A 57,671-nucleotide genomic window follows, 5' to 3' on the forward strand; every position below is an offset into this window, starting at 1 on the left:
CTGTACGTCGAGCGCGCGACCATGGCCAACCAGAAGATCGTGCCGCTGGATGAAGTGCAGCCGATGTCCTCGCCGTATTTCTCGTTGATCATCGTGCCCGGTGAAAGGTGGCAAGGTTGATGGCCCGTCCCGCACCGGCCATCGTCATCCTTGGCCAAGGCAGCCTGGCGACTGCACGCAAACTTCAGCAGCTGTACCCGGACGCGCTGATCCACGGCCTGGCCGAACGGGTCGAGGGCGCCGACCGCCCGTACCAGGAGTTTGGCGCGACCCTGCGTCAGCTGTATCAACAGGACACGCCGATCATCGCCCTGTGCGCCGCGGGCATCGTCATCCGCACCCTGGCGCCGCTGCTGCTGGAGAAGGGCGCGGAGCCGCCGGTGCTGGCGGTGGCCGAAGACGGCAGCGCCGTGGTGCCGTTGCTCGGTGGCCTGGGCGGGGTGAACGTCATGGCCCGAGAAATTGCCGCCGGCCTGGGCGTGGCGGCGGCCATCACCACCAGCGGCGAGCTGCGCTTCGGCACCTGCCTGCTCAACTCGCCCAGCGGTTATGCCCTGGGTGATCTGGAACTGGGCAAGCGTTTCGTCTCCGATCTGCTGGGCGGTGAAAGCGTGCGTATCGAAGGTGCCGCGCCCTGGCTGGCCGAGGCCCGGTTGCCGGAAGACCGGCACGCCCGGCTGACCATCCGCGTCGGTTCGGCCGAGCGCGAGCCTGCCGCCAACGAACTGTTGATCTACCCGCGCAGTGTGCTGATCGCCTGCAACGGCAAGATCGCGGGTGCCGATGCGCTGCGCGAGGCCTTGCATCAGAAGAGGATTGCCGTGCAATCCGTTGCCTGCCTGCTGGCTGCTGACGGCGACATGGCCAGCCCGGCCTTGCGCGAAGCCGCCGCCGAGCTGGGCGTGCCCCTGCGTTTCGCCCCGGCGGCGGGCAGCGTCGCTGAGCTGGCGCAACAGGCCGTGCCACAACTGTTGCCCCCGCTCAGCGTGGGTGAAGACATCGCTATTGCCGTGGCCAGCCAGCCGCTGGACCCGCAGCAGATCGGCCGCCCCCGTGGCCGCCTGGCGGTGATCGGCCTGGGCCCAGGCGCCGCCGAACTGATGGTGCCGGCGGTGAAAGCCGAACTGGCGCGGGCCAACGATATCCTCGGCTACGAAACCTATGTGCGCATGGCCGGCCCGTTCCGCGCCGACCAGATCCTGCACTGCACCGACAACCGCGAAGAAATGCAGCGTGCCCGCCACGCCTTCGAGCTCGCGGCCCAAGGCCGTTCGGTGGTGGTGGTGTCCTCCGGCGACCCGGGTGTCTTCGCCATGGCCGCGGCGGTGCTGGAAGCGCTGCATGAATCCAGCGAGCCGGGCTGGCATCAGGTCGAGCTGGAAATCCTTCCCGGGGTTTCCGCTTCCCTGGCTACCGCCGCACAGGCTGGCGCGCCCCTGGGCCACGACTTCTGCGTGCTGTCGCTGTCGGACAACCTCAAGCCCTGGGCAATCATCGAGAAGCGCCTGGACCTGGCGTCCCAGGCCGACCTGGCGCTGGCGTTCTATAACCCCATCTCGCGTTCGCGTCCTTGGCAACTGGGGCGCGCGCTGGAGATCGTGCGCCAGCACCGCACCGCGGATACGCCGGTGGTGCTGGGGCGGGATATCGGGCGTCCGGGGCAGACTTTGCGCGTTACCACCCTGGGTGCCCTGACTCCGGAGCAGGTGGATATGCGCACCATGGTGTTGGTGGGGTCATCCACGACCTGTGTGTTTCCCAAGGCTGGAGGTGGGGAGTGGGTGTATACGCCGAGGTGGTACGGGCAGAAACCTTAGGCAACTTCGAACCGCTGTAGGGGCGAGGCTTGCCTGCGATTTCGGTGGTGGCCTCGCTGGGGGTGTTGGGCGGTGTACATATCCGTTTCTGCGGTAACGGCCACTTAGGGTTCCGCCCTTACGGCGGGTCACTTTTGGCAAACGCCCGGAATGCCGGCCCAGCCAAAAGTAACCAAAAGGTCTCGCCCCTGGCGTACGGCCTTCGCTGCGCTCAGGTTCCCTCGCTCCGGCGTCCATCAGGGGGGCATCGACTCCGGTCGGCTTCGCTTCGACCTCCATACGATGTCCTCGACTGCGTCGAGGGGCGCTGCGCGCCATCCCCCTGATGAACGCCTCCGCTCGGCCTCCCGATGGGGCGGGTAGATCAAGATCAAAAGCCGGGCGCGACCTACCGGTCGGCGCTAAACCTTGTAGCCGCTGCCGAGCTTGCGAGGCTGCGATCGGCCGCGAAGCGGACGCAGGGTCTTGAGACCGCTGGAGGACCTTCGGTCCTATCGCAGCCTCGCGGGCCCGGCAGCGGCTACAGGAAGCGTGGGGCCGTCAGAGGGAAAGAATGGCAACACATTGAGGGTTGTCGCTGGTTTTTTGCGAAGCCATAGTTGCCCGGTCGCCGACGCATCGGCGGCCGATCTTAGCCGGTCGGAAAGCATCTCTATGAATGCTTAAGCGCCATCCATTAACATGCTGGCGCTTTTTGCTGCATGGCACCTTCTATGGCAGCTGTGCGCGGGACACCTTTGGGTGTGCCGGGTTTTTCATAGACTGCACCCGGTCGGCTAACCCTCGTACAGCTGCCACCCTTTTGTTTAGCCGCTCAGGGTGGTTGTTCTTCAGCAATCTATGGAGATATACCCGTGACGGACTTCATCCCCCTACAAAGCAATCTCACCCCCACCCCAATTTTCCACCTCGACCGCAACGCGCCCGCAGCCGATCTGCATGGCGGCGCGGTACAGCGCATCAAGGCTTCGCGGGATTTGATGCATAGCCTCAATTGCCTGAGTGTCAAAGGTGTGGGCGATCAGGATCTGATTCACTTCGTCAACGCCGCCCACCTGTTGCTGCAAGACGGCTGCGACGCGCTGGATGCCTTGCAGTGGCAACTGCAGGCGTAAAAAATCCCACCCCGAAAAAAGCCCAGGCTCACTGTCCCCAGTGAGCCTGCTTGTTCTTGCCGCTTGTAGCTTGCAGCTGCCTCTACCCCAGATACCCCTTGACCCCGGTAAAGATGATCTGCGCCGCCAGGGCGCAGACGAACAGGCCCATCAGTCGGCTGACGATCTGCAAGCCTTGCTCGCCCAGGATGCGTTCGATGCGGTTGGACAGGTAGAGCACCACGCCAACCGTGAAGCTGGCCAGGGCGATGCTGAGGATTGCGGTGAGTTTGTCGTCCCAGTGCGGCTGGCTGACGCCCATCACCAGCAGGGCGCCGATGGTGCCAGGGCCGACAGTCAGGGGGATGGTCAAGGGCACTATGGTCACGTCCTGCTGCACGTTGTCGGTCTGGATCGCCGACTTGCCCTGGGCCATGCCCAGCGCCGAGATGAACAGCACGCTACCGGCGCCGATGCGGAAGGCGTCCACGGTGATGCCGAACACATTGAAGATCACTCGTCCGAACAGATACAGCAGCACGCTGGAGGCCAGGGTCGCCAGGGCGACGTTCCACGCCAGGCGCCGACGCTCCTTGCTGGAGTAGCCACGAGTCAGGCTGATGAAGCAGGACAGGACGAAGAAGGGGCTGTAGAGCACCAGCATCTTCAGGTACACGCTGAACAGCACATGGAGCATGGCGCAAACTCACAGCGAGGGAGGGCGAGCGGAGTTTAACAGGCGTTTGCCGGACTGTCGGCTCAGGACGGTTGCGCCGTGGTGCGGTTCTGCTGATCGCGCTGCGCCACCCAGTGTTCGATCAGTTCGCGCAGTTGCGACAGCTCCACCGGCTTGGCCATGTGCCCGTCCATGCCGGCCTGCCGCGCGCGCTCCTTGTGCTCGGTGAGGATGTGCGCGGTCAGCGCCACCACTGGCGTGCGCACGCGCTGGTTGCCGACTTCCCAGGCCCGCAGCTGCTGGGTGGCGGAGAAACCGTCGAGGATCGGCATTTCGCAGTCCATCAGCACCAGGTCGTAGCGCTGGGCCTTCATCGCTTGCAGGGCTTCTTCGCCGTTGCTCGCGGTATCGGGCTGCAGATTGAGCTTGCCGAGCATGCCGCGAATCACCTTGGTGGAGATGCTGTTGTCCTCGGCCACCAGGATGCGGAAGTCGCTCGGCACCTTGACCGGCACCGGAACCCCGCTCAGCGAATGGGGCTGATGGGGGACCAGTTGGCCCTTGTTGCGCTGGGTCAGCTCGTCGGCCAGGGTGGTCTTGAGGGTATAGCCGGCCACCGGTTTGGCGAGGATGCGCTTGACCCCGGCGTTGCGCGCGATGACCTTGCTCGGCGCGTTGCTGATGCCGGTGAGCATGATCAGCAGGATGTCGTGGTTCAGGCTCGGGTCTTCCTTGATCTTGGCCGCCAGTTGCATGCCGGTCATGCCGGGCATGTTCTGGTCGAGCAGCACCACATCGAAGTAGTCGCGCAGGTGCGCCTTGGTGCGCAGCAGGGCCAGGGCTTCCTTGCCCGAAGGCACGGCGCTGACGTTCAGGCCCCAGGCGCTGCATTGCTGCACCAGGACCTTGCGGCAGGTGTCGTTGTCGTCCACCACCAGCACTCGGGCGCCTTGCAGCGGGCCATCCAGGTCGGACGTCGGGTGCTCCAGGCGCTCAGGGTCCAGCGGCAGGGTCAGCCACAGGGTGCTGCCCTGGTTGGCGCTGGTCTTGACCCCGAACTCGCCATGCATCAGCAGGATCAGCTGGCGGGCGATGACCAGGCCGAGATTGCCGCCCAGGCGGGTGCTGGCGAGGAAGTTCTTGCTGTGCAGTTCCGAATGCAGCAGGGCATCGCGCTCTTCGGCTTCCATCGGCTGGCCGCTGTCCTGCACGGCGATGCGCAGGCGCGGTTTGCTGGTGCGCTCGTCCAGCGCGACCACCACCAGGACCTCGCCTTCGTCGGTCTTCTTCAGGGCGTTTTCCAACAGGCTGAGCATGGCCTGGCGCAAGCGCGTCGGATCACCGCTGATCACGCGCGGCACCTGCGGCTGGATGAAGCTGATCAGCTCGACATTCTGCTGCTCGGCCTTGGCGCGGAAAATACTCAGGCAGTCCTCGATCAGTGCATTGAGGTCGAACTGCACGTCGTCCAGCTCGATCTGCCCGGACTCGAGCTTGGAGATGTCGAGGATCTCGTTGATCAGGGTCAGCAGCTCGTTGCCGGCGCTGTGGATGGTCTGCACGTAGTCGCGTTGCTTGACCGACAGTGGCGTGCCCAGCAGCAGCTCGGTCATGCCCAGCACGCCGTTCATCGGTGTGCGGATCTCGTGGCTGATCTTGGCCAGGAACTCGGCCTTGGCATTGACCTCGGCGTTGCTGGCGGCGAGGTCACGGCTGACGCTGAACTCGTTCTCGGTGATGCTGCGCTGGCGCTCGCCCAGGGCGATGCTCATCGCCCACCCGCTCAGGCACATGATCACCAGCAGGGTGACGATCAGGCCCTGGGGCGCGACCATGGTCAGCCCCAGCAGCGCCGGCAGCACGATCAGCGCGCCGATGTTGAAGATGCCCATGCCGGCCACGAAGTAGCGCGCCGGGCGGTAGCCTTTGTGCCAGTGATAACCGGCGATGAACAGCATGCTCAGGCCGACCAGGGCCACCAGGCCGTAGGTGATGAGGTTCAGCGGGAGCGAATCGACGAACAGTAGCAACAGGCTGCACAGGCCGACCATCAGCATGTCGACCAGCAGCAGCTTGTTCAGCGGGTGCGGGCCCAGCGGGGCAAAAAAGCGATAGACGAACATCAGCCCGCAAGGGGTGGTCAGCAACAGCGCCAGGTAGGCGCCAGGGGTCTGTATCGCGTGCCAGTCCGGCAGCCAGGGGCCGAACAGGTTGAGCATCAGCGCCAGGCTGAGCATCACCAGGGCTTCGCAGGACGCCAGCCACAGGCTGCTGCGCGAACGGGTGTAGGCGTAGCGCACCAGGTTGTGCAGCATCAGCATGCCCATGCAGCCGAACAGCAGGCCGTACAGCACGCTCTGGCCTTGATTGGCCGCGGTCATGACCGCCGGTTGCAGGGTGATGTAAGGGCGCAGCTGATGGTCGGAGACCAGGCGCAGATAGACATCGAGGGTCTTCTGGTTCTGCGGCAGCGGCAGCATGAAGTCGCTGCTGGGCAAAGGCCGTTCGGCCTGGGGCTGCTGGGTGCCGGAGGTCAGTTGCTCGACCAGGTTGTCGCCGTCCAGTACATACATGTCCAGGCGTGACAGGTCGGGCGCGAAGATCCGCAGCAGTTGTTCGTGCTTGCCCGGTTGCAGTTTGAAACGCAGCCATAACGCGCCTCCGGGTTCGGCGGCGGTGATGCGTTCCAGTTCGATCGGGCTGAATTGATTGGTGTAGCGCGGGGAGCGGATATCGCTCAGTTGCAGGTTGGCCTGTTCATCGAGCAAAACGGCCCAGTTACTGCCTTGTGCGGCCTGGGCCGGGATCAAGCAGAGCAGGGTCAGCAGAGTGACGGTGAAACTTATGGCAGTCCTGAGCCAGCGCACGGCGAAATCCCTTCGTAGGTTGATGCCAGATTATAACTATGCGCGGCGCTGGAGCCGTCCGGCAAGGGCCTGGGGCCCCTGCCGGACAGGAAGACAGGATTACTCCTGACTTTCGCCACGCTCGCGGGCAATGGCCCGGTAACCGATGTCTTTGCGGTAGAAGCAGCCTTGCCAATCGATCTTAGCTGCCAGTTGGTAAGCCTGCTGCTGCGCGGCACTTACGCTGTCGCCCAGGGCGGTGGCGCAGAGCACGCGGCCGCCGGAGGTTACCACCTGACCGTCCTTGAGCGCGGTGCCGGCGTGGAAGACTTTGCCTTCCAGTTTGGCGGCCGCGTCCAGGCCTTCGATCACCGCGCCTTTGGCGTAGTCACCAGGATAGCCGCCGGCGGCCAGGACGATGCCCAGGCTCGGACGTGGATCCCATTGCGCTTCGACCTTGTCCAGCGCCTGGGCCAGGGCGGCCTCGACCAGCAGCACCAGGCTCGATTGCAGGCGCAGCATCACCGGTTGGGTTTCCGGATCGCCGAAGCGGCAGTTGAACTCGATGACCTTCGGGTTGCCGGCCTTGTCGATCATCAGGCCGGCGTACAGGAAACCGGTGTAGACGTTGCCTTCGTCGGCCATGCCGCGCACGGTCGGCCAGATCACCTGGTCCATCACACGCTGGTGCACGTCGGCGGTGACCACCGGGGCAGGGGAGTAGGCACCCATGCCGCCGGTGTTCGGGCCGCTGTCGCCGTCGCCGACGCGTTTGTGGTCCTGGCTGGTGGCCATGGGCAGCACGTTCTTGCCATCGACCATGACGATGAAGCTGGCTTCCTCGCCGTCGAGGAACTCTTCGATCACCACGCGCGAACCGGCGTCGCCGAAGGCATTGCCGGCCAGCATGTCGCGCACGGCGTCTTCGGCCTCGCTCAGGGTCATGGCGACGATCACGCCTTTACCGGCGGCCAGGCCGTCGGCCTTGATCACGATCGGCGCGCCCTTTTCCCGCAGATAAGCCAGGGCCGGCTCGATCTCGGTGAAGTTCTGGTAGTCGGCGGTCGGGATCTTGTGGCGAGCCAGGAAATCCTTGGTGAAGGCTTTCGAACCTTCCAGCTGGGCCGCGCCAGCGGTCGGACCGAAGCAGTCCAGGCCACGGGAGCGGAACAGGTCGACCACGCCAGCCACCAGCGGTACTTCCGGACCGACGATGGTCAGGGACACGTTCTTCTCGGCAAAGTCGGCCAGCTGCTCGAGGGCCAATACGTCGATGGCCACGTTCTCGCACTTGGCTTCGATGGCGGTGCCGGCGTTGCCCGGGGCAACGAAGACTTTCTCGACCCGTGGGTCTTGAGCGACTTTCCAGGCCAGGGCGTGTTCACGACCGCCGCTACCAATGATCAGTACATTCATTTCAAAAACCTCGGATGACGCAAATTCGGTGAAGCGCACAAGCCTGACGTTGTAGCCGCTGCCGCCAGGCTGCGATCAACCGCGAAGCGGTTGCAGGATCTCAGATCGCTGAAGACCCTTCGGGTCTTATCGCAGCCTTCGGCAGCGGCTACAGGAGAGGGTGGCGCCCCATTGATACTTAGTGGCGGAAGTGGCGCATACCGGTAAAGACCATCGCGATTCCGGCTTCGTCGGCGGCGGCGATCACTTCGTTGTCGCGCATCGAGCCGCCTGGCTGGATCACCGCGGTGATGCCGACCTTGGCCGCGTTGTCGATGCCGTCGCGGAACGGGAAGAACGCATCGGACGCCATGACCGCGCCCTGCACTTGAAGGCCGGCGTGTTCAGCCTTGATCGCGGCGATACGGGCGGAGTTCACGCGGCTCATCTGGCCGGCGCCGACGCCGATGGTCTGACGGTTCTTGGCGTAGACGATGGCATTGGATTTGACGAACTTGGCCACTTTCCAGGCGAAGATCAGGTCGTGGATTTCCTGTTCGGTCGGCGCGCGCTGGGTCACCACTTTCAGGTCGTCGGCGCCGATCATGCCGATATCGCGGCTCTGCACCAGCAGGCCACCGTTGACGCGCTTGTAGTCCCAGGCCGGAACGCGGTCCGCCGACCATTGGCCGCAGGCCAGCAGGCGCACGTTGGCTTTCGCGGCAACGATGGCACGGGCTTCGTCGCTGACCGAAGGGGCAATGATTACTTCAACGAACTGACGCTCGACGATGGCCTTGGCGGTCTCGGCGTCCAGTTCGCGGTTGAAGGCGATGATGCCGCCGAAGGCCGATTCGGTGTCGGTGGCGTAGGCCAGTTCGTAGGCCTGGCGGATACCGCCTTCGGCGTCCGGGCTCACGGCCACGCCGCACGGGTTGGCGTGCTTGACGATCACGCAGGCTGGCTTGACGAAGCTCTTTACGCATTCCAGCGCGGCGTCGGTGTCGGCCACGTTGTTGTACGACAGTTCCTTGCCTTGCAGCTGGGTGGCGGTGGCGATGCCGACTTCGGCAGGCTTGGCTTCCACGTAGAACGCCGCGCTCTGGTGCGGGTTCTCGCCGTAGCGCATTTCCTGGGCCTTGATGAACTGGCTGTTGAAGGTGCGCGGGAATTCGCTGCGGCCTTCGGTGGTCAGGGTTTCGGCCGCCTGGTTCACGGTGCCCATGTAGTTGGCGATCATGCCGTCATAGGCCGCGGTGTGTTCGAAGGCCTTGAGCATCAGGTCGAAACGCTGGGCGTAGGTCAGGCCGCCGGCCTTGAGGCTTTCCAGCACCTGGCCGTAATCGCTGGCGTTGACCACGATGGCCACGTCTTTGTGGTTCTTGGCCGCCGAGCGGACCATGGTCGGGCCGCCGATGTCGATGTTCTCGATGGCGGTCGGCAGGTCGCAGCCCGGCTTGGAGATGGTGGCTTCGAACGGGTAGAGGTTGACCGCTACCAGGTCGATCGGCTTGATGCCGTGCTCGTTCATGATGGCGTCGTCGATACCGCGACGACCGAGGATACCGCCGTGGATTTTCGGGTGCAGGGTCTTTACCCGGCCGTCCATCATTTCCGCGAAACCGGTGTAATCCGCGACTTCCACTGCGGCCACGCCGTTGTCCTGCAGCAGTTTGAAGGTCCCGCCGGTGGAGAGGATCTCCACGCCCAGGGCTTCCAGCTCCTTGGCGAATTCGAGGATCCCGGTCTTGTCGGAAACACTGATCAAGGCGCGGCGGATCGGCAGGCGGGTAGTCTGGTCGGTCATCTCAATTTCCATCAAAAGCAAAGGAGTCAGCAAAAAAGGCGACCGGTTTTACGCGGGCGCCTTTCTGGTTTGATTGAATGCTTACAGCAAATCGTACTGCTTGAGTTTCTTGCGCAGGGTGCCGCGGTTCAGACCGAGCAGCTCGCTGGCCTTGGTCTGGTTGCCCTTGACGTAGTTCATCACGCTTTCGAGCAAAGGAGCCTCGACTTCGGAGAGCACCAGGTTGTACACGTCCGTGACGGCCGCGCCCTCAAGGTGGGCGAAATAATTGTGCAGCGCCTTCTCGACACTCCCGCGAAGGGTCTGGCCTTCTTCGCTCGGCGTATTGAGGTGCTGTTTCAAATTCACGTTGTCGCTCACGGGTGCTGTTCCACTCACTAAAGTCTCGGTCATCATCGTCATGCGGCCACCCCTTCTCCGTCCCCTGTCACCAGGCTCTTGTAACGCTCGGCAAAGAACTCACGAACGTTGGCGCACTGTGCTTCCGTATCTTCCAAACGATTGAAGTGGGCGCGAAACTCCCTGGCACCCGGCAGAGTTGCGAGATACCAGCCCACATGCTTGCGAGCAATGCGTACGCCCATGACATCGCCATAGAAGGCATGCAGCGCGGCCAGATGCTCAAGCAGAATACGTTCCACCTCGAACAGCTCAGGTGCCGGCAGGGTTTGACCGGTACGCAGAAAATGTTCGATCTCACGAAAAATCCATGGCCGCCCCTGAGCGGCCCGGCCAATCAACAGCCCGTCGGCACCGGTAGCGTCGAGGACGTAGCGGGCCTTCTCGGGCGAGTCGATATCGCCGTTGGCGAAGACCGGGATCGACACCGCCTGCTTGATCGCAGCGATGGTGTCGTACTCGGCAACGCCCGTGTACAGGTCGGCCCGGGTCCGGCCATGGACCGCCAATGCCGTGATGCCTGCCTGTTCGGCGATCTTCGCCACCGTCAGGCCGTTCTTGTTCGCCCGGTCCCAGCCGGTACGGATCTTCAGGGTGACCGGCACATCGACTGCGGCCACCACGGCCTGCAGGATCTCGTTCACCAGATCTTCATCTTTCAGTAACGCGGAGCCGGCGGCCTTGTTGCAGACCTTCTTCGCCGGGCAACCCATGTTGATATCAATAATCTGTGCGCCCAACTCGACGTTGGCGCGGGCGGCATCCGCCAGCATCTGTGCATCGCCACCGGCGATCTGTACCGAGCGCGGCTCGGGATCGCCCTCGTGGATCATGCGCAGACGCGATTTGCGACTGTTCCACAAACTCATGTCGCTGGTGACCATTTCCGAGACTACAAGGCCTGCACCCAGCCGCTTGCAAAGCTGACGAAAGGGCTGGTCGGTGACGCCCGCCATGGGGGCGAGAATCAAGCCGTTGTGCAATGTATATGGGCCGATGCGTACCGCCGACATAGGACTTCCCTGTTGTGGGGCCGGATCATGAGAGTTCGAAAAAGGGTTGGCATGATACCCGCTCTCGATGACTGGATAAAGGCTGAATTGGATAAAATCTGAACAGTTATTCTGTTATTGCCAACGGTTTGGTCCGCTGGACAGCAGTCAGAAAACCGCCGTCAATCCAGAGCGGTCTTTGCTCGGATGGCGCGCCTTACTCAGGTGAGTGGAAGCTCAGGCTGTAGTTGACGGCCTTGGGGCCCGGATCGAGGATGTCCAGCGCGATATGGATCGGTGTCTGCGGCGGCATCTCCGACACCCCTTCGAGCTCACCCTTGACGTATTCGCCGGGCTTGAAGCGACGACTGGCGATCAGATGGCCGTTGAGGTCGGCGAAACGCAGTTCCAGCAGCGGGAAGGGCTGGGAGAACGGCGCGCGGTTGTAGATGATCGCATCCACCACCAGGGCGCCGCTGAAGTCCGGGTGGCTGCGCACCACCAGGTTGCTGCTTTTGATGCGGCCGATATCGACCTTCGAGGGCACCGTGCAGCCCAGTTCCGGGCACAGTTGCTGGAACCAGGGTCGGTACTGGTCCTGGCGCGCCAGTTCGTCGAAGTGATAGGCGATGTACTGGCCCGCCAGGCCGGCGGCGGCCAGCAGGATCAACAGGCTCCAGAGCAGGCGGCGGCCCCAGGGCGAGCGGCGCTTTTGCCAGTCCAGCTGGATCGGGTCGTCTTCCAGGTCCAGCAACACGGCGTCCGGCGCCTCGGGCTCGGCGCGGCCACGTTTGTTGCGTGGCGCCGGGCTGGCTGGTGGCTCGATTTCATCGGGCTCGTCGGCCTTCAGGGAACCGTGCGCTGGCATGGGTTCCAGGTCGTCGTCCAGGAGCAGGGAGGGCGCCTTGGGTTCGTCTTCCAGATCGTCCAGGTTGAAGGACAGCGACGGTTCGGTACGCCCGGAGCGGCTGGCATCGACGGCTGGCTGCTCAGGTTTTTCGTCCAGGTCGCCGCTGGTGCCTGGTGGCTGGCTGAACAGGCTGTCGGGCCAGTGTTCCTCTTCGGCATCCGGCTGGTCGCGGCGGGCGCTGAGGGCGTCTTCCCTGGAGGCGCGCTCCTGGCCGAAGGCCTTGGTCGGCTGGATTTCCCGCTGTTCGAGCTTGGCCAGTTCCTCGTCCAGGTCGAGGCTGTCCAGGTCGAGCTCGGTGGCGCTCCACTGCTTCTGGCTGATGGCGCGCGGTGGCGGCGGGGTCAGCGGTTCAGCAGGGGCAGCCGGTGCGGGAGGTGCGACGACAGCGTCCTTGCCAGCGCGTTGCTCAAGCAACTGCCGTGCGGCGTTGAACACCTGCAGGCACGAGCCGCAGCGCACCACGCCCCGGGCCACGCTCAACTGGGCGTGGCTGACGCGGAAGCTGGTTTGGCAATGCGGACACTGGGTGACGAAACTGTCGGTCATGCGGCGATCCGGTTTATACAGGCGGCCATTCTAGCGCCGACGGCCGGTGATGCGTACCCAGCCATCGAGGTTGGCGATCGGATCCAGATCGAAGTCCCGGGCGTAGGCGGCAGCGACTTCCTCGCCCTGTTCGGCGAGGATGCCCGACAGCGCCAGGCGTCCGCCGCTCTTGACCAGGCTGGACAACTGCGGCGCCAGGGCAACCAGCGGGCCAGCGAGAATGTTGGCGACCAGCACGTCCGCCTGGACCTGCGGCAGGTCTTGCGGCAGATAGAGCGGGAACAGCGCTTCGGCGATGTTGTTGCGCCCGGCGTTGTCGCGGGAGGCTTCCAGGGCCTGCACGTCGATGTCGGTGCCCACCGCCTGTTTGGCGCCCAGCAGCAGGGCGGCGATCGCCAGGATCCCCGAGCCGCAACCGAAGTCCAGCACGTTGCAGCCTTTCAGGTCCTGACCGTCGAGCCATTCCAGGCACAGGGCGGTGGTCGGGTGTGTGCCGGTGCCGAAGGCCAGGCCCGGATCGAGCAACAGGTTGACCGCGTCCGGCTCGGGGGCGGCGTGCCAGCTCGGGACGATCCACAGGCGCTGGCCGAAACGCATCGGCTGGAAGTTGTCCATCCAGCTGCGTTCCCAGTCCTGGTCTTCGATCACTTCGCTGTGATGTTCGGGCAGCGGGCTGCCGGTCAGCAGCTCAAGGTGGGCCAGCACGCTGGCGGCCTCGGTGCCGTCTTCGAACAGGGCCAGCAGGTGAGTGTGATTCCACAGCGGGGTGGTGTTGAGTTCCGGTTCGAAGATCGGTTGATCCTCGGCGTCCATGAAGGTCACCGAAACGGCGCCGACTTCGAGAAAAGCGTCTTCGTAGGTTTCGGCTTGTTCTGGGCTGATGGCGAGACGGACTTGCAGCCAAGGCATGGCGGGCACCTTTGAAATATGTAATGTGCAGCCTAGCGGGCTGCGAGAAGCGCGCAAGTTTACGCGAGCGAGGCGCAGAAGACGACACGCCAGGCGCCATTTCCGCTTGCCCGCACCGCCTCTCTGTAGGCGCGAGCTTGCTCGCGATGCCTGCAAGGGCGTCGCATGACGCCAGGAAAATGCGCGCTGTCGCTGATGGCCCTATCGCGAGCAAGCTCGCTCCTGCAAGAGGGGCAGAAACGACAAGGCCGCTCGAAAGCGGCCTTGTCGGTCTGGTGCGGTGTCGATCAGTGTTGACCGGCCAGCTTGTGCTCCAGGTAGTGAATGTTCACGCCCCCTTTGCAGAAGCCTTCGTCACGGGTCAGGTCGCGGTGCAGCGGAATGTTGGTCTTGATCCCGTCGACCACGATTTCGTCCAGCGCATTGCGCATGCGCGCCATGGCTTCTTCACGGGTTGCCCCGTAAGTGATCAGCTTGCCGATCAACGAGTCGTAGTTCGGTGGAACCGCGTAACCGCTGTACAGGTGCGAGTCGACGCGTACGCCATTGCCGCCCGGAGCATGGAAATGCTTGACCGTGCCTGGGCTTGGCATGAAGGTTTTCGGGTCTTCGGCGTTGATCCGGCATTCCAGGGCATGGCCACGAATGACCACGTCCTTCTGGGAGATCGACAGCTTGTTGCCAGCGGCGATGCTCAGCATCTCCTTGACGATGTCGACGCCAGTGACCATTTCCGATACCGGGTGCTCTACCTGCACGCGAGTGTTCATCTCGATGAAGTAGAAACGGCCGTTCTCGTACAGGAACTCGAAGGTGCCGGCGCCGCGGTAGCCGATATCGATGCACGCCTTGACGCAGCGGGCGAAGACTTCCTGGCGCGCGGTTTCGTCGATGCCCGGAGCCGGCGCTTCTTCAAGCACTTTCTGGTGACGACGCTGCAGGGAGCAGTCGCGGTCGCCCAGGTGGATCGCGTTGCCCTGGCCGTCGGACAGCACCTGGACTTCCACGTGACGTGGGTTGGTCAGGAACTTCTCCAGATAGACCATCGGGTTGCCGAACGCCGCGCCCGCTTCGGAGCGGGTCAGCTTGGCCGAGGAGATCAGGTCTTCTTCTTTATGCACCACGCGCATGCCGCGACCACCGCCGCCGCCAGCGGCCTTGATGATCACCGGGTAGCCGACTTCACGGCCGATGCGCAACGCGGTTTCTTCGTCTTCCGGCAGCGGGCCGTCGGAACCGGGAACCGTAGGTACGCCGGCAGCGATCATGGCGTGCTTGGCCGATACCTTGTCGCCCATCAGGCGAATGGTCTCGGCTTTCGGGCCGATGAAGGCGAAGCCGGAGTTCTCGACCTGCTCGGCGAAGTCGGCGTTTTCCGCGAGGAAGCCGTAGCCTGGGTGAATGGCGGTGGCGCCGGTCACTTCGGCGGCCGCGATGATCGCCGGAATGTGCAGGTAGGAGTGCGCGGCGGAGGCCGGGCCGATGCAGACGGATTCGTCTGCCAGGCCCAGGTGCATCAGTTCCTTGTCGGCCTTGGAGTAAACGGCGACGGTCTTGATACCCATCTCTTTGCAGGCACGCAGAATCCGCAGGGCGATTTCACCGCGGTTGGCGATCAGAACTTTTTCCAACTTCGCAGACATCGTTGGCTCTCCGCGGTTCAAACGATGGTGAACAGCGGTTGGTCGTACTCAACCGGCTGGCCGTCTTCGACGAGGATGGATTCGATCACACCGCTGGTTTCAGCTTCGATGTGGTTCATCATCTTCATGGCTTCGACGATGCACAGGGTGTCGCCTTTCTTCACGCTCTGGCCGACTTCAACGAAGGCTGGCGAGGTTGGCGAGGATTTGCGGTAGAAGGTGCCGACCATCGGCGAACGGGCAACGCTGCCGTTCAGCGCTGGGGCAGCTGGCGCTGCTGGTGCGGCAGCGGCGGCCGGAGCGGCAGCGGCAGGAGCGGCAACCGGAGCAGCCATGGGTGCCGGTGCGTAGTACTGCTGGGCTGGAGTCTTGCTGTGACGGCTGATGCGTACGGACTCTTCGCCTTCCTTGATCTCCAGCTCGTCGATGCCGGACTCTTCCAGCAGTTCGATCAGTTTCTTAACTTTACGGATATCCATGAATCATCAACTCCCAAGGGTCGGTCAGGGGCGTTTAGCTTGTTGTTCAAGCTGCTCTAGTGCGGCCTCCAGGGCCAGTCGGTAACCGCTGGCGCCAAGGCCGCAGATCACTCCCACCGCAACGTCGGAGAAGTAGGAGTGATGGCGGAAAGGTTCGCGTTTGTGCACGTTAGACAAATGCACTTCGATGAATGGGATGCTCACCGCCAGCAGCGCGTCACGTAATGCGACGCTTGTATGCGTAAAAGCTGCTGGATTGATCAGAATGAAGTCCACGCCTTCATCGCGGGCGGCGTGGATGCGGTCGATCAATTCGTACTCGGCGTTGCTTTGCAGGTAGAGCAAATGGTGGCCGGCCTCGCGAGCCCGGCGTTCCAGGTCCTGGTTGATCTCAGCCAGGGTGACTGCACCGTAGACCCCCGGTTCACGGGTGCCGAGCAGGTTCAGGTTGGGTCCGTGAAGAACCAGTAGGGTCGCCATCTGCCGTTCCTTGTTATTGCGCAGTGATTGGAATGTGCGGTTATCAGAACCCGGCGACTATGCCGCAAAGCCTTTGTGACTGTCCAGTTCTCTGCAATAGGCAGCACGATGACCGATGTTTACCTAAAATATGTGACCAACTGGCTAAATCCGGTCATTTGCTGCAGCAATGCGTTCAGCGAAGTCCGCGGCGCTGATTTCGCCGACCACACGCACATCGGCACGTTCGACGCCATCTTTGCCGAAGAACATCAGCGCCGGCGGGCCGAACAGTTGGTAGCGGTCCAGCAGGGCGCGCTGTTCGCGGTTGCTGGCGGTGATATCGAAGCGCACCAGGCGGTAGCCCCGCAGGCGTTCGACGACCTGGCGGTCGTTGAGCACCTCGCGTTCGATGACTTTGCAACTGATGCACCAGTCGGCGTACCAGTCGAGGAGCAGCGGGGTACCGGCATTCCGGGCATCGGCCAGGGCCTGCTCCAGCTCACCGGAGGTGGTGACGGTCTGCCACTGGCCGGCGCTGGTTTGCCCGGTGCTGTTGCTGGTGGCCGCGACCGGTGGGCGGGCGAGCGGGCTGAACGGATCGGTCTGGCCGCTGAACGCGCCGTACCAGCAGGCCAGGGCATAAAACAGCAGGAACAGCCCGCACAGCTGCGCCAGGCGCGCGCGTGGCGCCTTGTAGACAAACTCCAGGGCACCGAGAAACAGGCCGACACCGGCCGCCAGCGCGCCAATCAGCAACAGGCTGACCTGGCCCGGCAAGACCCGGCTCAGCAGGCCGATAGCCAGGCCGAGCAACAGCACGCCAATGGCGTTTTTCACGTAGACCAGCCATAGCCCGCTTTTCGGCAGCCAGGCCGCGCCGCCGGTGGCCACCAGCAACAGCGGCGCGCCCATGCCCAGGCCCAGGGCGAACAGTTTCAGGGCGCCGCCCAGGGCATCGCCGCTGGCGCTGATATACAGCAAGGCGCCCGCCAGCGGCGCCGAAACGCAGGGCGATACCAGCAGGCTGGACACCACCCCGAGAATCGCCGCGCCCCATAGCGAGCCACCTTCGGTACGTCCGGCGATGCGTTCCAGGCGCTGGCTGATAAAGCGTGGAAGCTTGAGTTCGAAGACATCGAACATCGCCAGGGCGAACACGACGAAGAACAACGCAAAGGGCACCAGCACCCAGGCCGATTGCAGGCGTGCCTGCAAATTGAGCTGGGCGCCGAACAGCCCCATCAAGGCGCCGAGCAGGGCGAAACAGGCGGCCATCGGCAACACGTAGGCGAGCGACAGATTGAAGCCGCGCCAGCCGCCGACCTGGCCCTTGAGGACCACGCCGGACAGGATCGGCAGCATCGGCAGGACGCAGGGGGTGAAGGTCAGGCCGATGCCGGCCAGGAAGAACAGCGCCAGTTCGCGCCAGCTCCAGCCGGTTTTCCCATTGTCGGTAGCGGGGCCGCCGGCACTTGAGACATTGGCCGAGGAGGCCGCGCCATCGATCTGCAAACGCTCGGTTTCCGGTGGATAACACAGGCCCTTGTCGGCGCAGCCCTGGTAGGTCACGGCCAGGGTGAAGCCTCGTTGGTCCGTGGCGCTGCGCGGCAGTTCGACATCGACAATGCCGTGGTAGACCTCGACGTCGCCGAAAAACTCATCGTGTTTCTGTTCGCCCTTGGGCAGTTGGGCGGCCCCCAGGGTGATATCGGCGGGCTCGGCGCGGAACTGGAAGCGGTGGCGATAGAGGTAATAACCCTCGGTGGCGACGAAACGCAGCTTGATCGACTGCGGCGTGCTTTGCAGCAGGCTCAGTTGGAACGCTTCGCGCACCGGCAGGAAGTCGGCGCTGTTATTGATCGAGCCCAGGGTCGAACTGGGGCGGCTGTCCAGCAACCCGGCGGCGGTCGCCGGCAGGGCAAGCACAAACAGCATCAGGCAAAGCAGGCGACGCATGGCAATCTCGCGAATCGAAGGTGTGCGCATGATAGCGGAGAGCGGCGGGGTATGCGTATGCGCCCCGTAGCCGCTGCCGAGTCTGCGATCGGTCCGGGCGGCAATCCGACGTAGCGGCCGCAAAGTCTGCGATCGCGTTCCTTCAGGCAAACTGCATAGGCTGGTTTTGCGAGGACTGCGTCCTCGATCGCAGCCTCGCAGGCTCGGCAGCGGCTACAGGGCTACAGGGCTAGACGCGGAACGCCTGCACTGCCGTGTGCAACTGGCCGCCGAGGGCCAGCAGGTTCTCGCCTTGTTCGCGGCCTTCGCCGATGCGTTGCAGGTTATCCCCACCCAACTGATGAATGCGCTCGCTGTGGTCGCGGATTTCGCTGACGGCGCCGCTTTGCTGGGCCGTGACATCGGCGATGCGGATGGCGGTGTCGGAAATGGTCTGGATCGCCCCGACGATTTCATCCAGCGCACCGTCGGCGGCCTGGGCCTGGCTGGCGGTGGCTTCGGCATGTTCGACCTGGGTGCGCATGCCTTCCACCGATTGCCGGGCGGCGGCCTGCAGGCCGGCGATCAGGGTCTGGATCTCGGCGGTGGCACCCGCCGTGCGTTGGGCCAGGGAGCGTACTTCTTCGGCGACCACGGCAAAACCGCGGCCCATTTCCCCGGCCCGCGCGGCTTCGATGGCGGCGTTCAGGGCCAGCAGGTTGGTCTGGTCGGCGATGGAGCGGATCACCGTGAGCACGCCGCCGATGGTCGCCGACTCCTCGGCCAGCTGTTCGATCATCTGCGCGTTGCCCTGCACTTCGCCGACCAGGGCATGCAACCCGGTCAGGCTCAGACCGATCACTTTCTGCCCCTGCTCCACCGCCATTCCGGCGCTGCGACTGGCATCGGCGGCCTGGCTGGCATCGCCGGCGACTTGCTGGATGGTCGCTTCCAGTTCGCCGAGGGCGTCGCGGATCTGCGCGGTGTCGCCGGCCTGGCGCTCGGCCCCGCCGTGCAGGCCACTGCTCAGTTCCGCCAGGGCGCGGCTGCTGCCGGCGACCTGTTCGGCGTTCTGCCGGATGGTGCCCACCAGGTCCACCAGGTAGGCGCGCAGGCGGTTCAGGGATTCTTCGATGTCGTGCAGTTCGCGGTTGGTCCGGCCCAGCTGGATGTCGCGGCTGAAATCGCCTTCGGCCCAGGTCGACAGGGCCGGCGCCAGGTTGGTCAGGACCCGTGCCAGCCGACGCTGCAAGGTGTCGATCAGCAGGGCGATCAGCAGGATCAGGCCGATCATCAAACCCTGCATCAGCCGCACTTCGCCCTGGATCTGCCCGTGCTGGGCGCGCACCACCGGTTCCAGTTCGGCGATGGCCTGCTGCACGGCGGTGATTTTCAGGTGGGTGGCGGCGCTGAGGTCGGCGCGTTTCTGGATCTGTTCGCGGGTGCGGTTCAGCTCGGCGGGGTAGCGGCCGAGCAGGCTGTTGAGTTCGCGCTTGAGGCCGATGCCGGCGTCTTCGGCGGCGGCCTTCTCGGTGTTCTCCAGGCCCATCATGGCCGCGAAGTCATCGGTATTCGACGCATTGCTGGCGGCGACACCCAGCAACGGCAGGGTTTCCAGTTGCTCGGCCTGGGCGCGCATGTTGCTCACTTCGCGCTCGACATCGGCGGCCAGTTCGCTGCGGCCGCTGCTCACCAGTTTGTCGCGGGCCAAGGACAGCTTGCCCAGGTGCTGGGAGGCGGTCAGCAGCAACGGCAGGTAGGTCGCGGCGCTGGGATTGCTGGCCGCCCCGGTCGCGTATTGGCTCAGTTGTTCGAGGCTGGCCCCCAGCTCGCGCTCGGCCTGCAGCAGTAGCGCTTGCGGATCGCCGGCCAGTTTGCCGGCGGCCAGCAGGTCGGTCTTGCTGAACTCGGCCAGGCCCGACAGGCTCGGGCGCAGGCTTTGCGCCAGTTCCGCGGGCAGTTCGTCGAGCTGGTCCTGCTGGGTTTCGATGGCCTGGCTGGCGCTGCTCAGGCGCAGGGCGTCGCCGCTGGCCAGGTAGTCCTCGATGTTGCGCGCCACCTGGTTCTGGAACTGCTGGGACAGCCCCAGGTAGCGCTCCATCAATAGGTAGGGGCGCTCGAGGGCGCGTTGCGACCACCAGAGCGTGGCGCCCAGGGCCAGGCAAACGGCAACTAGTAGCAGGGTATTGAGATTGGTCAGCAGCTTCAGGCGCATCGCGTCCTACCAACGACTTGAATGGTAAGCGCCTGAATTTATTGCGTTTGTATTACAGGGTTATGACCGAATCGGTGGATTCCGGTGAAAAAGTGGCGCTTTGATGGCGCGCCGCCTGGACTCGGTTGCGCCCGCTGTCCTTGGCGCGGTAGAGCGCTTCGTCGGCCTGGCTGGCCATCATCAGGCTGTCGGAGTCTTCCCGCAGTTCGACCACTCCGGCGCTGAAGGTGCACCACAGGTCCTGGGGCTGGGCCGGGTAATGGATTTCGGCAAAGCGCTGGCGGATTTCATCCAGCACCTTGCAGGCCGCTTCCAGGTCGGTGTCGGGCATGACGATGGCGAATTCTTCGCCGCCGTAGCGGCCGATGAAGTCGGTCTTGCGCAGGCGTTGCTTGAGAAACAGCGCCAGGCTCTTGATCACCCGGTCGCCCATGGGGTGGCCATGGCTGTCGTTGACCCGCTTGAAGTGGTCGATGTCGAGCATGGCGAAGCTCAGCGGCTTGTTCTCGCGGCGCGCGCGGAAGCTGCAGTCTTCGAGCAGTTGCAGGATATGGGTGTGGTTGTACAGCCCGGTGAGGCTGTCGCGGACCATGCGCGCCTTGAGGTTGCGTGCGCGGGCGGCGCGGTTGCGCACGGTGGTGATCAGGTGGCGCGGCTTGATCGGCTTGGTCAGGAAGTCGTCGCCGCCTTCGCTCATGGCGTCCAGCTGCTTGTCCAGGTCGTCTTCGGCCGACAGGTAGATGATCGGCACGCTGACATAACGGTCGTTATGGCGGATCACCTTGGCCAGCTCGGTGCCGGTACAGGCCGGCATGTACATGTCGAGGATGATCAGGTCCGGTTGGAAGTCGGCCAGTTCGGCCATGGCCTGGATCGGCTCGATCAGCGTCCGGGTGATGATCCCGGCGCTGTTGAGCAGGCGCTCGGTGTGCAGGGCCTGGGCGCGGGAATCGTCGATGATCAGCACTTTGTAAGGTTCGTACTGGGCGACGCAGGTGAGGATCTCGATCTTCTCCAGCAGGCTCGAAGCTTCCAGGGTGCCGGTGAGGAACTCCTGTCCGCCGGCGCGCACGGCGGCCAGGCGGGTCGGGGTGTCGGTTTCGTGGAGGCTGAAGAACAGCAGGGGTAGCTTCTGCTCCAGGCCTTCCTGGGCTTCGGCGGCCAGTTGCAGGCCCATGCCGTTGCCGCAGAAGTCGACGTCGATGACGATCGCCGCCGGCAGGCGCTCGACCATCGAGGCGCGAAACGCGGCGATACTGTCCAGGGACTGGGCGCTGAGGCCGAAGAATTCCAGCTGCTTGGCCAGGCGCTCGCCGCGATCGTGGTCTTGCAGCATCACGTAGATCGGTTTGCGCAGGGGCGGCAGGAAGGTCTGTTCCAGCTGGTCGCCATGGCGCAGGCCGGTGCGCGACAGGCGTTGCATCAGGCGGTTGAGGTCGGTGATCAGGCCGCTGCTCAGGCGCCCGCGGTTGGCGTCCACCGCTTCCAGCGAGTCGCTGATGCTGCGCGCCAGCTGGGTATGTTCGGGTTGTTCGAAACGTTCGGCAAAACGCAGCAGGCGCAGGTTGGCCTCGCTGAGTTCGGACATGTCGGCGGTCGACCATTCGCTGCGCTGCAGGCGCTGCCATATCTCGAGGATCTGACGAGCCTGGTGAATGACCCGCTGGGCAAAGTGGTGCTTGAGGCGCTCACGGCTGGGGTCTTCTGGCTCGGTCATATCCTGACTACTAGTTAGGGTGCATGCTGAGATCGACTGGTGGCTCTATGCTAGCACCTCTTATGGGTTGTACGAGTGTCGTACGTCAACAATCTGCAAAGCGACCTTATTCAGTTCCCGACCGACTGGTCGCATAGGTTCTGAACTGTGCTTCATTTATAGTGGCCGCTCGATGAACGCCCGGCATGTGGCGCCTTGCGCGGCGGATGATTTTTAATCCGTTCGGTTCGAGGCACGATGGAGTAGGGTTGTGGTCGAACCGATGAACCCAAGTGATTGAAAGGATATAGCCATGCTGGACTGGAAGAACCGCGCGGGCAGCGCGCCGGATCGTGCTGCCGAACCCAAGTCGGCGACACGCAGCTACTTTGGTGGCCTGCTGTTCAGCCGCGCCCTGGGCACCCTGGTGGCCTTGTACCTGCTGGTGGCCGGTGCCCTGGGCTGGTACTGGAGCCAGGAACCGTCGCTGTTCCCCGTCCAGCAAGGCGCGCAAATTGCCGCCGAGAAGGAAGGCAAGCAGATGGTCGTGGGCTACACCACGGTGGAAACCCTCAAGACCGTGGCCGGCACCCTGCTGAACAAGCCGGGCGGCTATATCTCCAACGACCGTTTCCCGCCGGGCCTGTGGATGGACAACATGCCGAGCTGGGAATACGGCGTGCTGGTGCAGGTCCGCGACCTGACCCGCGCCCTGCGCAAGGATTTCGCCCGTTCCCAGTCGCAGTCCGCCGAGGACGCCGACCTGGCCAAGGCCGAGCCGCGCTTCAACTTCGACAACAAGAGCTGGGTGCTGCCGTCCAGCGAGTCCGAGTACCAGGAAGGCATCAACTCCCTGAGCCGCTACCAGGCACGCCTGTCCGATCCGGAGCAGAAGAGCGCGCTGTTCTACGCCCGTGCCGACAACCTGAACAACTGGCTGGGTGATGTCGGGACCCGCCTGGGTTCGTTGTCCCAGCGCCTGTCGGCCAGCGTCGGCCGGGTCAAGCTCAACACCGCGCTGAAAACCGAAGCCCCGGCGCCGGGCCAGTCGCCGCAGGTCGACGAAGAGGTGGTGGAAACCCCTTGGATGCAGATCGACAACGTGTTCTATGAAGCGCGCGGCCAGGCTTGGGCCCTGTCGCACCTGCTGCGCGCCATCGAGGTCGACTTCGCCGACGTGCTGGCCAAGAAGAACGCCACTGTCAGCGTGCGTCAGATCATCCGTGAACTGGAAGCGTCCCAGGAGCCGATCTGGAGCCCGATGATTCTCAACGGCAGCGGCTTCGGCGTGCTGGCCAACCACTCGCTGGTCATGGCCAACTATATTTCCCGGGCCAACGCGGCTGTCATCGACTTGCGTCAATTGCTCAATCAGGGTTGATTCATGGTGGTTACCTCCAATGAGGCCGCGCATCGCGCGGCCTCCGATGCCGAACAAGTCGCCTGGGTCGATGGCGAAGACCAGTTGCTGGGCACGCTGGCACGCTCGGAGTTGCGCGAGCGCGGCCTGATCGGGCGCGGCACCTATATCCTGCTGTTCAATTCCGCCGGTGAGCTGTGCGTGCATCGGCGCACCTTGAGCAAGGCCATTTATCCCGGTTACTGGGACGTGGCCGCGGGCGGCATGGTGCTGGCCGTCGAAAGCTACGCCGAGTCGGCGGCCCGGGAGCTGGAGGAAGAATTGGGCGTGAGCGGGGTGGAATTGACCGCCCATGACCATTTCTTTTTCGAAGACACCGACAATCGTCTCTGGTGCTCGGCCTTTTCGGCGGTCTGGGACGGGCCTCTGCGCCTGCAGCCGGAAGAGGTGCTGGAAGCGCGCTTCATTGCGATCGACGAAGTGATGCGGGAAATCACCGAAAAGCCCTATTGCCCGGACTCCCTGGCGGCCTTGCAGCGCTATCTGGCGCGGCGTCGCTAAAGTTGTATAAATTGGCGCGGTTAGGCTCTTAGCAAGTCGGCTTTTTGCCGTTACACTGCGCGACCTTTTTCAAGCTGAGCCGGCGTTGCTTTTTGTAGGAGCGAGCTTGCTCGCGATGGACGTTAACGATAACGCATGCTCTCAGATAGCCCCCGTTATCCTTGTGTTCTTCGCGAGCAAGCTCGCTCCTACGAAGATGTACCGGTCCAGTAGCGCTGCCCCTGCCTGAGTGGGGCTTCGCGGTCGATGGCACAGGCCATGTGCTTCGACCAGTCTTTGTCCTCCCAAGAGGATTGCCGGTGGCCAAAAAAGCCGCATCCTTCGCCGCCCTTGGCGGCCTGGTATTTTCCACCGACGCAGGTCGACATTGCCCGGACTGTAGCCAGCCGGTGGCAGCCTGCATCTGCAAACAAACCGTTATCCCTGCCGGCGACGGCATCGCTCGCGTGCGTCGCGAAAGCAAGGGCCGTGGCGGCAAGACGGTGACCACCATCACCGGCGTGCCGTTGGCCGAAGACGCGCTCAAGGAACTGGCGACCACGTTGAAGAAACGTTGTGGCACCGGTGGCGCGCTGAAAGACGGTGTCATCGAGATCCAGGGCGATCATGTCGAGCTACTCTTGGCAGAGCTGATCAAGCACGGTTTCAAGGCGAAGAAGTCCGGCGGCTAGCAGCCTCTGTGAAAACCACCCCCGACTTGATGCAGCCCTGATCCGATTCAGGCTCGCCGTCGTCTTCATGGTTTTCACAGAGCCTGTTCATGACCGGTTTCTAAACTCAGCGCTGTAACCGAGGTCTACGTCCTCGTTGCAGGCTAATCGTCATTTTCATTCTTTAGACTGCGCCAGCCCCGGACCGGGGTGGCGCTCTATGACTTCTTTATAGGGGACTTCGATGTCCGTACGACGCACACGCAAAGACGATGGCAGCCAATGGACAGTTGCGGACAGCCGCAGTGTTTATGGGATTCGCCATTGGGGGGCCGGGTATTTCGCGATCAATGACGCCGGTCGCGTCGAAGTTCGTCCGAACGGCCCGAACAGCTCGCCCATCGACCTGTTCGAACAAGTCGAGGAGCTGCGCAAGAGCGGCTTGTCCCTGCCGCTGCTGGTGCGCTTCCCGGATATCCTGCAGGACCGCGTGCGCCAGCTGACCGGTGCCTTCGACGCCAACATCGAACGCCTGGAATACCAGAGCAAGTACACCGCGCTGTACCCGATCAAGGTCAACCAGCAGGAAGCGGTGATCGAGAACATCATCGCCACCCAGAACGTCTCCATCGGCCTGGAAGCCGGCTCCAAGCCCGAGCTGCTGGCGGTGCTGGCGCTGGCACCGAAAGGCGGCACCATCGTCTGCAACGGTTACAAGGACCGTGAGTTCATCCGCCTGGCGCTGATGGGCCAGAAGCTGGGCCACAACGTGTTCATCGTGATCGAGAAGGAGTCCGAGGTCGCCCTGGTGATCGAAGAAGCCGCCTCGCTCAAGGTCAAGCCGCAGGTCGGCCTGCGCGTGCGCCTGTCGTCCCTGGCGTCGAGCAAGTGGGCCGACACCGGTGGCGAGAAATCCAAGTTCGGCCTGTCGGCGGCGCAGCTGCTGTCGGTGGTCGAGCGTTTCCGCGGCGCCGGCCTGGACCAGGGCATCCGCCTGCTGCACTTCCATATGGGCTCGCAGATCGCCAACCTGGCGGACTATCAGCACGGCTTCAAGGAAGCCATCCGTTACTACGGCGAGCTGCGCAACCTCGGCCTGCCGGTGGATCACATCGACGTCGGCGGCGGCCTGGGCGTGGACTACGACGGTACCCACTCGCGCAATGCCAGTTCGATCAACTACGACATGGATGACTACGCCGGTGTCGTGGTCGGCATGCTCAAGGAGTTCTGCGACGCGCAGAGCCTGCCGCATCCGCACATCTTCTCCGAAAGCGGCCGTTCGCTGACCGCGCACCACGCCATGCTGGTGGTGCAGGTGACCGATGTCGAGAAACACAACGACGACGTGCCGCTGATCGAGAACAAGGAAAGCCTGCCGGAAACCGTGCAATGGCTGGTGGACCTGCTGGGCCCGACCGATATCGAGATGGTCACCGAAACCTACTGGCGCGCCACCCACTACATGAGCGACGTGGCCGCCCAGTACGCCGACGGCAAGCTGACTCTCGCCGAGAAAGCCCTGGCCGAGCAGTGCTACTTCGCCGTGTGCCGGCGCCTGCACAACTCGCTGAAGGCGCGCCAGCGCTCGCACCGCCAGGTGCTGGACGAACTCAACGACAAGCTGGCCGACAAGTACATCTGCAACTTCTCGGTGTTCCAGAGCCTGCCGGACACCTGGGCTATCGACCAGGTCCTGCCGATCATCCCGTTGCATCGCCTGGACGAAGAGCCGCTGCGCCGCGCCGTGCTGCAAGACCTGACCTGCGACTCCGACGGCAAGATCAACCAGTACGTCGACGAGCAGAGCATCGAGACCAGCCTGCCGGTGCATGGCCTGAAAGAGGGTGAGGACTATCTGCTGGGCGTGTTCCTGGTCGGTGCCTACCAGGAGATCCTCGGCGACATGCACAACCTGTTCGGCGATACCGACTCGGTGAACATCTACCAGAACCCGAACGGCACTGTGTACCACGCCGGCATCGAGACCCACGACACCATCGAAGACATGCTGCGTTACGTGCACTTGTCGCCGGAGGAGTTGATGACTCATTACCGCGACAAGGTGGCCAGCGCGAAGATCAGCGCCAGCGAGCGTACCCAGTTCCTCGACGCCCTGCGTCTGGGCCTGACCCGCTCGTCGTACCTGTCTTCCTGATAGGTCGACCGTTCGAAAAAAACCACCGCTTGCGGTGGTTTTTTATGCGCGCCGGAAAGCTCAGCGGGCCGGGCTGAACCAGCCGTCGTGCCGGCGCAGCCCGAGGGCGAAGGCCAGCAGGGTCAGGCTGCGCACCAGCATGAACAGCAGGAAGGTCAGCCACAGGCCGTGGTTGCCCAGCCCCTGCAAGGCCCAGGCGCAGGGCACGGTGATGAGCACGCTGAGCAGCATGCCGTTGCGCATTTCCCGGGCGCGGGTGGCGCCGATGAACAGGCCGTCCAGCAGGTAGCTCCAGACCGCGATCAGCGGCAGGGCGGCGAGGTAGGGCAGGTAGGTGAAGGCGGTCTGGCGCACTTCGGCGATGTCGGTCTGCATCTCGATGAACAGGTGCCCGGCGCACAGGAACAGCACGGCAAAACCGATGCTGGCCAGCAGCGACCAGCCGCCGGCCACCACCAGCGAACGGCGCAGCGTCAGGCGATCGCGGGCGCCGATGGCGTGGCCGCACAGGGCTTCCACCGCGTGGGCCAGGCCGTCCAGGGCGTGGGCGGTCAGCAGCAGGCCGTTGAGCAGCAGCGCGTTGGCGGCCACGGTCGCGTCCCCCAGGCGCGCGCCTTGCACGGTGATCAGGAAGAACACCGATTGCAGCGCCAGGCTACGGATGAAGATGTCGCGGTTGACCGCCAGCAACGGTCGCCAACTGGCCCAGCGCTGCAACGCCGCCCAGGCAATCCGCCCCGGATAGGCGCGCAGCGCTGGGCGGGTCATGGCCAGGCCGATCAGCGCGCCGGTCCATTCGGCGATCACCGAGGCCCTGGCCGAGCCGGCCACGCCCCAGTCCAGGCCCAGCACGAACCACAGGTTGAGGGCGATGTTGATCAGGTTGGTGCTCAGCAGGATCGCCAGCGGCGCCCGGGCGTTCTGGGTGCCGAGGAACCAGCCGACCAGGGCCATGCTGGCCAGCGCCGCCGGCAGCCCGAGCAAGCGGGTATGGAAGAAGGTGCGAGTCATTTCGTCCAGCTCGGCCGAAGGCTGCATCAGCTGCAAGGCCGCGCCGCTCAGTGGCACGCCTATGGCGCCCAGCAGCAGGGCCAGCCCCATGGCCAGCAGCAGGCCTTGCACCAGGATCTGCCGCAGCGCCGCACCGTCGGCGCGCCCGGCGGCCTGGGCGGCAAAGCCGGTGGCGCCCATGCGCAGAAAACCCATGGCCCAGGCCAGGAAGGTATAGAGGCTGGCGCCGACCGCCACCGCGCCGAGCTGGTGGGCGTGGGGCAAATGGCCGATGACGGTGCTGTCGACCAGCGCCACCAGCGGCACGGAAATATTGGAAAGAATCATCGGCGCGGCCAGCGCCCACACCCGAGCATGGGTCGGACGGTGGCGCCAGGCAGAAATCAGGCTGGACATGCAGGCTCCTTGAGAACGGGCATTGTAGCCGCTTGCCCGCCCGGCCATGCCATCCCGATCACGGCCCGAATCCTACAAAGAGGCCACCCTCAGTCGATCAATGTGCGCTGCGCCACAGCCAGCCGGACGGCGGTGAGATATAGTTCAACCCTTCGATACTCCTGCCAATGAGTGCCCCATGTTTAACAAAGGATTGTTCCTGGCCTGTGCGCTGGCCTTGCTGAGCGCTTGCGATTCCTCGACCTCCGACAAGGCGGCGACTCCTTCGGCTCCGACAGCGGCAGTGCCCGCGGCCAAGGCCCGGCCCGTGCAGGATGTCGCTGTGCTCAAGCAACGCTACGCCGGTCGCGAGTTGAACGTGGTGGACGTGTCCGAGGTGCAGCTCGACGGGGCCAGCACCCTGTCGGTGAGTTTCTCGGTGCCCCTGGACCCGCAGCAGAAGTTCGCCGACAAGCTGCATCTGGTGGACAGCAAGAGCGGCAAGGTCGACGGCGCCTGGGAGCTGTCGGACAACTTCATGGAACTGCGCCTGCGCCACCTGGAGCCGCAGCGCAAACTGGTGCTGACCGTCGACGCCGGGCTGCGCGCAGTGAACGACGCGACCCTGGCCGCCGAATACGTCAGCCGCCTGGAAACCCGTGACCTGCAGGCCACGGTCGGGTTCGCCAGCCGCGGCACCCTGTTGCCGACCCGCCTCGCCGAAGGCCTGCCGGTGATTGCGCTGAACGTCGACAAGGTCGACGTCGAGTTCTTCCGTATCAAGCCCGAATCGCTACCGATGTTCCTCGCCCAATGGGGGCGCAATAACAGCCTGCACAGTTACGAGTCCCGGGAACTGCTGCCGATGGCCGACCTGGTGTATGGCGGCCGCTTTGACCTCAACCCGGCGCGCAATACCCGGGAAACCCTGCTGCTGCCGATCGCCGGGCTCAAGCCGCTGCAACAGCCGGGCGTGTACCTGGCGGTGATGCGTGCCTCGGGCACCTACAACTATTCGCAACCGGCGACCCTGTTCACCCTCAGCGACATCGGTCTGTCGGTGCACCGTTACCAGAACCGCCTGGATGTCTTCACCCAGGCCCTGGAAGGCGGCAAGGCGCTGGACGGTGTCAGCCTGGAGCTGCTGGACGGCGAAGGTCGCGTGCTCGGTCAGGGCAAGACCGAGAAGGGCGGCCATGCCGAGTTGCCGCTGCCGAAGAAAGCCGAAGTGCTGCTGGCCCACCAGGGTGAGCAGACCAGCCTGCTGCGCTTGAACGGCGCCGCCCTGGACCTGGCCGAATTCAATATCGGCGGCCCCCAGCCCCATCCGTTGCAGTTCTTCGTGTTCGGCCCCCGCGACCTGTATCGCCCGGGTGAAACCGTGCTGCTCAACGCGCTGCTGCGGGACAAGGACGGCAATGCGGTCAAGCCGCAGCCGGTGAGCGTCGAAGTGCGCCGGCCGGATGAGCAGGTCAGCCGCAAGTTCGTCTGGGACGCCGATGCCTCGGGGCTCTATCAGTACCAGTTGCAACTGGCCGGCGAAGCGCCGACCGGGCGCTGGCAACTGGTGTTCGACCTCGGCGACGGCAAGCCGCAACTGTACGAATTCCTCGTGGAAGACTTCCTGCCCGAGCGCCTGGCGCTGGAACTCAAGGGCAGCGACACACCGCTCAAACCGGACGAGACCGTCGAGATCAGCGTCAATGGCCGTTACCTGTATGGCGCCCCGGCCGCCGGCAATCGCCTGAGCGGCCAGATCTACGTGCGGCCGCTGCGCGAGGCGGTCAAGGCCTTGCCGGGCTACCAGTTCGGCTCGGTCACCGAAGAAGAGCTGAGCCAGGACCTGGAGATAGAAGAGTCGACGCTGGATGAAAACGGCGAAGAACTGATCGCCCTGGAAAGCAAATGGGCCGAGGCCCGTTCGCCGCTGCAACTGATCGTCCAGGGCAGCCTGCAGGAGTCGGGCGGTCGCCCGATCACCCGGCGGGTGGTGCTGCCGGTATGGCCGGCGGACAGGTTGCCGGGGCTGCGCGCGCTGTTCGACGGAGCGGAAACCGACGGTGACGGCCCGGCCGAGTTCGAGCTGCTGGTGGCCAACAATGAAGGCCAGAAGCTGGCGGCGGACAACCTCAAGGTGCGCCTGGTGCGCGAGCGCCGCGACTACTACTGGAACTACTCGGAAAGCGACGGCTGGAGTTATCACTTCAACGAGAAATTCCTCACTCAGGACGAACAGGTCCTGAGCATCAAGGCCGGCGATACCGCGAAGGTCAGCTTCCCGGTGGAGTGGGGCCCTTATCGCGTCGAGGTCGAAGACCCGCAGACCGGGCTGGTCAGCAGCCTGCGTTTCTGGGCCGGCTACCGTTCCCAGGACAACGCCGAAGGCGGCGCGGTGCGGCCCGACCAGGTCAAGCTGGCGCTGGACAAACCGCTGTATGGCGACGACGACACCGCCAATGTCACGGTGACCCCGCCGGCCGCCGGCAAGGGCTACCTGCTGGTGGAGTCCAGCGACGGTCCGTTGTGGTGGCAGGAAATCGACGTACCGGCCGAAGGCAAGAGCTATGCGGTCAAGCTCGATCCGAAATGGGCGCGCCACGACCTGTACGTCAGTGCGCTGGTGATCCGCCCCGGCGAGCGCAAGGCCAACATCACCCCGAAACGCGCGGTGGGCGTGTTGCACCTGCCCCTGGATCGCACCCAGCGCAAGCTCGGCCTGACCCTGACGGCGCCGGAAAAAATGCGCCCCAAACAGCCGCTCAAGGTGAAGATCCAGGCCAGGAACGCCGATGGCAGCGTGCCGAAACAGGCCCATGTGCTGCTGGCGGCGGTGGACGTGGGCATCCTCAACATCACCGAATACCCGACCCCGGACCCGTACTCCAGCCTGTTCGGGCGCAAGGCCTATGGCGCCGACCAGCTGGATATCTACGGCCAGTTGATCGAAGCCGGCCAGGGCCGCCTGGCCAGCCTGGCCTTCGGTGGTGATGCGGCGCTGGCCAAGGGCGGCAAGCGCCCGGACACCAGCGTCACCATAGTCGCCCTGCAAAGCGCGCCGGTGACCCTGAACGAGCAGGGTGAAGGCGAAGTCAGCGTCGACATCCCCGACTTCAACGGCGAACTGCGCCTGATGGCCCAGGCCTGGACCGACGAGCGCTACGGCATGGCCGAAGGCAAGACGGTGATCGCCGCGCCGCTGATCGCCGAACTGTCGGCGCCGCGTTTCCTCGCCGGCGGCGACCAGACCACCCTGGCGCTGGACCTGTCCAATCTGTCGGGCAAGGCGCAGAAACTCGATGTGCAACTGAGCGCCGAAGGCCAGCTGGCGCTGGTCAACGAAACCCGTCAGAGCGTGCAACTGACCCAGGGCCAGCGCACCACGTTGCGGATTCCGGTGCGGGCGCTGGGCGGCTTCGGCCAGGGCAAGGTCAAGGTGCTGGTCAATGGCCTGGACCTTCCGGGCGAGAGCCTGCCACCGTTCAGTCGCGAATGGACCCTGGGGGTGCGACCGGCTTACCCGGCGTTGCTCAGGCATTACCGCGCGGTACTCAAGGATCAGCCCTGGAGCCTGCCGGTAGGCGAGCTGGCGGCGTTCGAGCCGGCCGGGCGTGAAGCACTGTTGAGCCTGTCGAGCCGGCCGCCGCTGAACCTCGGCGAGCAGATCCGCGCACTCAAGGCCTACCCCTACGGCTGCCTGGAACAGACCACCAGCGGCCTGTACCCGGCGCTGTACGCCGATGCCGTCAGCCTGAAACGCCTCGGCCTGGAAGGCGAGCCGGATGCCGAGCGCAAGCGCAAGATCGAGCTGGGCATCGAACGCCTGCTGGGTATGCAGCGTTACAACGGCAGCTTCGGCCTGTGGGGCGCGGACGGCGAGGAGGAATACTGGCTGACCGCCTATGTCACCGACTTCCTGCTGCGGGCCCGCGACCAGGGTTTCGCGGTGCCGGCCGAGGCGCTGAAGAAGGCTAATGAACGCCTGCTGCGTTACCTGCAGGAGCGCAACCTGATCGAGGTCAACTACAGCGAAAACGCCGAGCACACGCGCTTTGCCGTGCAGGCCTACGCCGGGTTGGTATTGGCACGCAGTCAACAGGCGCCGCTGGGCGCGCTGCGCAGCCTGTTCGAACGGCGTACCGATGCGCGCTCCGGCCTGCCGTTGGTACAGCTGGCCATCGCCTTGCAGAAAATGGGCGACCAGCCACGGGCCGAGCAGGCCTTGACCGCGGGCCTCGCGGCTTCGCGCAACAGCAAGGACTGGCTGGCCGACTACGGCAGCCCGCTACGGGATCAGGCGCTGATCCTGGCGTTGCTGGAAGAGAACGACCTGGCCAAGGGCAAGCGCGAGGAGCGGCTGTTCGAGCTGTCCGACCAACTGGCGGCCAGTCCGTACCTGTCGACCCAGGAGCGCAACTCGCTGTTCCTCGCCGGTCGCGGCCTGCTGGGCAAGCCGGAAGCCAACTGGACCGCCCAGCTGAGCAGTGGCGCCGAAAGCCGCGAGCTGAACAACAGCCAGCCGGGGCTGAAGCTGGAAGGCGCGTTGCTGGCGTCGCCGTTGTCGATCAGCAATCAGGGCAGCGAGCCGGTGTACCAGCAACTGACCATTTCCGGTTATCCACAGCAGGCGCCGCTGGCCGGTGGCGAGAACCTGAGCATTCGGCGCGAATACCTGGGGATGAACGGCCAGCCACTGAACCTGCGGGCCCTGGGCAGCGGCGACCTGGTGCTGGTGCACCTGGCGGTCAGCGCCAAGCAACGGGTGCCGGATGCGCTGGTGGTGGACCTGCTGCCGGCCGGCCTGGAGTTGGAAAACCAGAACCTGGCGCAGAGCGCCGCCAGCCTGGAAAACGCCAGCAGCCAGGTCAAGGAGTGGCGCGAGTCGATGCAGAACGCCAGCCTCAAGCACCAGGAGTTCCGCGATGACCGCTACGTGGCGGCGCTGAACCTGGACGGCTACGACAGCGTCACGCACCTGCTGTATCTGGCACGCGCGGTCACGCCCGGCACTTATCGTGTGCCGCCGCCGCAAGTGGAGTCGATGTACCGGCCGAACTGGCAGGCCGTGGGTGAAACCCTACCGGAGATGGTGATCAAGGGGCGTTGAGAAGGGTGATCGCGGCAAGCGCGTTCCTTATGTAGGAGCGAGCTTGCTCGCGATACGACCGCGCAGCGGTCGTCTATCGGTCAGTGCACCACCCAGCTCAGCAGCCACAACCCCAGCAGCAGCCAGATGATGCCCATGACGATCGAGGCGCGCATGAAGGCGCGGACCGCCGAGTACAGCAGCATCAGCCCGACGATCAGGGTGATGATGCTGATGATCGAGGTGTCCATGCCCAGCGCCCGCGACAAGCCGTCGATAAAGTTGCCGCCAGCGTTGGTCAGGGCGTTGAACAGACCGCTGAGGCCATCGACGATAAACCGTATGACCGAGCCCAGCGCCTGGCCGAGCCATTCAAAAAAGCTTTCTACCTGCATGCGTGCATCCTGATGAAAAAGTTGGCGTGCTTGCCAGACCTGAGCCTTTGGCCATCAATCGCGCTGGCGAGTTCCGTTCCAAGCATAGAGGTTCGCGGGTTTGATTTTTCGATTAGTTGCATCGCGCCTGCGCAGTTTTTGGTGGCGAATATTTGGCCAGGCACAGTCGCCCGGCTTGCCATCGCCGCAACCAAGCGGTCGCCGAGGCTGGCGCATCCTGCGGACCGTGCTGGGCGGCCTGTTGCTGCTGTGGGCCGGGCTTTGGCTGGCCGACCGCATCTGGCCGCTGCCGCTGCCCAAGGATGACCTGGCGCGGGTGGTGCTGGCCGAGGATGGCACGCCGTTGTGGCGCTTTGCCGATGGCAATGGCGTCTGGCGTTATCCGGTGCGCACCGACGACGTCTCGCCCTATTACCTGGACGCGCTGCTGACCTACGAAGACCGCTGGTTCTACAGCCATCCCGGGGTCAACCCGATGGCGCTGGCGCGTGCCGCCTGGCAGAACCTCACGGGCGGGCGGGTGTTGTCCGGCGGCAGCACCCTGTCGATGCAGGTGGCGCGTCTGCTCGATCCCCACTCGCGAACCTGGCACGGCAAGCTGCGCCAGCTGTGGCGCACCGCGCAGCTGGAATGGCACCTGAGCAAGCAGCAGATCCTCACGCTCTACCTCAACCGCGCGCCGTTCGGCGGCACCTTGCAAGGGGTGGCCGCGGCCAGTTGGGCTTACCTGGGCAAGTCGCCGCAGCACCTGACCCACGCCGAAGCGGCGCTGCTGGCGGTGCTGCCCCAGGCGCCGAGCCGGCTGCGCCCGGACCGGCATGCCGCGCGGGCACAGGCAGCCCGGGACAAGGTGTTGCAGCGCCTGGCGCAGTTCCAGGTCTGGCCGCAGTCGGCGGTAGACGAAGCCTTGCAGGAACCCCTGTTGCTGGCGCCGCGCCTGGAACCGAGCCTGGCGCCCCTGCTCGCACGGCGGCTGAACCGCCCGGACAGCCCGCCGCTGATCCGCACCACCCTGGACGCCAACCTGCAACGGCGCCTGGAAGACCTGCTTTTGGGTTGGCGCGCGCGCCTGCCGGAACACACCTCGGCGGCGATCCTGGTGGTCGAGGCGCAGACCATGGCCGTGCGCGCCTACCTGGGCTCGGTGGATATCAACGACGCCCGGCGCTTCGGCCATGTGGACATGATCAGCGCCATGCGCTCGCCGGGTTCGACCCTCAAGCCCTTCCTTTATGGCATGGCGCTGGATGCCGGGCTGATCCATTCCGAATCGCTGCTGCAGGACGTGCCACGGCGGTATGGCGACTACCGGCCGGGCAACTTTTCCATGGGCTTCAGCGGCGCGGTGTCGGCCAGCACCGCCCTGGCCACCTCGCTGAACCTGCCGGCGGTGCAACTGCTGGAAGCCTACGGGCCGAAACGGTTTGCCGCCGAGATGCGCATCGGCGGCATGCCTTTGACCCTGCCGGCGCTGGCGGAACCGAACCTGGCGCTGATTCTCGGCGGCGCCGGCAGCCGCCTGGAGGATCTGGTCAGCGGCTACAGCGCCTTCGCCCGTGGCGGCAAGAGCGCGAGCCTGCGCCTGCAACCGGACGATGAGTTGCGCGAGCGGCCGCTGCTGTCCCCCGGTTCGGCGTGGATCGTGCGGCGCATTCTCAGCGGCCAGGCGCGCCCGGACCGCGACCCGCGAGCCGAGCTGGTACAGCGCCCGGTGCTGGCCTGGAAGACCGGCACCAGCTACGGCTTTCGCGACGCCTGGGCGATTGGCGTCGGGCCGCGCTACCTGATCGGCATCTGGATCGGCCGCCCGGACGGCACCCCGGTGCCGGGGCAGTTCGGCCTGGCTTCGGCAGCGCCGTTGATGCTGCAAGTGCACGATGTGCTGATCAACCGCGACAGCCAGCGCGGCATCAGCGCGCCGGTGCAGCCGGTGCCGATGAACGTCGGGGTGGCGACGATCTGTTGGCCGCTGGGCCAGCCCATGAGCCGCAGCGATCCGAACTGCCGCCGCCAGCGTTTCGCCTGGACCCTGGACGGCACCACGCCGCCGACCTTGCAGGCGGCGGATCAGCCCTTGGGCGTCGGCCTGCTGGAAAAAGTCTGGGTCAATGCCAAGGGCCTGCGGGTCGATGCCAAGTGCCCGGGGGCGCAGGCGCGGGATATCGCCCTGTGGCCGGCGCCGCTGGAGCCCTGGCTGCCGCGCATCGAACGGCGTGAAGCGCGCCTGCCGGCCAACGACCCGGAGTGCCCGGGGCCGGCCCTGGCGGCAGCGGCGCCGTTGTCCATCGTCGGCGTGCGCGAGGGCGATCGCTTGCGCCGTCCGGCGGCCAGCCAGGAACTGCTGCGGCTCAAGCTGTCGGCCCTGGGCGGCAGCGGCCGGCGCTGGTGGTTCGTCAACGGCGAGCCGCTGGGCGAGAGTGCCAACCAGGACAGCATCAACGCCAGCTTCGAACGGTTGGGGCCTTATCAACTGAGCGTGCTGGACGAAGGCGGGCAGACGGCGCGGGTTGAGTTCAGCGTTATCGATTGAGGGGGCGGTGCGGGCCTTGCCTTCATCCGCCATCCCCCCGAAGCTATACGCCTTCAGGAGACCCCGATGAACCTAGACGAACTGACCCAACGCCTGCACGCCATTCGCGACCGCAATGACTGGCGGCAATTTCACAGCCCGAAGAACCTCGCCATGGCCGCCAGCGTGGAGATGGCCGAACTGGTGGAAATCTTCCAGTGGCTGAGCGAAGACCAGTCGCGGCAACTGCCGGCGGACAAGCTGGCCCACGCCGGCCAGGAAGTCGGTGACATCGTGCTCTACCTGTTGCTGCTGTGCAGCGAGCTGGGCCTGGACCTGGAGCAGGTGGTGCGCAGCAAGCTGGCCGACAGCGAACGGCGGTTCAGCTGATGAGCGACCGTCATTTCGACCAGCTGGCGACCCGTTTCGCCGAAAAAATCTACGGCGGCGCCAAGGGCGCGATCCGCCTGGCGGTGCTCCAGGCCGATCTGGCCGAAGCCTTGCCGGACCGCCCGCTGCGGGTGCTGGATATCGGCGCCGGGCTGGGGCATATGTCGCTGTGGTTGGCCCAGCGTGGCCATCAGGTGACCCTGGCCGAACCGGCCGAACCGATGCTCGAGGGCGCTCGCCAGCGCTTCGCCGAGGCCGGCCAGCAGGCGACCTTTATCCAGGCGCCCTGGCAGGACCTGCTGGGCCAGCTCACCGAACCCTATGACCTGGTGCTGTGCCATGCGGTGCTGGAATGGCTGGCCGAGCCCCACGCGATCCTGCCGGTGCTGCATCAACTGACCACCCAGGACGGCTGGCTGTCGCTGGCGTTCTACAACCGCGATGCGCTGATCTATCGCAACCTGCTCAAGGGCCACTTCCGCAAGATGCGCAAGAACGATATGGCCGGCGAGAAGCAGAGCCTGACCCCGCAACAGCCCCTCGATCCGCGGGAACTGGCGGCGCAACTCGACGGCTTGTGGCGGGTCGAAACCCAGAGCGGGGTACGGGTTTTCCATGACTACATGCCGGTGGAATTCCAGGCCCGCGCCGAGTTGCTGGACCTGTTGGAAATGGAATTGGCCCATCGTCGTCACCCAAGCTTTGCCGGGCTTGGGCGTTACCTGCACTGGATTTGTCGTCCGGTCTGAGCGGAGCTCGAAATGAAACGCCACGCTGGTTTGCTTGTGCTGTGCCTGGGGCTGGCGGCCTGCCAGAGCCCCAACCCCTATGTCGCCAGTTCCAATCCACTGCCGCCAGCGCCCCCGCAGGCGGCCGGCACCTTCGACCGCAGCGCCTACCCCGCGCCCCAGCGCGACTATGGCCGCTATCGCAGCTGGGCCTGGCGCAACGGGCGCCTGCCCAATGGCTCGGCCTGGGCCGATTCGGCGCAGGTCGCCGAGGCGGTCAGCAACGCTCTCGACCAGCGCGGCCTGCGTCCGTTGCACGACAACCGTCCGGCGGACCTGTGGGTCAGCGCCGACCTGCACCTGGAAAAGCGCCTGCGCCAGGTCCAGGACGACTACGGCTACGGTTACGGCGGTTATGGCTACAACCGCTACGGCCCTGGTTATGGCATGTACAACACAGTGCCGGTGGTGCGTACCTACGAGGTGGAAGTCGTGGTGGTACGGGTCAACCTGTTCGACGGCGGCAGCGGCCAGCCGGTGTGGAGCGCCAGCGCGGAAACCTCGAGCCAGGGCAGCCTGAGCGAGCGCGCCGATGCGTTGCGCGAGGCTGTGGAAAGGGCCATGGCGGCGTATCCTCCTAGTTAGGCTCTCTACGAAAAGTGGCTGCGCTCGGTCATGCTGCGTTAAAAACAGGCTCGGAATGCTCATGTAGGCCCCTACACTCCGCTTCCTCGCCTGTTTTTGCCTTGCCTGACCTTCGCTCGCCGACTTTTCGTACAGACCCTAGCGACATCCCTTCAGGTGCATTTGCTCTTCTGGAGAAACATCATGTTCCGCCCTCTTGCTTTACTGGCCCTGGCCGCGCTGCTCAGCGCCTGCGCCGCCAACCAGGTCAACCATGACTTCGACGCCAGCCGCGACTTCGCGGCCTATCGCAGCTGGAGCTTCAAGGAACCCGCCCTGCAATACCGCCCCGACGATCCGCGGATCAAGAGCGACCTCACCGAGCAGCGCATCCGCCAGGCCGTCAGCGATCAACTCGACCAGCGCGGCCTGCGTCCGGCCGCGGCGGGCAGCAAGGCCGATCTCAGCGTCCAGACCTACCTGATCGTCGAGAACCGCCAGCAACAGGTCACCACCAATTACGGCGGCGGCTGGGGTGGCCCGTGGAACGGCTACTGGGGCGCGCCGATGTACAACGAAACCCGCAACATCACCTACAAGGTCGCCACCATCCAGATCGACCTGCTCGATGGCAAGGACGGCAAGCTGGTGTGGCGCGGCAGCGACGAGCAGATACTCAGCAGCACGCCAAATCCCGCCGATCGCAGCACGGCGATCAGGGAAACCGTCGGCCGGATCCTGGCGAACTACCCGCCCAGGTAAGTCGCGGCATTCCACCACGGGGCGAGGGCTGCACGGGCTCTTGCCCCAACGGCACCCTGCCCAAACACAGCGCTGGCAAGTCGCCTGCGTTGTATTCCAGCCTTGACTACACTCCTTTCACCCAGCGGAGATTGCGCCCGGCGGTGCGCCGGCAAAGGAGTGCTCCATGTTTTCCCGCACGCAGTTTTCCGGACCGGCTCGGCAGCGTGGCGCTATTGGTCTGATAGGGGCGTTGGCGTTGGCCACGGCGGTGTTGTGCACCCTGGTGGTGGTCGACAGCGGGCGCCTGTACCTGGATCAGCGCGAGTTGCAGCGAGTGGCCGATAACGCCGCCTTGGAGGCGGTGGCACGGGGCGGCAATTGCCACGCGGGGCTCAGCGCGGCGGCATTCGCCAGAGAAAGCGCGGCGCGCAACGGCTTTGCGGTAGGAGACAACAGACTGCTGACAGCCACCTGTGGCTCGCTGCAGACCGGTGCCGACAACCTGCGCACCTTCAGCCCCAACGCCAGCCAGGCCAGCGCTATCCGAGTGATGGTCAGTGAAGCGGTGCCCACCAGCATTGCCCTCGGCGTAGCCAATCTGTTTTCCGACAAGCCTCTCAGCGACATGACTTCGTTGAGCGCCACGGCGGTAGCCGCCCAACCCAAGCCACCGCTGGCGCAATTGACGATTCGCAGCGCGCTGGTCGATCTCAACCTGTTGAATGGCACCCTCAGCGGCCTGGCGGGTAGCGCGATCAATGTCAGCCTGCTCGGTTGGCAAGGCCTGGTCGATACCGACATCAGCCTGCTCGGTTACCTGAAGCAGCTGGCCATCGACCTGAATGTGAGCGCCGGAAACTACAGCGAACTGCTCGACGTCGATACCGATGTCACTCAACTGCTCCAGACCAGCATCAGCGTGGCCCAGAAGAACGGCGCCACCGCCGAAGTCCTGACGGCCCTGGGCAGCATCAAGGCGGCTGCCATCAATACGGTTCCGGTGAAACTGGGTGACCTGTTGAAGTTGCAGACCGGCACCGCGGACGCCGGGCTGGATGCCAGCGTCCAGCTGCTGAGCCTGGTCGAGGCGTTCCTGCAACTGGCCAGCAGCCAGAGCGCCGCGGCGGTCGAGCTGCCGGTGAGTGTATTGGGGCTGGCGGGCGTCACCACCCGGATCAAGATTGTTTCACCTCCGGAGTTCGCCATTGGCAACCCGGAACTGGCCGCCGCCGACCCGCTGGGGCCCAATCGCATCTATGTGCGTACCGCTCAGGTGCGGGCGTTGCTGACGGTGGATCTCTCGCTGATCAACAGCGTGCTGCAGGCGGTGAATACTTTGCTGTCGCCGGTGGTGGTCACGCTCAATACGGTACTCAGCGCCAATCTCAGCTGTGTGCTCGGTGGCCCCTGCGTAAAGACCGACCTGCTGATCCTGCCGAACGGCGCGAACCTGGATGTCAGCCTCGAAGTGGCGGCTGGCGACAGTCATGTCACCGGCTATACCTGCGTCAGCGACAGCGACAACAGCCTTTCCGTCGACACCACCACCTCCGCGGTCAAGCTCAAGGTCGGTCGGGTGGACGCCAGCAACTGGGCGTCTTCGACCGCTCAAGTCAGCGTGAGCCCGTTGCCGCTGGTGGATATCGGATCGAAGACCTGCGAGGGGCTGCTTGGTCCTTGCGATCCGCGTGTCCCTTTTGCCGGCGGCGGCAGCGAGTTGATGATCGACACCTCGATTGCCGGTACCCACGAGCCGAATTTCACCTTCGTCAATCCGCCGAAAATGAAGCAGGAACTGGCGGACGACGATTGGCACAGCGTGACCGCCTCCAATGTGGTCAGCAGCCTGCGCGCGTCGTTGACCGGCATCACTCTGACTCCGCATTCGCCCAGCATCGGCAGCCTGCTCGGGGTGGTACTCAATACCTTGCTGTCGGCGTTGAACACCGTAGTCGGCCTGCTGGCCACGGCTATCGGCGCCTTGCTCGGCCCGTTGCTGGACCCATTGCTGAACAATGTCCTGGTGGTGTTGGGCATCGATCTGGGCAAGGTCGAGGTGGGCGCCAACCTCACCTGCGGCCAAACCGGCCGGGCCTATCTGGTGATCTGATCGCTCTGTACCAGCGGCAGCTCGATGCAGAAACAGGCGCCTTCGCCGGTATTGCTCACGCTCAGGCGCCCGCCCATGTTCTCGACTATGCCGTAGCTTACCGAGAGCCCCAGGCCGGTGCCCACGCCGACCGGCTTGGTGGTAAAGAACGGTTCGAAGATGCGCCCCAGCAGGCGCGGGTCGATGCCGCCGGCATTGTCTTCGACCAGCAGCCGCACCCGCTGCGCGTCATGCTCGGCGCGTATGGCGATCCAGGGCCGTAAGTCCGGATCCTGTTCGCGCCTGCCGAGTAGCGCATCCCGGGCATTGACCAGCAGGTTGATCAAGACTTGCTCAAGCTGATCGACATGGCCCCGCACCTGCACCTTGAAGTCGATTGGCGCGACACGCAATTCAACGCCTTTGCCGCGCATGCCGTCGGCCAGCAGCGACAGGCAGCCTTCCACCGCCTGGGCCGGATCGAAAGGTTGTTGCTCGATCTCCGAGCTGCGGCCAAACACCCGCATATGGTCCACCACCCGGCCGGCCCGCTGGACCTGGGCATCGATGCGCTTGAGCTTGTCCTGCAGGTAGTCGAGTTGCACGTCGCCGTTGTTCAGGCGCTTCAGCACGTTGACGATGGCCATGCGCATCACATTCAGCGGCTGGTTGATTTCATGGGCCAGCCCGGTGGCCATTTCGCCCAGGGTGGCCATCTTCGCGCTTTGCATGAGTTGCAGCTGGGAGCGCCGGACTTCGGTGTTGTCGCGGCCGACGGCCTGGATCTCCCGCAGGCGTCCTTGTTCGTCGAACACCCCGCGGTCGGACCAGACCCACCAGGCATGTTCGCGCCCCGGCAGTTGCAGGTTGATTTCCGCGGTGCTGACCGGAAATTCCGGGGTCAGCTGGCGGATGCGTTGCACGAAGGCGGCGTGTTGTTCGGCGGATAGCCAATCACCGAGGTTGGCTCCGGCCAGTTGTTCGGGCGGGCATTCCAGGTAGGTCGCCAGGGGCCGGTTACCGAAGGTCAGGGTCAGGTCGGGCAGGTAGCGGCAGATCATCGCCGGGGAGTCTTCCACCAGGATCCGGTAACGCTCCTCGCTGAGTCGTATCTGTTCGGCGGCCAGGGTGGCGTCGGTGACGTCCAGCCACAGGCCGACGGCTTCGACCGGCATGCCCAGGTCGTCGCGCAGCAGCCTGGCCTCGTCGAGCACCCAGTGGTATTCGCCACGGCTGTCGAGCAGGCGGTAGCGGCTGCGCACCGCGCCTTCGCGCAGCAGTTGCCGGTTGCGCTCGAAGTAGCGGTCGCGGTCGTCGGCATGCACCCGTTCCGCCAGTGCGCCGTCCTTGCAGTCGTTCAGGGTCCAGCCGAGCAACGGCTGCAGGCTGTCGCTGAAAAACGTCGGCTGCAGCGCACCCTCGACATAGCGCTGGACATAGATCACCGCCGGCGAATGGGCGATCAGGTTGTCCAGCCGGGCGTGGGCCGCGGCGGCCTGCTGCTCCTGGTTCTTGATGTCGCTGATGTCCAGCATGAAGCCGACGAAGCGCTGGTTCTGGCCAATGCCCAGGGCTTGCCCCTGCAGGCGGTACCAGATGGCCGGCAGGTGCGGGTCGGCCCGCTGCAACCGTACGCAGAGCAGCAGCGGTTTGCCCTGTCGCAACTCTTGCAGGCGGCTGCTCAGTTCCTGGCGATCGGCGGGGTGGATCAGGGCCAGCCAGGCCTGCAGCGACAGGCGCCGGGTCTGGGGTTCCAGCAGCAGGTTGAGGGCCAGCTGCGGCGCCAGCTGGATCTCGTTGTCTTGCGGGAACAACTCCCACCAACCGGTGCCGAGCAAACCTTGCAAGGCCTCCAGGCGCTCCAGCTGGTGATGGTGCTGCTGTTCGCGCAAACGTCCGAGCAAGGGCCCGGCCAGGGCGGCGCTCAATTGCAGCCAGTCCCGTTCGCTCAACTGCGGTGCCTGCTGGCGTACCGGGTAGAGGCCGCAGAGCAGCCAGGCCGCGACACCGTGATCGTCGCGAAAGGGCACGACAAAGCCTTCGCTGCTGCCGAACGCATGTTGCAGGCGCGGATGCTCGCCAAGGCCTTGAGTGAAGATCAGCGACTGCGGGGCATTGCCGTTCAGGCTGTCCAGCCCGGTGCCCAGGACCTGGCCCTTGTGCCACAGCTGCGGTGCATCGGCGGCCTGATACAGGCCGTGGATGTACCAGCCCTGTTCCAGGTCGTCGAGCAGTGCCAGGGCGAGGCAGGGGATATGCCAGTGCCGGGCCAGGGCATGGAGTTGCTCATGCAGCACCTCGGGCAGGCGAAAAAGGCTGCACAGACGCAGCTGTTCGCTGATCTGCGCGGCGAACTGCTGGCAGTCCTGGCGTTGCTGCGCCTGCTGGCGTTCCAGCAACAGGTCGCCGATGTCCAGCAGGTGCAGGAGCCAGCCTTGGGTGGACGGTTGCACCCAGCCGCGCAGGTGCAGGGTTTGCCCACCGGCGCCATGGAAGTCCAGGTCGAGCACATGCCCCTGCCAGTCGCCAGGGCTGCCTTCGACACTCAGCGCGCTGTGCGCCAGCAGGTAGTCCAGCAGCGGCACCGGCCCTTCGGCGGCCGGCGGCTGGGCCAGGGCGTGGCGCAACGGGCCGGTCATTTGCAGCACCTGGGCGTTGTGGTCCAGGTGCACCAGCAGGCCGACCCCGGGCGTGGCCAGGGGCGGCGCGGGAGGAAGCGCCTGGGGCGTCGTCCGGCCGAGAAAACGCCCGAGGAGTTTGTCGCCCGAGCTCAAAATTGCAGACTCGACTGGGCGCTGAGGTTCGCGGGCAGGGCGGGCACGCTGCCCAGGCCCGGCAGCACCAGGAAGGGGATGACCTGTCTGAGCTTGTCGGTGGAGTAGTGGACACGGACCGTGAGCAGGCCACCCGCGTAAGTCACGGTGGCATCGCTGGCGTTGTTGGCATTGAAGTTGAAGGCCTGTGGAATCCAGGTCAGTTGCTCGCGCAAGGTGTTCTTCGCGCGTGCTATCAGGGCGGCGTCATAGCCGGGCGTGGCGGGGTCCAGGGCGACGCTGCGCCGCACCGCTTCGGCAGTGGCCTTATTGAAGGACTGCACCATCAGAAGCGGCACGCTGTAGCTGACCAGGGCATAAAACACGGCGAAAAAAATGATGAAGACCATGGCGAACTCGATGGCCACGGCACCTTTTTGTTTTTTTGGCAGGTCGGCTTTCACGGCGGCGTCTACCCTGACTGCTAGTAGGTCATGTCAGCATAGAATCATTCAGCCAGAAGGGATGTTTTTTAACCGATGCAGCATTGGATTCTATTGGCTTGGCTGGGGCTGTGCGCGGTGCAGGATATCCGCCAGCGTCATCTCGCCAACGGCTTGACCCTGGGCGTCGCGCTGCTGGCGCTGGGGTACTTGCTGTGGGCCGGCAACACCTGGCTGGGCGCCGACGCGGTGGAGGGGGGCAGGGCGCTGTTGCTGGCGTTGCTGCTGACCGTGCCGGGCTATGTGCTGGGCAGGATGGGCGGCGGCGACGTGAAGCTCCTGGCGGCCCTGGGGCTGGCGTCCGACCCCCTGCACCTGCTGGGTACCTTCATCGGTGCCGCGTTGGCCAGCGGCCTGTGGTGGTTGCTCGCGCCCAGGCTGTTGCCCGCTGCCGACCAACCGCTGGCAAGGTCTTTGCAGTATCTCGATCCGCGTCAGGGGCAAAAGTACGCCTTTGCCCCTTTCGTCCTGGTCGGCATGGCCCTGACCCTGATTTGGGCCCGCTATTCATGCGGCCTATCTCTATGTACATAGTCGGAAAGTAGTCTACGTTTATTTTGTACCTGCCCGAAGTGGACGCGGCAGGGCAGGAACATTTGTCTTGGGCTTGCCAGGCATGGAGTTGCGCGTGAACAAGCTTATATCCCGCATCAAAGTACTCGTGGTCGACGACCAGCCGTTGATAGTCGAAGAGCTTTGCGAGTTTCTTGAAAGCAGCGGTTATCGCTGCGTCCCTTGTGAGTCCAGCCGCCAGGCGATCCAGCAGTTCAATGAAGATGCCGAAATCGGCCTGGTACTGTGCGACCTGCACATGCCCGATCTCGATGGCATCCAATTGGTGCAGGAACTGCAGCGTATCGCCGGCAAGCATCGGGTTTTCGAGGCCATCATGCTCACCGGCCAGGCCGACAAGCAGGATGTGATCAAGGCCTTGCGCGCCGGCATCGCCGATTACTACCAGAAACCGATCGACCTCGATGAGCTGCTGGCCGGTCTGCAACGCCAGGAGGAAACGTTGCAGGAGCGGCAGAAAAACCTGCAGCTGGGGCACCTGAACCAGAAGCTGCAGTTCCTTTCCGAATCCATTGACGACCTTTACCAGGATCTGGACAAAGTACGTCGCGCGCCACTCGCACCACCGACGACGCAGGCGTCGGACCAGGGCGGCGGCGAGGCGGAGCAGATCGAAATCCCGGCGATCTTCAATCAGCTGTCGCCCCGGCAACTGGATGTGGCCCGCCTGGTAGGCAAGGGGCAGACCAACTACCAGATCGCCTGTGAACTGGGGATCACGGAAAATACCGTGAAGCTCTACGTGTCCCAGGTGCTGCGCCTGACCCATATGCACAACCGCACCCAACTGGCGTTGGCGCTGGCACCGAGCAACTCGGGGTTGCGCCAGCGCGTGACCGCCCACTGACGCATCCCGCCACGCAGTAAACCCCAGCAGTAGCGAGCGAGGGTTTGCTGCGCATGCCGGTCGGCTTTTGCCGCGCAGTGCGGGCCGCTGCGTCCTTCTATTGGTGGGCGAAAGCCCGGGCAATGGCGCTGACGCCAGGTCCGGCCAGGACGATCAGTAACGCCGGGAAGAGAAACAGCATCATCACGACGGACATTTTCGCGGACATCTTCGAGATGTATTCCTGCAGGCGCGTCAGGCGCCGGTCATCGAGCAGCAGCTTGAGCGACTGCAACGACTTCATCGCCCCACCGCCCTGGTAAATCAGCTGTTGCAGGATCACGCAGGTGTCGGTGAATTCATCGACGGCCAGCAGCCGCGCGGACTTGTTCAGTTCGTCCCCCAGTTCCAGGCCGGAATCCACTCGGGCCAGCACCATGCGCAATTCCTGGGTCAGGGCCGGCAGCAGTTTCTGCGCGTCCTTGCTCAACACCCGCAGGGCCTGCTCCACCGCCATGCCCGACTCGAACAGGATGCGCACCAGGGGAATGAAGGTGGAGATATCGACCGCCAGTTGTTTCTGCCGCCTGCCGGCGGCCATGGCCAACAGGCGCTTGGGCAACAGGTAGCCGAGGCTCAGGGCGAACACCGGAGCGACCCAGTGGTTTTTCGCCGCCGGGAAAAATACCGCCTGGATCACCAGGGTCAGGCCCAGGGCGAGAATCGGTGCGCCGATCTGGCAGGCGGCGAACAGCGAGCGTTGCCGCGCGCTGCGCCAGCCCAGGCGGTTGAGCAGCAACTGGGTTTCATTGTCGAGCCGGACCGCGTACTGGCCGACCTTGCTGTCGCCCAGCACGTGCAGCCAGTTGCCGAGTGTGTTGTCGCGCGCCAGGTGCCCCTGCAGGCGCTCGGTGACCTGGCGAGTTCGCCGACGCTGTTCCAGCCAGTTGCCCAGCACCAGCAGCATGGCTGCGAGAAACAACAGTGCACTGATCAGCAAGGCTGTCATGTCAAACACTCCGCAGCATGCGCCACAGCAGCGCGCAGCCGATGACCTGCAAACCGAAGGCGGCCAGCAGCATCATCCGGCCGCCGCTCTGGTTCCACATGCTCATCAGGTAGGTCGGGTTGGCTATCAGGAAATAGCCGGCCAATGACACCGGCAGGGCCGCGAGCACCATCGCCGTGATGCGGGTTTCGCCGGTCATCGCGCGCAGTTGCCGGGCGGCCTGGTCGCGCTCGCGGATCAGCTTGATCAGGTTTTCCAGCAGCTCGCTGGCATTGCCGCCATAGCGGTGGTTGACCTTGAGCCCCAGGGCGAACAGGCGCAGTTCATCGCGCTCGTACAATTCGGCGAAGTCCGCCACCGCATCCGGCAGGTTGACCCCCAGCAACACGTTGCGCTGGACCCGGCCCATGGCGTGTTTCAACGGATTGTCGGCGGCCTCGATGCCGCCCAGCACCGCGTCGGCCAGGGTGCGCCCCGACTTGAGGCTGCGCACGGCATGGTCGAGCAAGGGCGGCAGCTGTTCGATCATGCGCTTGAGGCGCCGCCGGTACAGCCAGCTGATGTACAGGCGCAGCAGCACAGGCGGTGCGACGAGCAGGGCGAGCAGCCCCGGCCACTTGCCCAGCCCATACCCGAGCATGCAACCCAGGGCCCAGACCACCAGCCATAGCCCCAGGCGTTCGGTGGGACGACCGAGGCCCGCGCGCAGAAAGGCCCTTTCGAGCCGGTTCCACGAGGTCTTTTCCACGTTCGGTTGCGGTTGCCCCTGGGCCAGGCGGTCGAGCACCCGGGCGGTGCGGGCCTGGCGCAGGCCGCTGTAGAACATCCAGCCCGACAGCCCCAGCAGGGTCAGGCACAGGAGGGCAAGCAGCACGGGACCTAACATGCGGTGGCGCTCCCAGGCTCAGTTGACGGGCAGGTCGGCGTCGCGTCGCAGCTTGTCGCCAGCGGGGTTGGCCGCTTCGCGCAGAAAGCCGAAACCGCTACGTCGGTTCAGACGGAACAGGGTGTTGGTGACGTAGATGTTTTCGCGTACGCCGACCACTTCCACCACCTCGCTGACGCAGCGCCGGCCATCGGGCAGGCGCGTCAGCTGAATCACCACGTCCAGGGCTGCGCAGATCATCTGCCGCAGGGTGCGTTCGGCCACCTGGCGCCCGGTCAGGCCCACCAGGGTTTCCAGGCGCAGCAGGGCATCCTGGGCATTGTTGGCGTGCACGGTGCTCATGGAACCGTCGTGGCCGGTGTTCATCGCCGTCAGCACATCGAGCACTTCGACGCCACGGATCTCGCCGAGGATGATCCGGTCCGGGCGCATGCGCAGGGCGTTGCGGATCAGGTCGCTGGCCTTGACCTCGCCATGGCCTTCGGCGTTCGGCGGGCGGGTTTCCAGGCGCACCACATGGGGATGGCCCAGTTGCAGTTCGGCCACGTCTTCGATGGTCACCAGGCGTTCGTGAGGGTTGATCAACTGGCTGAGGATATTCAGCAGGGTGGTCTTGCCGGTGCCGGTGCCGCCGCTGATCAGGATGTTGCAACGCTTGCCCACGGCCTCCTGGACGAATTCGAAGATCGCCTGGTCGATGGTCTGCATGGCCATCAGGTCGCTGCTCTTGAGCATGTCCTTGCGGAATTTGCGGATCGACAGGCAAGGGCCGTCGAGAGCGATCGGCGGGATGATCGCGTTGACCCGGCTGCCGTCGGGCAGCCGTGCATCGACCATGGGCGAGGACTCGTCGAGGCGTCGGCCCAGGGGCGCGAGGATGCGTTGCATGACCCGCTCCACATGGTGCGCGTCGATGAAACGCAGGTCGCTCTGGTGCAGCACGCCATCGCGCTCGACGAACACACGGTGCGGGCCGTTGACCAGAATCTCGGTCACCGCCGGATCGCGCAGCAAGACTTCCAGTGGGCCGAAACCGGTGAGTTCGTCCACCAGCTCTTCGGCCAGGCGCTCCATTTCATAGCGGGAAATCGCCAGGTGCAGGCGCGAGATGTACTCGGCCACCTTGTCGGTAATGAAGCGCGCCAGTGCCTGGCGCGAACCTTCCAGCAGGTTTTTCCCCGACTCTTCGATGGCGTCGATGACGTAGCGATGCAGCACCAGTTTCAGGCCCTCGTGATCGGTGTTGCCGACCGGGCTGTGGGACTGGGCGCCGAAAAGTTTCTCTCTGCTCATCGACTTCCCCTGAGGCGTTCGAACCAGCCGGGCTTCGCCGTGGGCAGCCCTTGGGAGCGTCTGGCCAGGCGCTCGCCGAGGGTCTTCAGGGCTTGGGTCAGGCCTTCGCGGGGGGCCAGTTCGAACAGTGTGACGCCCTGGTTTTTCGCGTTGAGGCGTACCTCGGGGCTATAGGCCAGGACCGCGATCACTTCCAGGGCAAAGGTCTTGCCCAGGGTTTCCGCATCCGGAGCGACCCCGCGCAGGTAGCGGTCGACCAATAGGCGGGCGTGTTCCAGCTTCATGCCTTTTTCGCGCCAGAGATTGAGCACCGCCAGGTTGCGGCGGCAGTCGAGCACGCTCTGGTCGGTGTACCAGAGCAACTTGTCGCAATGGCCGACGAAGGTGCGCAGGGCCTCGCTGTCCGGTTGTCCGGTGAGGTTCACCACGATGTGCTGGAAGTGCTGGCGCAGGGCACTGAGCAGCATGTACAACTCGGCGGCGCTGGTGCGCTCCAGCGGCTCGTCATGGCCGGCGTAGGCCAGGATCCGCAGCCCGGCTTCGGTGCTGGTGACGGCACTGTCGATCAGGGTCGCATCCAGGCGCCGCAGATGGCGCAAGGCATCGCCGAAGTGGAACGAGCTTTCCAGCCCCAGCAGCGCCAGGCTGTCGCCGCGCGGCAGGCCCAGGTCGAGCAACAGCGTCTGCTGGCCGCTCTTCTGCACCACCAGCGCCAGATGGCTGGCGAGCAGGGCGCCATCGGCATCGCTCTGGGTGCCGTAGAGCACGGTCAGGCCGCCGAGCTGGGTGCTCGGCGTGACCTGGGGCAGGCGTTTGCTCAGGCGCCGTACCAGGCCGGCGACCTCGCTGGAACGCGAGCCGTAGGCCACGAAGTCGCGGGCTCCGGCGCGCATGGCGTTGAGTACCAGTTGGTTGTCCATGCCGTCGCCCAGGGCGACGATGGCCAGCATCGGCTTGGCCTCCAGCGCGCCCTCGATCAACGCCGACTGGGTGACCACATGCTCGCGATCGAGACCGACGAAGACCAGGCTGGCGAATGTCACATCCACCAGCGCCAGCAATTCGTCGAGGCTGCCGCTGCCCGCGCTGACCACCTGCCCGAGTGGCGCCAGGGCGCCTTGCAGCCATTCCAGGTCGGTGCCGTTGCGGGTGATCGCGAGGAAGGTCTGGCTCAGGTTCTGACTCATTGCGATAGCCCACTGCGTTTGTTGAAGTTGCGGTTTCCCAGGGAGTACGAGGCGTACCCGTCCGGGTCGTGGTTGCGCAGCGATACGTCGCTCTCGACAGGCGCACCATTCGACATCAGGGGCCGGATCAGGCCTTTGAACAGGGACCGGGAATCATTGGACATGAACAGGTGTCCTTGCATGATCAGGGTGTTTGTTGGCTCGCTTCGATGCCGCGTATGACTTCTATCTGGGCGCGACGCGCTGCGGCGTCGAACGTTCTGCCGGTGGAGGGAGAGGGGGTGGACAGGGCCAGCTGGTTGAACTGGATCAGAGACCTGTCGGCGTTTTGCAGATGCTTCGATGCGCTTTTTTCGCCGGCCCAGTAATGCGCCAGGCGTTTCTCGTCGGCGCTGCGTACCGCCAGGCGCAGCACACCGGCTTGAGCCGCGAGCATCAAGCGGCTCAGCAAGGGTTCCGGGACAGCCAGCAACACGCTACGCGCGTTCAGGCGACGCTGATCCTGTTTGAGCTTTTCCTCGGCACTGGCGGGCGGCGAGCCCGGCTTGCCATCGTTGGTCAGGCCCAGTTGCTCGCCAATGCCCAGCACCCGCAGGGCCGGCACCACGACCTGGGCCGAGGGCAGCAGGTTGTTGCTGTCCTGGCGCAGGAACAGCAGCACATCGACGTAGTCGCCAGGGCTCAGTTGCCCGCTGGCGCCGATGACTTCGTCTACCGCGACGGCCAGGGCGCGCTCATCGGCACGGATCATGCGGGCCACGCTGCCCCCGGCTTCGAAGCTTTCCTCGCTCAGCCAGGTCCCCGCCGGCAGCGCCCGCCATGGCGTGCGTCCGATGACTTGATCGAGACTTTTGAGGCTGCCGGCGGGGGCGGTGCGCAGCCGCTCCAGCGTGACATCGCCGGCCTTGATGGGAACGAACGGAGGTATGTCGCGAACCAGCACCGCGACGGGCTGGCGTGTCGCATCTTCGGCGGAAGCAGCGACGGTTTGCACGACGGTGGGGGAAGGCTGCGCTACAGGTTGCGCTGCGGGCCGGCGACTCAATGCCAGGCCCCAGTAACCGGCGATGAGAGCCCCCACCAGAAACACCCCAGCCAAGCCCATAGTGATACGACTGTTCATGATGGCTCTCCCTTTCCCGCTGCATTACCGACTCGCACATCCAATGAGTCAATTTCGCAATCAGGCAGCTATGAACAAGCAACTATTTCGCTATTTGAAGGTAGAACAGCTGCAACAAAACGCCATTACTGTCGAGAAAATAACTTGGCTCATCCGTGCCCTGTCCGATGTCGCGTTTTTTTTGACGCCAAAGGAACGAGCTAATACTTAATGATTAATTCGTTCTTACAGTTGTTGGCTGGAAGTTTGTTGACAATGCTGTGCTGGCACAGGGGAATCATGTTGCAACGCTGCAACACTCAGTGCGTTGAGGAGAAACCAGATGTTCTTCATTCTCGCCACCCAATGGATCACCCTTCAGGCCTCCCGGCTCCTGCGCTTCCTCAAGAATAACGAGGGCGCGTCAGGGATCGAGTACGCGCTTATCGCCGGTATGGTGGCCGTGGCCATTGCGGCATTTGTACCTGACATTTCGAACGCTATCACCGGCACCTTCGAGACTCTGCAAGCGGCGTTGGAGGGCGAAACTGCCGCTGCCCCTGCTGCTCCTAGTGGTGGTTAGTAACACCGGTCCTCAAGGCTTTATCGAGGCGTCGATACCCATCGGTATTCAGTCACTTTCAGGTATTGCCCATGAGCTCCTCTTCGTTTCCACGCCAGCAGCTTCTTCTCGTGGACGATGAAGAGGACGCTCTGCTCGAGCTCGCCGAATTGCTCGAAGGTGAAGGCTTTTGCTGCTTCACCGCGACCTCGGTCAAGCTCGCCCTGGCCCATCTCACTCAACACCCGGACATCGCGCTGGTCATCACCGACCTGCGCATGCCGGAGGAGAGTGGCCTGTCGCTGATCAGGCGCCTGCGCGACCACACCTCCCGCCAGCACCTGCCGGTGATCGTCACCTCGGGGCATGCCGACATGGATGACGTCAGCGACCTGCTGCGCCTGCAAGTGCTGGACCTGTTCCGCAAACCCATCTACCACGTGCGCTTGCTGGAAACCCTGAACACGCTGTTCCCGCAGCCACGCATCCATCTGGTCAATCCCTGAACCTGCGTGATGATCGATTCGTACCGCGAAAAAGGCAGCTCGGCGGCCTTGAATGTCGCCAGCCAGCGTTATGAAGTGGGCGAGCTGGGCATCGGCGCGCGCCTGGCCGCCGCGTTCGATCTGGGCCGGGGCAGCCTGGAGCCGGAAGCCAGGGTCATGGCCTGGCACGACTTCATCGCCGACAGGGCCAACACCACCTCGGCCTTTGTCCTGGGGGGCACGCCATTCACCACCAGCGGCGCATCGCCGGTACGCGACAGTTATGAAACGAGCCTGGGCGCGACCTATCGCGTCGGTGCCTGGAGCCTGGGCGGTTCGTACAACTACCTGACCAAGGCTGACTTCTCTGCCGATACCTTCACCGCCAAGGTGCGCTACGACTTCTGATGCTCGCCTGAACCAGACGACCCGCCTTGGAGCGGGTCGTTTTCGTTTGGCTTGAGGGGCTTTTTACAGCTGGTAGCTGAAACTCAGAGTGTAGCGCGGGCGCCGGTTGTGGGTGTCCAGTGCTTCATCGGACATCGGCCTGGCCGCTTCGAGGGAGATGTTGTAGTACTTGGCGTCGCCAAAGCGCAGGCCGACGGCGGCCGATGACAGGTCGTTGCCCTTGACCGGCAGTTCGTTGAACCAGGTCCGCGAGCGATCCAGCACCACGTACGGCTGGAGGATTCGCAGCCAGCGGTCCTCGCGATTGAAGCTGTAGTTCACCTCATAGGCCGCGCCCCAGCCCTTGTCGCCGGACGCCTGGTCGTCGGGGTAGCCACGGCCGAAGTTCTGCCCGCCGAACACCGCGCGCTCGCTGTCGGGCAGGTTGTCGCGGCTCCAGTACAGGGCCGCCGACAGCACCCCTTGCCAGTTGTCGAAGAACTTGTCGCTCTGCACGCCGGACAGGCGCACGCGGAAGAAGTCCAGGTCGTACAGGTTGTCGTTGGTCTTCGCGCCCAGGGCGTCCAGCCCCTGGTACACCCCGGCACTGAGAATCCTTAGTTGGCGTGCGTTGGCCTTGCGCCAGTCGCCCTCGAAGGCTAGGGCGCGAATGTCGGTTTTCAGTTCGACGCTCTGCGGATAACCGACCACTTGATAGCGGGTCTTGTCGTTGACCGCATACAGGCGCGAACCCAGGATCAGCAGCTCGTTGGGCGCGGCGATGACCGGGTGGCTCAAGCCTATGGAGTAGCGGTCGTTCTCCCGGTGGGGCTTGAGTTCAAGGCCATTGTCGAGCCGCACATTGGTCCCCGGGTCGGCGCGGTAGCGCGTGCCGTACAGGCTCAGCTGGGTGCCTTCGTCATTGAGAAACTGGTTGTAGTCCAGGCGGTAGTAGCGCTCGTGATCGTCCCCCGGCGGGAACAGGCCGCTGAGGGTTACCTGCTCGCCCATGGAGGTCTGCGAGTTGCTGCTGACCGCGAGCAAGGCTTGCAGGCCATTGCGGTTGTCGTCGGTGGTGCTGAGGCTGCTGGTGAACGGTTTGCGGCTGGCCTGGGCAATCAGGTAGGCCGCGCCGTCGGTGGTTCCCGGTGGCGGCACCTGGGCTTGCAGGGTGACCCCGGGAATGCGGCTCATCAGGGTGGTGTAGTGCTCGAAGGTCTTGCGGGTCAGCGGCCGTTCGGCCTTGAGTTTTGCCACCAGTTTGTCGAGGTAGGCCGAGACCGGGCCGATATCGCCCTGCAGCTGGTAGTCCTTGATGTAGCCCTCCACCAGGACCACGCGCACGGTGCCCTGGTCGAAGCTCTGTTGCGGCAGGAACGCATAGGACAACAGGTAGCCGTCCTGCTGGTAGCGGCGGGTGATTTCCCGGGTGGCTTCGATCAGTTGCCCCAGGGTGCTCTCATGGCCGATCAGCGGCTTGTAGATCTCTGCCAGCTCGCTCAGCGGATAGAGGGTGCCGCCCTCGATCTGCACGGTGCTGACGTTGACTGTGGTGCCCATCATCAGGGGCTGGGCCTGGGGTTCCGTGGGGGGCGCCAGTTTGGGCGCCGGGGTCGTGGGTCGGTAGGCGTCGGCCGGCAGGTTGGGTACCGGCAGATTGCGGATGGTTTCGTTGCTATTGAGAAAGCTGGGAAGGTTTTCGGCGTGGACGTATGAGCAAAGCGAGACTAACAGCAAGGGAGCCAAAGCGCGCATAGGACACTCCATGGTCAAGTCGCAGCAACGCGAGAGGTACTTCAATCGGCGGCGCTTGTCAGGGTCTTGGCCTTGATCAAGGACTGCAACCGTCATGCTCCAGGCAAGAAAAAGACGAGAGACTCAATCGAATCCCTCGTCTCCAACCAAGCGTAGGCGCTGTAGGTAGGGCCGTCGAATCGGCCAGGTGCAAAACGCTTATCGGGTGCCGCCCAGGGTTCCGGTCAAGCCACCGAGTACACCGCCCAGCACGCCGGTGGTGCCCGTGGTCCCGCTGCCGCTGGCAGTGCCACCGTCGACCAGGGTCCCGACCGAGGTGACCGTGGCCCCCAGGGTGTTCACGGTCTGGCCCACGGCAGTCACCACAGGGTTCGGGGCGCTTGCCGTGATCGTGGTACCCGCACCGCTGACGGCGCCGCCTACCTGGGTGAGCAGACCGGCGATGGGGGTGCCGGTGCCGGTCGTGGCGCCTACTTGCTGGGTCAGGCCGGTGACGGTCGTGGTGACCGGGTTCAACGCTGCGCCGACCGTGGCGCCGACACCGGCCAGTGGCGCAGTGGCGCCGACATTGGCCACACCCGTGCCGCCCAGGACTCCGCCCACCGAGGCTACGACGTTGCCGACCGAGGCTGTGCTTACCCCTGTGGCGCTGACCAGGGTGTTGGTGTTGCCGGCATTCAAGCCGGTACCCAGGTTGACCACCGCACCGCCGACGGTTTCCAGCAGGCCGGCGCCGCCAATGGTTCCCCCGCCGGTGCTCGGGGCGGTCGTCAGGCTGCTGGTATTGCCGATAGTGGTGGCGACATTGTTCAGGGTGCCGCCCAGGGTATTGGTCAGCGTGTTGCCACTGCCCGTGGCGGTGACTTTGTCGCCCAGGCCGTCGACGGTCGTTGCCACCTTGTCGATCAGGCCGCCGACCGGAGCGCTCAGGCCCGTGGTGCTGACCACCTTGCCGGTCAGGCCTTCTGCCAGGGTGACGACCGGCACCAGCAGGTTGTTGCCGACCTTGTCTGTCACTGTCCCCAGGGGGCCGCTACTGGTCACGGTGGTGAGGGTGTCGCCGAGCATGCTGACCTTGTCGCCGACGCCGTCGAGTACCGGCGCCACTTTGGTGACCACACCGCCCACCAGGGGAATGCTGCTGGTGCTGGTGGCCAGCTTGCCGCTGATGTCCGAGACGCCATCGCCGACGTCCGACACCACGTTGCCGACTATGGCCGTGGTCTTGCTCAAGGCCTGTGGATCGCTGCCCAGTTGGCCGAGGCCGTTGGTCAGGCCATCGCCCACGGTATCGACCACATTGCCGGTGGTATTCACTGCGCTCTGCAGTACACCACCGACTACCGGAAGCGGGGTCAATGCGTTGCTGAGGTTACTGACGCCATCGCCGACACCGCTGATGGTGGTGCCGAGGTCGGACACCAGGGTCGAGGTGACCAACGGGGTAGTGGTGGGGGTTGTCGGGTCGGTCGGATCCGTTGGGTTGGTCGGGTCGGTGCCGCCCCCTCCACCGGTACCGCCACCCGTGCCTCCGGTCCCGCCAGTGCCACCCGTCCCTGCAGTGCCGCCGCCGGTTCCACCTGTACCACCCGTACCGCCGCCGATCCCGCCTGTACCATCAGTTCCGCCATCGATTCCGCCGGTCCCGCCTGTGCCTGCGGTGCCGCCACCGGTGCCGCCGGCACCGCCCGAACCATCGCCGGAGCCGCCAGAGCCACTGTCGGTACCTGCCGCGCTGTCGGGCGAGGAGCTGCCGGAGCTGCTCTTGTGGCCGCCACCGCCGCTGCTGCAACCGGTCAGGCCGAGGGCCAGGATCAGGGCCAGCGCTGTGCTTGTTTTCAACCAGACTTGAGTTTTCATGAGTGAGATTCCTTGCACCTGTTACAACGTTTTGTTGTCTTCGATAACTCTCCAGTTCTGTTGCTGGAGATGTTTTCGTCCGTAGTCGCTATAAAAGGTCCAAGTGCTTTTTTTCACCATTCTCAACTTGGTATTAACAACTTATATATCGGCTGTTTTTGCTCCCGCGGAGGGACTAATACCAAAGGTGTGGTAAACGAATATGTTTTTTAAAAGATGTTATTAATCAGTATGTTGTGTTTTTGAAGTGAAAACTCTTAGGGTGCTTGAACGAAAGTTATATATATACAATTAATTGCCTGGCGACCCCGCCACGGATTTGGCGTCAACTTGCCTTATAATCCGCGGCCTGGCTTTTTTTCTGGAGAAACTTTATGCCTGCCCCTGTCTGGTGGCTGCTTTGCCTGCCGGTGATTGCCGGTGCTTTTTTACCCCTGCAAGCGGGAATCAACGGCCAATTGGCCAAGCAGGTTTCCAGCGTGCTGGCGGCGGCGCTGATCTCGTTTTTTGTCGGCACCGTGGCCTTGCTGGTCCTGGCCATGGCCCAGCGCGAAGTGCCCGGCCTGACGGCCTTGAAAAGCCTGACCTGGTGGCACTGGTGCGGCGGTCTGCTGGGGGCGTTTTTCATTGCCACCGCGGCCTTCGCCGGGCCACGGATCGGCGCGATGCTGTTCATGGCCCTGGTACTCGCCGGGCAGTTGGGCATGGCCCTGGCGCTGGACCATTTCGGCTGGGCGGGGTTTCGCGAGGCCCCCATCAGCCTCGGCAAGATTGCCGGGCTGGTGCTGATCCTGGCGGGCGTGTTCCTGATTCGTCGCGGTTGAGACGGGCTCAGGCCAGCGGCTGCCAGTGCCCGCTCATATGTTCCAGGTCGCCCGCGCCGGTCAGGCGCAGGTCACCGCTCGAGCCCGCGGCGCTTGCCAGCAGGCACACCTCGCTGGGCAGGCGCACCGGTTTTCTGAAGTCCACGGCAATCTCGATAGGGGCCGCCGGCAAATGTTCGCTCAATGCCGCCAGGGTCCGCGCCTTGTTCCACAGGCCGTGGGCGATGGCCTGGGGAAAACCGAACATTCGGGCGCTGATGGCGCTCAGGTGAATCGGGTTGTAGTCGCCGGACACCCGGGCGTAACGCCGGCCGATGTCGGCGGGGGCTTGCCAGCGCGTCAGCTCGCTGAGGCTGGCCTCGGCCGACGGCTCTTCGGCCGGTGCTTCGCCCGGCAGTTGCACACCCCGACAGAGCATCCGGCTTTGTGCTTCCCACAGCGGTCCCAGGGCGTCGTCGACGTAGGTCAACAGATCGAAAACCGCGCCTTTGGCATGGGGCTGCACGTTGTCCGCACGCACCCCGATGCTCAAGTTGCCGACCCCACCCATGGGCCGTAGCACGCGAATGCGGTTGGCCAGATGGATCAGCCCCAGCAGCGGAAAGGGGAAGTCCCTGGCGGTCAGTAATTGCATCTGCAGGGCGAACGCCAGCACATGGGGATAGGTCGGCGGCAGCAGGCCGTTCTCGGTAAAGCCGCAGACCTGGCGATAGGCCGCAAGCTTCGCCGGTTGCACGCTCACCTGGCGGCGCAGGCCATACTCAGGCAGCTCGGTGCCGGTGATCTTGCGGCGGATCGCGGCCTTCCAGTACAGCTCGGGCAGGTTCGGTGGGGTATCCAGCTCATGCCATTGCAGGCTCATGTTCACGCTCCCAGTACGCTTTGCCCACAGACTCGCAGCGCTTGTCCGCTGACCGCGCCACTGCCCGGCTGGGCGAGCCAGGCCACGGCTTCGGCGACGTCCTGCGGCAGGCCGCCTTGCCCCAGCGAACTCATGCGCCGCCCGGCCTCGCGCAGGGCGAACGGAATGTGCGCGGTCATCTGGGTTTCGATAAAGCCCGGGGCCACGGCGTTGATGCTGATGCCGCGCTCTTGCAACAGCGGGGCCCAGGACTGGGCCAGGCCGATCAGCCCGGCCTTGCTCGCCGCATAGTTGGTCTGCCCGCGA

General features: G+C 64.5%; 47 protein-coding genes and 1 pseudogene (2 of these 48 running past the window's edge). 20 read left to right on the forward strand and 28 right to left on the reverse strand.

Annotated features, from left to right (window positions below):
• From BMY68_RS27325 to BMY68_RS27335, 3 genes are all read left to right on the forward strand, one after another.
• A protein-coding gene (locus BMY68_RS27325) for a precorrin-2 C(20)-methyltransferase (RefSeq protein WP_085533687.1) crosses the window boundary here: on the forward strand, positions 1–120 show its 3' end. It extends 612 nt beyond the left edge of the window; 120 of the gene's 732 nt are visible here — the last part of the coding sequence; the start codon falls outside the window, past its left edge; the stop codon is at positions 118–120.
• Positions 120–1,817: a precorrin-3B C(17)-methyltransferase gene (gene cobJ / locus BMY68_RS27330; RefSeq protein WP_085533688.1), complete on the forward strand. Its 1,698-nt coding sequence runs from the start codon at positions 120–122 to the stop codon at positions 1,815–1,817. The genes BMY68_RS27325 and cobJ overlap by 1 nt, the downstream gene beginning before the upstream one ends.
• 854 nt (positions 1,818–2,671) lie before the next feature.
• Positions 2,672–2,932: a hypothetical protein gene (locus BMY68_RS27335; protein ID WP_009041974.1), complete on the forward strand. Its 261-nt coding sequence runs from the start codon at positions 2,672–2,674 to the stop codon at positions 2,930–2,932.
• A gap of 82 nt (positions 2,933–3,014) precedes the next feature.
• On the opposite strand, the gene BMY68_RS27340 is transcribed toward BMY68_RS27335, so the two are convergent.
• The 14 genes from BMY68_RS27340 to BMY68_RS27405 form a co-directional block, all read right to left on the reverse strand.
• The gene (locus tag BMY68_RS27340) at positions 3,015–3,608 is read right to left on the reverse strand and encodes a MarC family protein (RefSeq protein ID WP_007923493.1); all 594 of its coding nucleotides are present in this window, start codon (positions 3,606–3,608) and stop codon (positions 3,015–3,017) included.
• A gap of 62 nt (positions 3,609–3,670) precedes the next feature.
• Positions 3,671–6,454: a hybrid sensor histidine kinase/response regulator gene (locus BMY68_RS27345; RefSeq protein WP_085533689.1), complete on the reverse strand. Its 2,784-nt coding sequence runs from the start codon at positions 6,452–6,454 to the stop codon at positions 3,671–3,673.
• 99 nt (positions 6,455–6,553) lie between these two features.
• Positions 6,554–7,849 carry a phosphoribosylamine--glycine ligase gene (gene purD / locus BMY68_RS27350; protein ID WP_085533690.1) on the reverse strand — a complete coding sequence of 432 codons (1,296 nt, stop codon included), beginning with the start codon at positions 7,847–7,849 and terminating at the stop codon, positions 6,554–6,556.
• 178 nt (positions 7,850–8,027) lie between these two features.
• Complete coding sequence (purH, locus tag BMY68_RS27355; protein ID WP_085533691.1) at positions 8,028–9,635, reverse strand: bifunctional phosphoribosylaminoimidazolecarboxamide formyltransferase/IMP cyclohydrolase; 1,608 nt, start codon at positions 9,633–9,635, stop codon at positions 8,028–8,030.
• An 81-nt stretch (positions 9,636–9,716) separates the two neighbouring features.
• Complete coding sequence (fis, locus tag BMY68_RS27360) at positions 9,717–10,037, reverse strand: DNA-binding transcriptional regulator Fis (RefSeq protein WP_007921650.1); 321 nt, start codon at positions 10,035–10,037, stop codon at positions 9,717–9,719.
• The gene (gene dusB, locus BMY68_RS27365; protein WP_007921649.1) at positions 10,034–11,047 is read right to left on the reverse strand and encodes a tRNA dihydrouridine synthase DusB; all 1,014 of its coding nucleotides are present in this window, start codon (positions 11,045–11,047) and stop codon (positions 10,034–10,036) included. Before dusB ends, fis begins: the two co-directional genes overlap by 4 nt.
• Positions 11,048–11,243: 196 nt before the next feature.
• Entirely contained in the window at positions 11,244–12,482 is a 1,239-nt protein-coding gene (locus BMY68_RS27370; protein ID WP_085533694.1) for a DUF3426 domain-containing protein, read from the reverse strand.
• Between the two features lie 30 nt (positions 12,483–12,512).
• Positions 12,513–13,391, reverse strand: coding sequence for a 50S ribosomal protein L11 methyltransferase (gene prmA, locus BMY68_RS27375; protein WP_007921647.1), 879 nt, complete (start codon positions 13,389–13,391; stop codon positions 12,513–12,515).
• A 287-nt stretch (positions 13,392–13,678) separates the two neighbouring features.
• Positions 13,679–15,034: an acetyl-CoA carboxylase biotin carboxylase subunit gene (gene accC / locus BMY68_RS27380; RefSeq protein WP_007921646.1), complete on the reverse strand. Its 1,356-nt coding sequence runs from the start codon at positions 15,032–15,034 to the stop codon at positions 13,679–13,681.
• A 17-nt stretch (positions 15,035–15,051) separates the two neighbouring features.
• Complete coding sequence (accB, locus tag BMY68_RS27385; protein ID WP_085533695.1) at positions 15,052–15,513, reverse strand: acetyl-CoA carboxylase biotin carboxyl carrier protein; 462 nt, start codon at positions 15,511–15,513, stop codon at positions 15,052–15,054.
• A gap of 24 nt (positions 15,514–15,537) precedes the next feature.
• Positions 15,538–15,993, reverse strand: a complete 456-nt coding sequence (aroQ, locus tag BMY68_RS27390; protein WP_007921644.1) for a type II 3-dehydroquinate dehydratase — start codon at positions 15,991–15,993, stop codon at positions 15,538–15,540.
• A 144-nt stretch (positions 15,994–16,137) separates the two neighbouring features.
• Positions 16,138–17,931 carry a protein-disulfide reductase DsbD gene (locus BMY68_RS27395; RefSeq protein ID WP_085533697.1) on the reverse strand — a complete coding sequence of 598 codons (1,794 nt, stop codon included), beginning with the start codon at positions 17,929–17,931 and terminating at the stop codon, positions 16,138–16,140.
• 229 nt (positions 17,932–18,160) lie between these two features.
• On the reverse strand, positions 18,161–20,125 hold the full coding sequence (locus BMY68_RS27400; protein WP_085533699.1) for a methyl-accepting chemotaxis protein: 1,965 nt from the start codon (positions 20,123–20,125) through the stop codon (positions 18,161–18,163).
• A gap of 52 nt (positions 20,126–20,177) precedes the next feature.
• Positions 20,178–21,842, reverse strand: a complete 1,665-nt coding sequence (locus tag BMY68_RS27405) for a response regulator (RefSeq protein ID WP_009041984.1) — start codon at positions 21,840–21,842, stop codon at positions 20,178–20,180.
• Positions 21,843–22,134: 292 nt separating this feature from the next.
• Here BMY68_RS27405 and BMY68_RS27410 point away from each other — a divergent pair, with 292 nt between their 5' ends.
• The 4 genes from BMY68_RS27410 to speA all read left to right on the forward strand — a co-directional run bounded on the left by BMY68_RS27410 (position 22,135) and on the right by speA (position 26,550).
• Positions 22,135–23,202 carry a DUF2333 family protein gene (locus tag BMY68_RS27410; protein WP_085533701.1) on the forward strand — a complete coding sequence of 356 codons (1,068 nt, stop codon included), beginning with the start codon at positions 22,135–22,137 and terminating at the stop codon, positions 23,200–23,202.
• A gap of 3 nt (positions 23,203–23,205) precedes the next feature.
• A complete protein-coding gene (locus BMY68_RS27415; RefSeq protein ID WP_007921639.1) occupies positions 23,206–23,742 on the forward strand; it encodes an NUDIX hydrolase in 537 nt (178 codons plus the stop codon).
• A 299-nt stretch (positions 23,743–24,041) separates the two neighbouring features.
• A complete protein-coding gene (locus BMY68_RS27420; RefSeq protein ID WP_007921638.1) occupies positions 24,042–24,413 on the forward strand; it encodes a translation initiation factor Sui1 in 372 nt (123 codons plus the stop codon).
• Positions 24,414–24,636: 223 nt separating this feature from the next.
• On the forward strand, positions 24,637–26,550 hold the full coding sequence (gene speA, locus BMY68_RS27425; RefSeq protein WP_009041986.1) for an arginine decarboxylase: 1,914 nt from the start codon (positions 24,637–24,639) through the stop codon (positions 26,548–26,550).
• A 60-nt stretch (positions 26,551–26,610) separates the two neighbouring features.
• Here speA and BMY68_RS27430 read toward each other — a convergent pair whose 3' ends face one another.
• The gene (locus BMY68_RS27430) at positions 26,611–27,957 is read right to left on the reverse strand and encodes an MATE family efflux transporter (RefSeq protein ID WP_085533703.1); all 1,347 of its coding nucleotides are present in this window, start codon (positions 27,955–27,957) and stop codon (positions 26,611–26,613) included.
• A gap of 178 nt (positions 27,958–28,135) precedes the next feature.
• Here BMY68_RS27430 and BMY68_RS27435 point away from each other — a divergent pair, with 178 nt between their 5' ends.
• Entirely contained in the window at positions 28,136–33,040 is a 4,905-nt protein-coding gene (locus BMY68_RS27435; protein WP_085533705.1) for an alpha-2-macroglobulin family protein, read from the forward strand.
• A gap of 80 nt (positions 33,041–33,120) precedes the next feature.
• Here BMY68_RS27435 and BMY68_RS27440 read toward each other — a convergent pair whose 3' ends face one another.
• The gene (locus BMY68_RS27440; RefSeq protein ID WP_007921634.1) at positions 33,121–33,414 is read right to left on the reverse strand and encodes a hypothetical protein; all 294 of its coding nucleotides are present in this window, start codon (positions 33,412–33,414) and stop codon (positions 33,121–33,123) included.
• A gap of 217 nt (positions 33,415–33,631) precedes the next feature.
• On the opposite strand from BMY68_RS27440, the gene pbpC reads away from it, so the two are divergent.
• The 6 genes from pbpC (at position 33,632) to BMY68_RS27470 (ending at position 40,519) form a co-directional block, all read left to right on the forward strand.
• The gene (pbpC, locus tag BMY68_RS27445; RefSeq protein WP_275668610.1) at positions 33,632–35,944 is read left to right on the forward strand and encodes a peptidoglycan glycosyltransferase PbpC; all 2,313 of its coding nucleotides are present in this window, start codon (positions 33,632–33,634) and stop codon (positions 35,942–35,944) included.
• 66 nt (positions 35,945–36,010) lie between these two features.
• A complete protein-coding gene (locus BMY68_RS27450; protein ID WP_009041990.1) occupies positions 36,011–36,313 on the forward strand; it encodes a MazG-like family protein in 303 nt (100 codons plus the stop codon).
• The gene (locus tag BMY68_RS27455; protein ID WP_007928683.1) at positions 36,313–37,062 is read left to right on the forward strand and encodes a methyltransferase; all 750 of its coding nucleotides are present in this window, start codon (positions 36,313–36,315) and stop codon (positions 37,060–37,062) included. Before BMY68_RS27450 ends, BMY68_RS27455 begins: the two co-directional genes overlap by 1 nt.
• Positions 37,063–37,074: 12 nt before the next feature.
• Entirely contained in the window at positions 37,075–37,686 is a 612-nt protein-coding gene (locus BMY68_RS27460; RefSeq protein ID WP_085533709.1) for a DUF4136 domain-containing protein, read from the forward strand.
• A gap of 183 nt (positions 37,687–37,869) precedes the next feature.
• The gene (locus BMY68_RS27465; protein WP_085533711.1) at positions 37,870–38,427 is read left to right on the forward strand and encodes a DUF4136 domain-containing protein; all 558 of its coding nucleotides are present in this window, start codon (positions 37,870–37,872) and stop codon (positions 38,425–38,427) included.
• A 166-nt stretch (positions 38,428–38,593) separates the two neighbouring features.
• Positions 38,594–40,519, forward strand: coding sequence for a TadG family pilus assembly protein (locus tag BMY68_RS27470; protein WP_085533713.1), 1,926 nt, complete (start codon positions 38,594–38,596; stop codon positions 40,517–40,519).
• On the opposite strand, the gene BMY68_RS27475 is transcribed toward BMY68_RS27470, so the two are convergent.
• Both BMY68_RS27475 and BMY68_RS27480 read right to left on the reverse strand, forming a co-directional pair.
• Positions 40,504–43,272, reverse strand: coding sequence for a PAS domain-containing sensor histidine kinase (locus BMY68_RS27475; RefSeq protein ID WP_085533715.1), 2,769 nt, complete (start codon positions 43,270–43,272; stop codon positions 40,504–40,506). The genes BMY68_RS27470 and BMY68_RS27475 overlap by 16 nt on opposite strands.
• Positions 43,269–43,715, reverse strand: a complete 447-nt coding sequence (locus BMY68_RS27480; protein ID WP_009041994.1) for a TadE/TadG family type IV pilus assembly protein — start codon at positions 43,713–43,715, stop codon at positions 43,269–43,271. Before BMY68_RS27480 ends, BMY68_RS27475 begins: the two co-directional genes overlap by 4 nt.
• Positions 43,716–43,790: 75 nt before the next feature.
• Between BMY68_RS27480 and BMY68_RS27485 the strand changes: the two genes are divergently transcribed.
• Together BMY68_RS27485 and BMY68_RS27490 are read left to right on the forward strand one after the other, a co-directional pair.
• On the forward strand, positions 43,791–44,288 hold the full coding sequence (locus BMY68_RS27485) for a prepilin peptidase (protein ID WP_085533717.1): 498 nt from the start codon (positions 43,791–43,793) through the stop codon (positions 44,286–44,288).
• Positions 44,289–44,382: 94 nt separating this feature from the next.
• Complete coding sequence (locus BMY68_RS27490; protein WP_085533793.1) at positions 44,383–45,174, forward strand: response regulator transcription factor; 792 nt, start codon at positions 44,383–44,385, stop codon at positions 45,172–45,174.
• A gap of 97 nt (positions 45,175–45,271) precedes the next feature.
• Here BMY68_RS27490 and BMY68_RS27495 read toward each other — a convergent pair whose 3' ends face one another.
• Genes BMY68_RS27495 through cpaB form a run of 6 tightly spaced genes read right to left on the reverse strand, consistent with a single transcriptional unit; the run spans position 45,272 to position 50,651 of the window.
• Complete coding sequence (locus tag BMY68_RS27495; RefSeq protein WP_085533719.1) at positions 45,272–46,162, reverse strand: type II secretion system F family protein; 891 nt, start codon at positions 46,160–46,162, stop codon at positions 45,272–45,274.
• Position 46,163: 1 nt separating this feature from the next.
• Positions 46,164–47,048 (reverse strand): type II secretion system F family protein, encoded by an 885-nt coding sequence (locus BMY68_RS27500; protein ID WP_085533721.1) that lies wholly within the window; start codon positions 47,046–47,048, stop codon positions 46,164–46,166.
• 18 nt (positions 47,049–47,066) lie between these two features.
• On the reverse strand, positions 47,067–48,341 hold the full coding sequence (locus BMY68_RS27505; protein ID WP_009041999.1) for a TadA family conjugal transfer-associated ATPase: 1,275 nt from the start codon (positions 48,339–48,341) through the stop codon (positions 47,067–47,069).
• Positions 48,338–49,528: a CpaE/TadZ family protein gene (locus BMY68_RS27510; RefSeq protein ID WP_085533723.1), complete on the reverse strand. Its 1,191-nt coding sequence runs from the start codon at positions 49,526–49,528 to the stop codon at positions 48,338–48,340. Before BMY68_RS27510 ends, BMY68_RS27505 begins: the two co-directional genes overlap by 4 nt.
• Complete coding sequence (locus BMY68_RS29960) at positions 49,525–49,692, reverse strand: hypothetical protein (protein ID WP_164485829.1); 168 nt, start codon at positions 49,690–49,692, stop codon at positions 49,525–49,527. The genes BMY68_RS27510 and BMY68_RS29960 overlap by 4 nt, the downstream gene beginning before the upstream one ends.
• Before the next feature lie 20 nt (positions 49,693–49,712).
• Positions 49,713–50,651: a Flp pilus assembly protein CpaB gene (cpaB, locus tag BMY68_RS27520; RefSeq protein ID WP_085533725.1), complete on the reverse strand. Its 939-nt coding sequence runs from the start codon at positions 50,649–50,651 to the stop codon at positions 49,713–49,715.
• 322 nt (positions 50,652–50,973) lie between these two features.
• On the opposite strand from cpaB, the gene BMY68_RS27525 reads away from it, so the two are divergent.
• The 3 genes and pseudogenes from BMY68_RS27525 to BMY68_RS27535 form a co-directional block, all read left to right on the forward strand.
• Entirely contained in the window at positions 50,974–51,213 is a 240-nt protein-coding gene (locus BMY68_RS27525; RefSeq protein ID WP_085533727.1) for a Flp family type IVb pilin, read from the forward strand.
• Between the two features lie 71 nt (positions 51,214–51,284).
• Positions 51,285–51,698 carry a response regulator gene (locus tag BMY68_RS27530; RefSeq protein WP_025807936.1) on the forward strand — a complete coding sequence of 138 codons (414 nt, stop codon included), beginning with the start codon at positions 51,285–51,287 and terminating at the stop codon, positions 51,696–51,698.
• Positions 51,699–51,710: 12 nt separating this feature from the next.
• Positions 51,711–52,085, forward strand: a pseudogene (locus BMY68_RS27535) (autotransporter outer membrane beta-barrel domain-containing protein); the annotation flags it as partial.
• Positions 52,086–52,148: 63 nt separating this feature from the next.
• Here BMY68_RS27535 and BMY68_RS27540 read toward each other — a convergent pair.
• Together BMY68_RS27540 and BMY68_RS27545 are read right to left on the reverse strand one after the other, a co-directional pair.
• On the reverse strand, positions 52,149–53,819 hold the full coding sequence (locus BMY68_RS27540; RefSeq protein WP_085533731.1) for a ShlB/FhaC/HecB family hemolysin secretion/activation protein: 1,671 nt from the start codon (positions 53,817–53,819) through the stop codon (positions 52,149–52,151).
• A 198-nt stretch (positions 53,820–54,017) separates the two neighbouring features.
• Positions 54,018–55,679 carry a collagen-like triple helix repeat-containing protein gene (locus BMY68_RS27545; RefSeq protein ID WP_085533733.1) on the reverse strand — a complete coding sequence of 554 codons (1,662 nt, stop codon included), beginning with the start codon at positions 55,677–55,679 and terminating at the stop codon, positions 54,018–54,020.
• A 374-nt stretch (positions 55,680–56,053) separates the two neighbouring features.
• Here BMY68_RS27545 and BMY68_RS27550 point away from each other — a divergent pair, with 374 nt between their 5' ends.
• On the forward strand, positions 56,054–56,503 hold the full coding sequence (locus BMY68_RS27550; protein WP_007928728.1) for a DMT family transporter: 450 nt from the start codon (positions 56,054–56,056) through the stop codon (positions 56,501–56,503).
• A gap of 7 nt (positions 56,504–56,510) precedes the next feature.
• Here the strand turns inward: BMY68_RS27550 and BMY68_RS27555 are convergent, their stop codons facing one another.
• Together BMY68_RS27555 and BMY68_RS27560 are read right to left on the reverse strand one after the other, a co-directional pair.
• Entirely contained in the window at positions 56,511–57,365 is an 855-nt protein-coding gene (locus tag BMY68_RS27555; protein WP_085533735.1) for a MaoC family dehydratase, read from the reverse strand.
• A gap of 2 nt (positions 57,366–57,367) precedes the next feature.
• Positions 57,368–57,671, reverse strand: partial view of a 3-oxoacyl-ACP reductase gene (locus BMY68_RS27560; RefSeq protein WP_085533737.1) — the end only. 1,049 nt of this gene lie beyond the right edge of the window; 304 of the gene's 1,353 nt are visible here — the last part of the coding sequence; the start codon falls outside the window, past its right edge; its stop codon occupies positions 57,368–57,370.

Source organism: Pseudomonas sp. NFACC41-3 (genome assembly GCF_900109505.1).
Classification (GTDB): domain Bacteria; phylum Pseudomonadota; class Gammaproteobacteria; order Pseudomonadales; family Pseudomonadaceae; genus Aquipseudomonas; species Aquipseudomonas chlororaphis.

Bases quoted from the DNA above. Each gene is read 5' to 3' on its own strand.
- BMY68_RS27530 (WP_025807936.1), top strand. From the start codon at position 51,285: ATGAGCTCCTCTTCGTTTCCACGCCAGCAGCTTCTTCTCGTGGACGAT.
- BMY68_RS27415 (WP_007921639.1), top strand. From the start codon at position 23,206: ATGGTGGTTACCTCCAATGAGGCCGCGCATCGCGCGGCCTCCGATGCC.
- BMY68_RS27500 (WP_085533721.1), bottom strand. From the start codon at position 47,048: ATGTTAGGTCCCGTGCTGCTTGCCCTCCTGTGCCTGACCCTGCTGGGG.
- BMY68_RS27465 (WP_085533711.1), top strand. From the start codon at position 37,870: ATGTTCCGCCCTCTTGCTTTACTGGCCCTGGCCGCGCTGCTCAGCGCC.
- BMY68_RS27525 (WP_085533727.1), top strand. From the start codon at position 50,974: ATGTTCTTCATTCTCGCCACCCAATGGATCACCCTTCAGGCCTCCCGG.
- BMY68_RS27410 (WP_085533701.1), top strand. From the start codon at position 22,135: ATGCTGGACTGGAAGAACCGCGCGGGCAGCGCGCCGGATCGTGCTGCC.
- fis (WP_007921650.1), bottom strand. From the start codon at position 10,037: ATGACGATGATGACCGAGACTTTAGTGAGTGGAACAGCACCCGTGAGC.
- aroQ (WP_007921644.1), bottom strand. From the start codon at position 15,993: ATGGCGACCCTACTGGTTCTTCACGGACCCAACCTGAACCTGCTCGGC.
- BMY68_RS27370 (WP_085533694.1), bottom strand. From the start codon at position 12,482: ATGACCGACAGTTTCGTCACCCAGTGTCCGCATTGCCAAACCAGCTTC.
- dusB (WP_007921649.1), bottom strand. From the start codon at position 11,047: ATGTCGGCGGTACGCATCGGCCCATATACATTGCACAACGGCTTGATT.
- accB (WP_085533695.1), bottom strand. From the start codon at position 15,513: ATGGATATCCGTAAAGTTAAGAAACTGATCGAACTGCTGGAAGAGTCC.
- BMY68_RS27495 (WP_085533719.1), bottom strand. From the start codon at position 46,162: ATGACAGCCTTGCTGATCAGTGCACTGTTGTTTCTCGCAGCCATGCTG.
- purD (WP_085533690.1), bottom strand. From the start codon at position 7,849: ATGAATGTACTGATCATTGGTAGCGGCGGTCGTGAACACGCCCTGGCC.
- BMY68_RS27540 (WP_085533731.1), bottom strand. From the start codon at position 53,819: ATGCGCGCTTTGGCTCCCTTGCTGTTAGTCTCGCTTTGCTCATACGTC.
- BMY68_RS27550 (WP_007928728.1), top strand. From the start codon at position 56,054: ATGCCTGCCCCTGTCTGGTGGCTGCTTTGCCTGCCGGTGATTGCCGGT.
- purH (WP_085533691.1), bottom strand. From the start codon at position 9,635: ATGACCGACCAGACTACCCGCCTGCCGATCCGCCGCGCCTTGATCAGT.
- BMY68_RS29960 (WP_164485829.1), bottom strand. From the start codon at position 49,692: ATGTCCAATGATTCCCGGTCCCTGTTCAAAGGCCTGATCCGGCCCCTG.
- speA (WP_009041986.1), top strand. From the start codon at position 24,637: ATGTCCGTACGACGCACACGCAAAGACGATGGCAGCCAATGGACAGTT.
- prmA (WP_007921647.1), bottom strand. From the start codon at position 13,391: ATGCCTTGGCTGCAAGTCCGTCTCGCCATCAGCCCAGAACAAGCCGAA.
- BMY68_RS27440 (WP_007921634.1), bottom strand. From the start codon at position 33,414: ATGCAGGTAGAAAGCTTTTTTGAATGGCTCGGCCAGGCGCTGGGCTCG.
- accC (WP_007921646.1), bottom strand. From the start codon at position 15,034: ATGTCTGCGAAGTTGGAAAAAGTTCTGATCGCCAACCGCGGTGAAATC.
- BMY68_RS27435 (WP_085533705.1), top strand. From the start codon at position 28,136: ATGTTTAACAAAGGATTGTTCCTGGCCTGTGCGCTGGCCTTGCTGAGC.
- BMY68_RS27555 (WP_085533735.1), bottom strand. From the start codon at position 57,365: ATGAGCCTGCAATGGCATGAGCTGGATACCCCACCGAACCTGCCCGAG.
- BMY68_RS27460 (WP_085533709.1), top strand. From the start codon at position 37,075: ATGAAACGCCACGCTGGTTTGCTTGTGCTGTGCCTGGGGCTGGCGGCC.
- BMY68_RS27510 (WP_085533723.1), bottom strand. From the start codon at position 49,528: ATGAGTCAGAACCTGAGCCAGACCTTCCTCGCGATCACCCGCAACGGC.
- BMY68_RS27395 (WP_085533697.1), bottom strand. From the start codon at position 17,931: ATGCGTCGCCTGCTTTGCCTGATGCTGTTTGTGCTTGCCCTGCCGGCG.
- BMY68_RS27505 (WP_009041999.1), bottom strand. From the start codon at position 48,341: ATGAGCAGAGAGAAACTTTTCGGCGCCCAGTCCCACAGCCCGGTCGGC.
- BMY68_RS27430 (WP_085533703.1), bottom strand. From the start codon at position 27,957: ATGTCCAGCCTGATTTCTGCCTGGCGCCACCGTCCGACCCATGCTCGG.
- BMY68_RS27340 (WP_007923493.1), bottom strand. From the start codon at position 3,608: ATGCTCCATGTGCTGTTCAGCGTGTACCTGAAGATGCTGGTGCTCTAC.
- BMY68_RS27450 (WP_009041990.1), top strand. From the start codon at position 36,011: ATGAACCTAGACGAACTGACCCAACGCCTGCACGCCATTCGCGACCGC.
- BMY68_RS27485 (WP_085533717.1), top strand. From the start codon at position 43,791: ATGCAGCATTGGATTCTATTGGCTTGGCTGGGGCTGTGCGCGGTGCAG.
- cpaB (WP_085533725.1), bottom strand. From the start codon at position 50,651: ATGAACAGTCGTATCACTATGGGCTTGGCTGGGGTGTTTCTGGTGGGG.
- BMY68_RS27470 (WP_085533713.1), top strand. From the start codon at position 38,594: ATGTTTTCCCGCACGCAGTTTTCCGGACCGGCTCGGCAGCGTGGCGCT.
- BMY68_RS27405 (WP_009041984.1), bottom strand. From the start codon at position 21,842: ATGACCGAGCCAGAAGACCCCAGCCGTGAGCGCCTCAAGCACCACTTT.
- cobJ (WP_085533688.1), top strand. From the start codon at position 120: ATGGCCCGTCCCGCACCGGCCATCGTCATCCTTGGCCAAGGCAGCCTG.
- BMY68_RS27455 (WP_007928683.1), top strand. From the start codon at position 36,313: ATGAGCGACCGTCATTTCGACCAGCTGGCGACCCGTTTCGCCGAAAAA.
- BMY68_RS27400 (WP_085533699.1), bottom strand. From the start codon at position 20,125: ATGCGCCTGAAGCTGCTGACCAATCTCAATACCCTGCTACTAGTTGCC.
- BMY68_RS27545 (WP_085533733.1), bottom strand. From the start codon at position 55,679: ATGAAAACTCAAGTCTGGTTGAAAACAAGCACAGCGCTGGCCCTGATC.